The sequence below is a fragment of the Kitasatospora sp. Root107 genome, assembly GCF_001424875.1.
Classification (GTDB): Bacteria; Actinomycetota; Actinomycetes; order Streptomycetales; family Streptomycetaceae; genus Kitasatospora.
Genome location: NZ_LMCT01000012.1, coordinates 28,809 through 83,750, shown reverse-complemented (window position 1 = coordinate 83,750; position 54,942 = coordinate 28,809). Strand labels below are relative to the sequence as shown.

At 72.5% G+C, this 54,942-nt stretch carries 55 protein-coding genes and 1 pseudogene (1 of these 56 cut by a window edge); 24 read left to right on the top strand and 32 right to left on the bottom strand.

Features of this window, described 5'->3' with window-relative positions:
• A protein-coding gene (locus tag ASC99_RS12035) for a thymidine phosphorylase (RefSeq protein WP_057231134.1) crosses the window boundary here: on the top strand, window positions 1–839 show its 3' portion. Its footprint begins 439 nt before the window's first position; only the last 839 of its 1,278 coding nucleotides appear in the window; the start codon falls outside the window, past its left edge; it ends in the stop codon at window positions 837–839.
• A gap of 32 nt (window positions 840–871) precedes the next feature.
• Here ASC99_RS12035 and ASC99_RS12030 read toward each other — a convergent pair whose 3' ends face one another.
• From ASC99_RS12030 to ASC99_RS12015, 4 genes are all read right to left on the bottom strand, one after another.
• The gene (locus tag ASC99_RS12030; protein WP_057231132.1) at window positions 872–1,093 is read right to left on the bottom strand and encodes a hypothetical protein; all 222 of its coding nucleotides are present in this window, start codon (window positions 1,091–1,093) and stop codon (window positions 872–874) included.
• A gap of 71 nt (window positions 1,094–1,164) precedes the next feature.
• Window positions 1,165–1,392, bottom strand: a complete 228-nt coding sequence (locus ASC99_RS38445; RefSeq protein ID WP_162257872.1) for a Uma2 family endonuclease — start codon at window positions 1,390–1,392, stop codon at window positions 1,165–1,167.
• 5 nt (window positions 1,393–1,397) lie between these two features.
• The gene (locus ASC99_RS38440; protein ID WP_057231128.1) at window positions 1,398–1,643 is read right to left on the bottom strand and encodes a hypothetical protein; all 246 of its coding nucleotides are present in this window, start codon (window positions 1,641–1,643) and stop codon (window positions 1,398–1,400) included.
• Entirely contained in the window at window positions 1,640–2,932 is a 1,293-nt protein-coding gene (locus ASC99_RS12015; protein WP_057231125.1) for an MFS transporter, read from the bottom strand. The genes ASC99_RS38440 and ASC99_RS12015 overlap by 4 nt, the downstream gene beginning before the upstream one ends.
• A 64-nt stretch (window positions 2,933–2,996) precedes the next feature.
• On the opposite strand from ASC99_RS12015, the gene ASC99_RS12010 reads away from it, so the two are divergent.
• Window positions 2,997–3,953, top strand: coding sequence for a LysR family transcriptional regulator (locus ASC99_RS12010; RefSeq protein WP_057231123.1), 957 nt, complete (start codon window positions 2,997–2,999; stop codon window positions 3,951–3,953).
• 27 nt (window positions 3,954–3,980) lie between these two features.
• Here the strand turns inward: ASC99_RS12010 and ASC99_RS12005 are convergent, their stop codons facing one another.
• On the bottom strand, window positions 3,981–4,268 hold the full coding sequence (locus ASC99_RS12005) for a hypothetical protein (RefSeq protein WP_057231121.1): 288 nt from the start codon (window positions 4,266–4,268) through the stop codon (window positions 3,981–3,983).
• A 246-nt stretch (window positions 4,269–4,514) separates the two neighbouring features.
• Between ASC99_RS12005 and ASC99_RS12000 the strand changes: the two genes are divergently transcribed.
• From ASC99_RS12000 to ASC99_RS11985, 4 genes are all read left to right on the top strand, one after another.
• The gene (locus tag ASC99_RS12000; protein ID WP_235502474.1) at window positions 4,515–5,477 is read left to right on the top strand and encodes a polysaccharide deacetylase family protein; all 963 of its coding nucleotides are present in this window, start codon (window positions 4,515–4,517) and stop codon (window positions 5,475–5,477) included.
• Between the two features lie 30 nt (window positions 5,478–5,507).
• Entirely contained in the window at window positions 5,508–6,533 is a 1,026-nt protein-coding gene (locus ASC99_RS11995) for a GNAT family N-acetyltransferase (RefSeq protein WP_057231119.1), read from the top strand.
• Between the two features lie 103 nt (window positions 6,534–6,636).
• Window positions 6,637–7,797 carry an adenosine deaminase gene (locus ASC99_RS11990; protein WP_057231117.1) on the top strand — a complete coding sequence of 387 codons (1,161 nt, stop codon included), beginning with the start codon at window positions 6,637–6,639 and terminating at the stop codon, window positions 7,795–7,797.
• Between the two features lie 209 nt (window positions 7,798–8,006).
• Window positions 8,007–8,474 carry a hypothetical protein gene (locus tag ASC99_RS11985; protein WP_057231115.1) on the top strand — a complete coding sequence of 156 codons (468 nt, stop codon included), beginning with the start codon at window positions 8,007–8,009 and terminating at the stop codon, window positions 8,472–8,474.
• An 82-nt stretch (window positions 8,475–8,556) separates the two neighbouring features.
• On the opposite strand, the gene ASC99_RS11980 is transcribed toward ASC99_RS11985, so the two are convergent.
• From ASC99_RS11980 to ASC99_RS11960, 5 genes are all read right to left on the bottom strand, one after another.
• Window positions 8,557–8,739: a PspC domain-containing protein gene (locus ASC99_RS11980; RefSeq protein ID WP_057231113.1), complete on the bottom strand. Its 183-nt coding sequence runs from the start codon at window positions 8,737–8,739 to the stop codon at window positions 8,557–8,559.
• A 186-nt stretch (window positions 8,740–8,925) separates the two neighbouring features.
• Window positions 8,926–9,489, bottom strand: a complete 564-nt coding sequence (locus tag ASC99_RS11975; RefSeq protein ID WP_057231111.1) for a VanZ family protein — start codon at window positions 9,487–9,489, stop codon at window positions 8,926–8,928.
• 85 nt (window positions 9,490–9,574) lie between these two features.
• Entirely contained in the window at window positions 9,575–9,871 is a 297-nt protein-coding gene (locus ASC99_RS11970; protein ID WP_057231109.1) for a hypothetical protein, read from the bottom strand.
• Window positions 9,868–11,364, bottom strand: coding sequence for a HAMP domain-containing sensor histidine kinase (locus ASC99_RS11965; protein ID WP_057231107.1), 1,497 nt, complete (start codon window positions 11,362–11,364; stop codon window positions 9,868–9,870). Before ASC99_RS11965 ends, ASC99_RS11970 begins: the two co-directional genes overlap by 4 nt.
• Window positions 11,365–11,389: 25 nt before the next feature.
• Window positions 11,390–12,067, bottom strand: a complete 678-nt coding sequence (locus ASC99_RS11960; protein WP_057231105.1) for a response regulator transcription factor — start codon at window positions 12,065–12,067, stop codon at window positions 11,390–11,392.
• A gap of 235 nt (window positions 12,068–12,302) precedes the next feature.
• Between ASC99_RS11960 and ASC99_RS11955 the strand changes: the two genes are divergently transcribed.
• Window positions 12,303–13,199: a SigE family RNA polymerase sigma factor gene (locus tag ASC99_RS11955; protein ID WP_057231103.1), complete on the top strand. Its 897-nt coding sequence runs from the start codon at window positions 12,303–12,305 to the stop codon at window positions 13,197–13,199.
• A gap of 170 nt (window positions 13,200–13,369) precedes the next feature.
• Here ASC99_RS11955 and ASC99_RS11950 read toward each other — a convergent pair whose 3' ends face one another.
• From ASC99_RS11950 to ASC99_RS11925, 6 genes are all read right to left on the bottom strand, one after another.
• Window positions 13,370–13,993 carry a hypothetical protein gene (locus ASC99_RS11950; RefSeq protein WP_057231101.1) on the bottom strand — a complete coding sequence of 208 codons (624 nt, stop codon included), beginning with the start codon at window positions 13,991–13,993 and terminating at the stop codon, window positions 13,370–13,372.
• A 64-nt stretch (window positions 13,994–14,057) separates the two neighbouring features.
• Window positions 14,058–14,450, bottom strand: a complete 393-nt coding sequence (locus ASC99_RS11945) for a hypothetical protein (RefSeq protein WP_057231099.1) — start codon at window positions 14,448–14,450, stop codon at window positions 14,058–14,060.
• 218 nt (window positions 14,451–14,668) lie between these two features.
• Window positions 14,669–15,565: an aldehyde dehydrogenase family protein gene (locus tag ASC99_RS11940; RefSeq protein WP_057231097.1), complete on the bottom strand. Its 897-nt coding sequence runs from the start codon at window positions 15,563–15,565 to the stop codon at window positions 14,669–14,671.
• Entirely contained in the window at window positions 15,558–17,033 is a 1,476-nt protein-coding gene (locus ASC99_RS11935; RefSeq protein ID WP_057231095.1) for an aldehyde dehydrogenase family protein, read from the bottom strand. The genes ASC99_RS11940 and ASC99_RS11935 overlap by 8 nt, the downstream gene beginning before the upstream one ends.
• 5 nt (window positions 17,034–17,038) lie before the next feature.
• Window positions 17,039–18,025: a deoxyribose-phosphate aldolase gene (deoC, locus tag ASC99_RS11930; RefSeq protein WP_200948323.1), complete on the bottom strand. Its 987-nt coding sequence runs from the start codon at window positions 18,023–18,025 to the stop codon at window positions 17,039–17,041.
• Window positions 18,026–18,120: 95 nt separating this feature from the next.
• Complete coding sequence (locus tag ASC99_RS11925; protein WP_057231090.1) at window positions 18,121–19,188, bottom strand: YhcG family protein; 1,068 nt, start codon at window positions 19,186–19,188, stop codon at window positions 18,121–18,123.
• Between the two features lie 90 nt (window positions 19,189–19,278).
• Here ASC99_RS11925 and ASC99_RS11920 point away from each other — a divergent pair, with 90 nt between their 5' ends.
• The 4 genes from ASC99_RS11920 to ASC99_RS11905 all read left to right on the top strand — a co-directional run bounded on the left by ASC99_RS11920 (window position 19,279) and on the right by ASC99_RS11905 (window position 22,205).
• Window positions 19,279–19,902, top strand: coding sequence for a TetR family transcriptional regulator (locus ASC99_RS11920; RefSeq protein WP_057232091.1), 624 nt, complete (start codon window positions 19,279–19,281; stop codon window positions 19,900–19,902).
• A 65-nt stretch (window positions 19,903–19,967) separates the two neighbouring features.
• Window positions 19,968–20,699, top strand: coding sequence for an ABC transporter ATP-binding protein (locus ASC99_RS11915; RefSeq protein ID WP_057231088.1), 732 nt, complete (start codon window positions 19,968–19,970; stop codon window positions 20,697–20,699).
• A complete protein-coding gene (locus ASC99_RS11910; RefSeq protein ID WP_057231086.1) occupies window positions 20,696–21,433 on the top strand; it encodes an ABC transporter permease in 738 nt (245 codons plus the stop codon). Before ASC99_RS11915 ends, ASC99_RS11910 begins: the two co-directional genes overlap by 4 nt.
• Window positions 21,434–21,524: 91 nt before the next feature.
• Entirely contained in the window at window positions 21,525–22,205 is a 681-nt protein-coding gene (locus tag ASC99_RS11905) for a PH domain-containing protein (protein ID WP_057231084.1), read from the top strand.
• Window positions 22,206–22,271: 66 nt separating this feature from the next.
• Here ASC99_RS11905 and ASC99_RS11900 read toward each other — a convergent pair whose 3' ends face one another.
• From ASC99_RS11900 to ASC99_RS11880, 5 genes are all read right to left on the bottom strand, one after another.
• Window positions 22,272–22,625: a hypothetical protein gene (locus ASC99_RS11900; protein ID WP_057231082.1), complete on the bottom strand. Its 354-nt coding sequence runs from the start codon at window positions 22,623–22,625 to the stop codon at window positions 22,272–22,274.
• The gene (locus ASC99_RS11895) at window positions 22,622–23,095 is read right to left on the bottom strand and encodes a hypothetical protein (RefSeq protein ID WP_057231080.1); all 474 of its coding nucleotides are present in this window, start codon (window positions 23,093–23,095) and stop codon (window positions 22,622–22,624) included. The genes ASC99_RS11900 and ASC99_RS11895 overlap by 4 nt, the downstream gene beginning before the upstream one ends.
• 108 nt (window positions 23,096–23,203) lie before the next feature.
• A complete protein-coding gene (locus ASC99_RS11890; protein ID WP_057231078.1) occupies window positions 23,204–24,883 on the bottom strand; it encodes a phospho-sugar mutase in 1,680 nt (559 codons plus the stop codon).
• A 102-nt stretch (window positions 24,884–24,985) separates the two neighbouring features.
• Window positions 24,986–25,807: a purine-nucleoside phosphorylase gene (locus ASC99_RS11885; RefSeq protein WP_057231076.1), complete on the bottom strand. Its 822-nt coding sequence runs from the start codon at window positions 25,805–25,807 to the stop codon at window positions 24,986–24,988.
• 140 nt (window positions 25,808–25,947) lie between these two features.
• Window positions 25,948–26,385, bottom strand: coding sequence for a gamma-glutamylcyclotransferase (locus tag ASC99_RS11880; protein ID WP_057231074.1), 438 nt, complete (start codon window positions 26,383–26,385; stop codon window positions 25,948–25,950).
• A 159-nt stretch (window positions 26,386–26,544) separates the two neighbouring features.
• Between ASC99_RS11880 and ASC99_RS11875 the strand changes: the two genes are divergently transcribed.
• Window positions 26,545–27,999: an NAD(P)H-quinone dehydrogenase gene (locus ASC99_RS11875; RefSeq protein WP_057231072.1), complete on the top strand. Its 1,455-nt coding sequence runs from the start codon at window positions 26,545–26,547 to the stop codon at window positions 27,997–27,999.
• A 187-nt stretch (window positions 28,000–28,186) separates the two neighbouring features.
• Window positions 28,187–29,113, top strand: a complete 927-nt coding sequence (locus tag ASC99_RS11870; RefSeq protein ID WP_082598268.1) for a DeoR/GlpR family DNA-binding transcription regulator — start codon at window positions 28,187–28,189, stop codon at window positions 29,111–29,113.
• A gap of 165 nt (window positions 29,114–29,278) precedes the next feature.
• Here ASC99_RS11870 and ASC99_RS11865 read toward each other — a convergent pair whose 3' ends face one another.
• Together ASC99_RS11865 and ASC99_RS11860 are read right to left on the bottom strand one after the other, a co-directional pair.
• Window positions 29,279–31,054: a biotin carboxylase N-terminal domain-containing protein gene (locus tag ASC99_RS11865; protein ID WP_057231068.1), complete on the bottom strand. Its 1,776-nt coding sequence runs from the start codon at window positions 31,052–31,054 to the stop codon at window positions 29,279–29,281.
• A gap of 250 nt (window positions 31,055–31,304) precedes the next feature.
• Window positions 31,305–32,033, bottom strand: coding sequence for a hypothetical protein (locus tag ASC99_RS11860; RefSeq protein WP_057231067.1), 729 nt, complete (start codon window positions 32,031–32,033; stop codon window positions 31,305–31,307).
• 269 nt (window positions 32,034–32,302) lie between these two features.
• Here ASC99_RS11860 and ASC99_RS11855 point away from each other — a divergent pair, with 269 nt between their 5' ends.
• Complete coding sequence (locus tag ASC99_RS11855) at window positions 32,303–33,049, top strand: alpha/beta hydrolase (RefSeq protein ID WP_057231066.1); 747 nt, start codon at window positions 32,303–32,305, stop codon at window positions 33,047–33,049.
• 11 nt (window positions 33,050–33,060) lie between these two features.
• Here ASC99_RS11855 and ASC99_RS11850 read toward each other — a convergent pair whose 3' ends face one another.
• From ASC99_RS11850 to ASC99_RS11845, 4 genes are all read right to left on the bottom strand, one after another.
• Complete coding sequence (locus ASC99_RS11850; protein ID WP_057231065.1) at window positions 33,061–33,657, bottom strand: nucleoside triphosphate pyrophosphatase; 597 nt, start codon at window positions 33,655–33,657, stop codon at window positions 33,061–33,063.
• Window positions 33,658–33,817: 160 nt separating this feature from the next.
• Window positions 33,818–33,943, bottom strand: coding sequence for a morphogenic membrane protein MmpB (mmpB, locus tag ASC99_RS41690; RefSeq protein WP_255359236.1), 126 nt, complete (start codon window positions 33,941–33,943; stop codon window positions 33,818–33,820).
• Between the two features lie 85 nt (window positions 33,944–34,028).
• Window positions 34,029–34,175 carry an acyl-CoA carboxylase epsilon subunit gene (locus tag ASC99_RS37100; RefSeq protein WP_082598267.1) on the bottom strand — a complete coding sequence of 49 codons (147 nt, stop codon included), beginning with the start codon at window positions 34,173–34,175 and terminating at the stop codon, window positions 34,029–34,031.
• A 25-nt stretch (window positions 34,176–34,200) separates the two neighbouring features.
• A complete protein-coding gene (locus tag ASC99_RS11845; protein WP_057231064.1) occupies window positions 34,201–35,793 on the bottom strand; it encodes an acyl-CoA carboxylase subunit beta in 1,593 nt (530 codons plus the stop codon).
• A 275-nt stretch (window positions 35,794–36,068) separates the two neighbouring features.
• Here ASC99_RS11845 and ASC99_RS11840 point away from each other — a divergent pair, with 275 nt between their 5' ends.
• From ASC99_RS11840 to ASC99_RS11810, 7 genes and pseudogenes are all read left to right on the top strand, one after another.
• The gene (locus ASC99_RS11840; protein WP_057231063.1) at window positions 36,069–36,509 is read left to right on the top strand and encodes a nuclear transport factor 2 family protein; all 441 of its coding nucleotides are present in this window, start codon (window positions 36,069–36,071) and stop codon (window positions 36,507–36,509) included.
• Window positions 36,510–36,532: 23 nt separating this feature from the next.
• Entirely contained in the window at window positions 36,533–37,426 is an 894-nt protein-coding gene (locus tag ASC99_RS11835) for a biotin--[acetyl-CoA-carboxylase] ligase (RefSeq protein ID WP_235502473.1), read from the top strand.
• Between the two features lie 155 nt (window positions 37,427–37,581).
• Window positions 37,582–38,688 carry an adenylate/guanylate cyclase domain-containing protein gene (locus ASC99_RS11830; RefSeq protein WP_082598266.1) on the top strand — a complete coding sequence of 369 codons (1,107 nt, stop codon included), beginning with the start codon at window positions 37,582–37,584 and terminating at the stop codon, window positions 38,686–38,688.
• A gap of 150 nt (window positions 38,689–38,838) precedes the next feature.
• Window positions 38,839–40,059, top strand: a pseudogene (locus ASC99_RS40360) (diguanylate cyclase domain-containing protein); the annotation flags it as partial.
• 718 nt (window positions 40,060–40,777) lie between these two features.
• Complete coding sequence (locus ASC99_RS11820; RefSeq protein WP_157531493.1) at window positions 40,778–41,089, top strand: hypothetical protein; 312 nt, start codon at window positions 40,778–40,780, stop codon at window positions 41,087–41,089.
• A gap of 209 nt (window positions 41,090–41,298) precedes the next feature.
• Window positions 41,299–44,355, top strand: coding sequence for an amino acid adenylation domain-containing protein (locus tag ASC99_RS11815; RefSeq protein ID WP_057231059.1), 3,057 nt, complete (start codon window positions 41,299–41,301; stop codon window positions 44,353–44,355).
• The gene (locus ASC99_RS11810; RefSeq protein ID WP_057231057.1) at window positions 44,348–45,586 is read left to right on the top strand and encodes a cytochrome P450; all 1,239 of its coding nucleotides are present in this window, start codon (window positions 44,348–44,350) and stop codon (window positions 45,584–45,586) included. The genes ASC99_RS11815 and ASC99_RS11810 overlap by 8 nt, the downstream gene beginning before the upstream one ends.
• Before the next feature lie 167 nt (window positions 45,587–45,753).
• Here ASC99_RS11810 and ASC99_RS11805 read toward each other — a convergent pair whose 3' ends face one another.
• Window positions 45,754–46,623, bottom strand: coding sequence for a MurR/RpiR family transcriptional regulator (locus ASC99_RS11805; RefSeq protein ID WP_057231055.1), 870 nt, complete (start codon window positions 46,621–46,623; stop codon window positions 45,754–45,756).
• A gap of 192 nt (window positions 46,624–46,815) precedes the next feature.
• On the opposite strand from ASC99_RS11805, the gene ASC99_RS11800 reads away from it, so the two are divergent.
• Window positions 46,816–47,205 (top strand): hypothetical protein, encoded by a 390-nt coding sequence (locus ASC99_RS11800; protein WP_057231053.1) that lies wholly within the window; start codon window positions 46,816–46,818, stop codon window positions 47,203–47,205.
• 27 nt (window positions 47,206–47,232) lie between these two features.
• Here ASC99_RS11800 and hutH read toward each other — a convergent pair whose 3' ends face one another.
• Together hutH and ASC99_RS11790 are read right to left on the bottom strand one after the other, a co-directional pair.
• Window positions 47,233–48,807, bottom strand: a complete 1,575-nt coding sequence (gene hutH / locus ASC99_RS11795) for a histidine ammonia-lyase (protein WP_157531531.1) — start codon at window positions 48,805–48,807, stop codon at window positions 47,233–47,235.
• Between the two features lie 42 nt (window positions 48,808–48,849).
• On the bottom strand, window positions 48,850–49,809 hold the full coding sequence (locus tag ASC99_RS11790; RefSeq protein WP_057231049.1) for a GlxA family transcriptional regulator: 960 nt from the start codon (window positions 49,807–49,809) through the stop codon (window positions 48,850–48,852).
• Window positions 49,810–49,891: 82 nt separating this feature from the next.
• Between ASC99_RS11790 and ASC99_RS11785 the strand changes: the two genes are divergently transcribed.
• Complete coding sequence (locus ASC99_RS11785) at window positions 49,892–50,485, top strand: MBL fold metallo-hydrolase (RefSeq protein WP_057231047.1); 594 nt, start codon at window positions 49,892–49,894, stop codon at window positions 50,483–50,485.
• Here ASC99_RS11785 and ASC99_RS11780 read toward each other — a convergent pair.
• Together ASC99_RS11780 and ASC99_RS11775 are read right to left on the bottom strand one after the other, a co-directional pair.
• Window positions 50,482–51,147 (bottom strand): response regulator transcription factor, encoded by a 666-nt coding sequence (locus ASC99_RS11780; protein WP_057231045.1) that lies wholly within the window; start codon window positions 51,145–51,147, stop codon window positions 50,482–50,484. The two genes, ASC99_RS11785 and ASC99_RS11780, sit on opposite strands and share 4 nt — an antisense overlap.
• The gene (locus ASC99_RS11775) at window positions 51,144–52,289 is read right to left on the bottom strand and encodes a sensor histidine kinase (protein ID WP_057231043.1); all 1,146 of its coding nucleotides are present in this window, start codon (window positions 52,287–52,289) and stop codon (window positions 51,144–51,146) included. The genes ASC99_RS11780 and ASC99_RS11775 overlap by 4 nt, the downstream gene beginning before the upstream one ends.
• A gap of 245 nt (window positions 52,290–52,534) precedes the next feature.
• On the opposite strand from ASC99_RS11775, the gene ASC99_RS11770 reads away from it, so the two are divergent.
• Entirely contained in the window at window positions 52,535–54,745 is a 2,211-nt protein-coding gene (locus ASC99_RS11770) for an MMPL family transporter (protein WP_057231041.1), read from the top strand.
• The last annotated feature ends 197 nt before the right edge of the window (window positions 54,746–54,942 follow it).

Genomic DNA, 54,942 nt, shown 5'->3' with positions numbered 1-54,942 from the left:
GAGCGGTGATCTGCGCCGCCGGTGACGGCCTCGCCCCGGCCGACAAGAAGCTCTACGCCCTGCGCGACGTGACCGGCACGGTCGAGGCGATCCCGCTGATCGCCTCCTCGATCATGTCCAAGAAGATCGCCGAGGGGACGGGTGCGCTGGTCCTCGATGTGAAGGTCGGCTCCGGCGCCTTCATGAAGAACCTGGCCGACGCCCAGGAGCTGGCCCGCACCATGGTCGGCCTGGGCACCGCCGCCGGGGTCAACACCGTCGCGCTGCTCACCGACATGTCCACCCCGCTCGGCCTCACCGCCGGCAACGCGCTGGAGGTCCGCGAGTCGGTCGAGGTGCTGGCCGGCGGCGGCCCCGCCGACGTGGTCGAGCTGACCCTGGCGCTGGCCCGCGAGATGCTCGCGGCGGCCGGCGTGCACGGCAAGGACCCGGCCGACGCGCTGCGGGACGGCTCCGCGATGGACCACTGGCGCCGGATGATCTCCGCCCAGGGCGGCGACGTGGACGCCCCGCTCCCGGTGGCCCGCGAGCAGCACGTGATCACCGCCTCCGCCACCGGCGTGCTGACCGGCCTGGACGCCTACGCGGTCGGCGTCTGCGCCTGGCGCCTGGGCGCCGGCCGAGCCCGCAAGGAGGACCCGGTGCAGGCCGGCGCGGGCGTCGAGATGCACGCCAAGCCGGGCGACCGCGTGACGGCGGGTCAGCCGCTGCTGACCCTGCACACCGACACCCCCGAGCGCTACGACTACGCGATCGAGGCCCTGGCCGGCGGCGTCACCATCGCCCCCGAGGGCACCGCCTTCACGCCGAACCCGATCGTGCTCGACCGGATCGCGTAACTGGTCCCGCCCTGACGCCTGGTGAGCGGGCGTCAGGGCGCCCGGCGGGTGCGCAGCCGTAGGTAGGCGGCCACCGTGCCGGTCAGCCCGGCTGCCGCGATCAGCCCGTACCCGACCTGCCGCCACCCCGGCCCGACCGTGACCAGTTCGGCGAGCCCGGCCAGGGCCAGTGCGGTCACCAGGGCGGTGAGCAGTCCGGCGGCGAAGCCGATGAACGCGTCCAGCTCGGCGGTCTTGTCCTGGTCCCTGCGCATGGCGGGCGATCCCAACTCTCGGGGCTGCGGCACCCGTTGCCTACCCATGGTGGCCCGATCGGATGCGCCGCTCAGGCGTAGGTGAGCAGTCCGCTGGTGTCGATCGACCACGGGCCGACCAGGACGGTGTCGCCGAAGACGAACTTCTCCCGGGAGGCGTATCCGGGCTGGGAGTACACGATGCCGGTGCCCTCTCGGGGGTCGACCAACAGGTAGAGCGGGATGCCCATGGCGGCGTAGTCGCGGACCTTGTTCTGGTAGTCGGTCTCGGGGTTGGACTTGGAGACGATCTCGACCACCAGCACTACCTCGTGGGGAAGAAGCGCGGGAGGTCGGCGCCGGGGTGCGCGATGTGGCCGGGGTGCGTGCCTGGGAGCTGTGCGTTCAACTGGCGCGCCAGCCTGAGTACGGCGAGTTCGTGGCGCAGGACCGGTGGCAGCGTCATGACGATCACGCCGTTCGCGATCTCCGTCCTGCCGATTCCTGGCACCGTCGGAAGCCGGTCGGCGATCTTGCGAAGCCGGGCGTACGCGGCCGGGGCGGGGCTCATGCCCGGAGTGTACGGACGGCCATGGCCTTGCGGGTGGCGTAGAGGGTGACGCCGGCGGCCAGGGTCATCGCGGTGAGGCCGACGGTGGCGGTGCCGGGCCAGCCGGTGGAGTGGTAGGCGTCGGCGCCGAGGGTGCCGCCGAGGCTGTTGCCGAGGTAGTAGGCGATCAGGTAGAGGGCGGAGGCCTGGGCGCGGCCCTCGGTGGCGGTGCGGCCGACCGAGGAGGAGGCGGTGGCGTGGCCGGCGAAGAAGCCCGCGGTGATCAGGGTCAGGCCGAGCAGGACGCCGGCCAGGGTGTCGGAGAGCGAGAGCAGCAGGCCGGCGGTGGTGGTGCCGATCGCGACGTAGAGGGTGCCGCGTCGGCCGAGGCGGCCGACCAGGCGGCCGGCGCCGGCTGAGGAGAGGGTGCCGACCAGGTAGACCACGAAGATCGAGGCGGCCACCGACTCGGGGAGGTCGAACGGGGCGGCGACCAGCCGGTAGCCGACGGTGGTGTAGACCGCGCCGAAGACGGCCATGAAGAGCAGGCCGAGCCCGTAGAGCCGGAGCAGCAGCGGGTTGCGCAGATGGCCGGTGACGGTGCGGGCCAGCGCGCGGGCGTCCAGCGGGGTGCGCCGGAACTGCCGGGCGGCGGGGATCAGCAGCCGGAAGGCGAGCGCGGCGGCCAACGCGAGGGCTGCTGAGACGGCCAGGCCCCAGCGCCAGCCCCAGGCGGCGCCCGCCCAGCCGGATGCGAGCCGGCCGCCCATGCCGCCGATGCTGTTGCCCGCGACGTACAGGCCCATCGCGGAGGCCAGTGCGCTTGGGTGGATCTCCTCGGCCAGGTACGCCATCGCGGTGGCGGGCAGCCCGGCGAGGGCGGCGCCCTGGACGGCGCGGAGGAGCACCAGGGTGGTGAGGTTCGGTGCGAACGGCAGCGCCAGGGCGATCCCGGCGGCGGCCAGCATCGAGGCGGTCATCACCGCCGTCCGCCCGTACCGGTCGGACAGCGCGCTGGCCGGGAGCAGCGCCAGGGCGAGCCCGAGGGTGGCCGCCGAGGCGGTCCAGCTGGCCTGACCGGGTGTCAGGCCGAGGTCGGCGGAGAGCAGCGGCAGCAGGCCCTGGGTGGAGTACAGCAGGACGAAGGTGGCGATTCCGGCGGCGAACAGCGCCAGGTTGGCGCGCCGGAAGGCGCGGTCACCGGGGCGGTGCCTGGTGTCGGCCGAAGTGGGAGTGGCGGCGGCAGGGGACGACTGGGGAAGGGCACCCGGCAGCTCGACTGCGGATGCCCCGGTACTGGCAGGCGGCATGGAAGTGAAGTTAGGGGGCGGGTCACTGATGCGTCCAATGCATGATTCATCGATAATTCATGCCATGCCGTATGAGAGCAGCTCACCGCCGCCGACCCTGGCCGACCTCGGCCCGGAGACCGATCTCGCCCTGCTCGCCCCACAGTTGGCGCAGTTCGCGGCGGTGGCGCGGCTGGAGCACGTGACCCAGGCGGCCCAGCTGCTCGGGATGCCGCAGCCGACGCTGTCCCGCTCGGTGGCCCGGCTGGAGGCGGAGCTCGGGGTGCAGCTGCTGGCCCGGCAGGGGCGGACGGTGCGGCTGACCCGGGCCGGGCGGATGCTGCTCGGTTCGGTCGAGCGGGCGCTGGCCGAGCTGGAGCGCGGGGCGGAGGCGGCCAGGGCGGAGGCCGATCCGGCGGTCGGCCGGGTGGCGTTCGGCTTCCTGCACACGATGGGGTCGGACGCCGTCCCGGCGCTGCTGCGCGGCTTCCGGGTCGGGCATCCACAGGTCAGGTTCCAGCTGGTGCAGGACTACGTGGCGGCGATGCTGGAGCGGCTGCGGGCGGGGGAGCTGGATCTCTGCCTGGTCTCGCCGCTGCCGGACGACCCTGACCTGACGACCCGTCCGCTGGACGAGCAGCGGCTGTACCTGGCCGTCCCGGCCGACCACCGGCTGGCCGGGCGGCGCCGGATCAGGCTGGCGGAGGTGGCCGAGGAGCCGTTCGTCGCGGTCGAGGAGGGGTACGGCCTGCGGGTGATCACCGACGGCTTCTGCGCGGAGGCGGGCTTCTCGCCGCGGATCGCGTTCGAGGGGGAGGAGGCGGAGACCCTGCGCGGGCTGGTCGCGGCCGGGCTCGGGGTGGCCCTGCTGCCCCCGGCCCTGGTGCCCCGGCCCGGTGTGGTGGAGCTGGAGGTCACCTCGCCCCGCACCCGCCGGGCGATCGGCCTGGCCTGGGTGACGGGCCGTCCGCTCACCCCGCCGGTGGCGGCCTTCCGGGACTTCGTACTGTCCCGGCGGGGCCGCCTGCTCGACCACGACTGAGCGCCGGGCCGAGCAGGGCGCCGCAGGTCAGCKGTTGAGCGCCGAGGTCAGCAGGCCCGCGATGATCAGGTAGACGAGGGCCGCGCCGAGCGTGACGCCGACCATGGCGAGCGCCTTCACCGGGGTGGCGAGCGGCTTCCGGGCGATCGAGGTGTTGAGGAAGAGCGCACCCGCCCCCAGCGCGCCACCGATCGCGCCGCCCACGATGAGGAGCCCCATCGGCAGGATCGACAGCGCCTTCTGCCAGGGGGTGAGCCCTTCGAACGGGTTCTTCCGGGGTGCTTTCGGCTCGCCGGTGCGGGACAGCTTGGACACGGGGGTTCCTCGGGGCAGCAGGGGCGGGCCTCCAGGCGGAGAGCCGGGCAGAGCCTAGCCAGTCACCCCCCCCGGCGGAAGGGGTGGGGCTTCCACTGCGCCCCGGTGCGACACACCTCGGCGCGGGGTGTCGCTATCCGGCCAGGAGCGGGTCAACTTCCCGAACATATACCGCTCTTTACCAAACTGAGGGATATTGATGGGGGGACTGCAGGCACGGCTGCAAGGATCGAAACAGGGGGAATCGTGTCGGAGCAGGACACGGCCGCGCGCGTCGTCGGCGGTGCGCCGGGTGCGGCCCGGCGGGGGCGGTTGGACCGGATGCTGAGGCGCTCGCCGCTCCAGCCGTTGTTCCGGGCCCGGGCCGCGCAGCGGCTCTCCGTGCTCGCCTATCACGGGGTGGACGACCTACCGAGCTTCACCGCCCAGCTGGAGCGGCTGACCAGGGGTGCCACCCCGGTCTCGCTCGGCACCGTCGAGCGGGCCGTCACCGAAGGGCGTCCGCTGCCGCCGCGCAGCGTGCTGGTCACCTTCGACGACGGCGACCGTACGCTGCTCACCCGGGGGCTGCCGGTGCTGGCCCGGCTCGGGGTGCCGGCCGCCGCCTTCGTGGTGGCCGGACTCGTCGACGGGGACCAGCCGTTCTGGTGGCGCGAGGCGGCCGAGCTGGCCGCCTCGGGCGGTACCGCCGGTGCGCTGGCCGGTGTTCCGGCGGCTGCGGTGGTGGGCCGCCTCAAGCTTCTTCCGGACGCCGAACGGCGGGCTGCCATCAAGGAGTTGCGGGCCACCGCGGCCCGGCCCGCCGCCCGTCAGCAGCAGCTCTCCGCGCTGGAGCTGCTGGATCTGGTCGCCACCGGGGTGACGATCGGCAACCACACCCTCGGGCACCCCTGTCTCGACCGGTGCGAGCCGGTTGTGGTGCGCACCGAGATCGAGCAGGCGCACCGGCTGCTGACCGGCTGGCTGGGCGTGGCGCCGACCGCGTTCGCCTACCCCAACGGGAACTTCGACGCCGGGGCCGACACGGTGCTGCGCGAGCTGGGCTACCGGCTCGGCTTCCTCTTCGACCACCGGCAGGACGCACTGCTGCCGCCACATCCGTTGCGGATCAGCCGACTTCGGGTGAACTCCGACACCAGCCGGGCCCGGTTCGACACAATCCTCTCGGGGCTGCACCCGGCCGTGCACCGGCTCCGTGGTGGCTGCTGAAGCGGTGCGACGGCGGGGTGGGGAACGGACATGGTCGAGCGGTACACGCCTGAGCAGCTGACGCCGGAACTGGTGGACAGCTGGCGGGAGTTGGTGGCAGAGCTGGCGGAGCGGGGGTCGTGGTTCCTGACCCCCGACTGGGTGCTGTCCTGGTGGGAGACGCTGGGCGGGCGCGGCCCGGCCGAGATCGCGGTCTGGCGGGGCCGGGACGGCGCGGTGGAGGCCGTGGTGCCGCTGTGCCGGACCAGGCTCCGGCTGCACCCGAGGCTCCCGTTCACGGTCGGCTGCCGGACGGCGCTCGGCGCCGGACCGGGCGCCGCCGACCACGGCGGGTTCGCGGTCCGGCCGGGCCGGGCGGACGAGGTCCGGGGCTGGCTGACCGAGCTGGCCCGGCGCGAGACGCTCTGGTTCCCGGACGTGGATCCGCTGCTCGGCGAGCTGCTGCCGGCCACCCGGCGCGAGGTGTCCAGGCAGTCCTGCCCCCGGGCCGACCTGACCGGGGGCTTCGAGTCGCTCGGCTCCCGGCAGTTCCGCGCCGACCTGCGGCGGTACGGGCGCAAGCTGGCTGCCGCCGGGGTGACCTTCCGCTGGGTGCCGCCCGGCGAGGCCGGGCCCGGGCTGCTGGACACCGTGGTGCGGCTGCACCGGCTCCGCCGGGACGCGCTGGGCCGGGGCACCACCTTCGACGAGCAGCGGCTGCCGCTGCACACCCGGCTGCTGGAGCGCGCGCGGCCGTCCGCCGGTCCTGCCTTCCTGCTGGCCGAGCACGAGGGCGAGGTGGTCGGCGGGCTGTACGGCTTCCTCTGGGGCGACACCTTCGCCTACTACCAGATCGGCTGGGACCCGGCCTGGGCGCCGCTTCGGCTCGGCACCGCGATCATCGCCGAGGCCGTCCGGGCTTGCGCGGAGCGGAAGTTGACCACCTTCGACTTCCTGCGCGGCACCGAGCCGTACAAGTACCGGTTCGACGCGGCCGACCGCGCGGACCAGAGCTGGCTGGTCCCGCACGGGCTGTCCGGCGCGCTGCTCGGGCTCAAGTACCGGGTGAAGGGCTGACCGGGCCCGCGGAAGGGCCGACCGGCCCAACGAGGTGCTCTCCAACGATGGAAAGTGAGCAACCGCGTGGTGAATCTACGCGCGTAGGGGCTACACTCCCGCAATGGAGAAGCAGATCCCTGTTACCGCGGGCACCACAGGCCCCCGCATCCCCGACGCCGCCCAGATCGCCCGCGCCCCGAAGGTGCTCCTGCACGACCACCTCGACGGCGGGCTGCGCCCGGAGACCATCGTCGAGCTGGCCGCGGCCTGCGGTTACGAGGGTCTCCCCACCACCGACCCGGCCAAGCTCGGCCTCTGGTTCCGGGAGGCGGCCGACTCCGGCTCGCTGGTCCGGTACCTGGAGACCTTCGCGCACACCTGCGCCGTGATGCAGACCCGCGACGCGCTGGTCAGGGTCGCCGCCGACTGCGCCGAGGACCTGGCCGCCGACGGCGTGGTCTACGCCGAGGTCCGGTACGCGCCGGAGCAGCACCTGGAGCAGGGCCTGACCCTCGATCAGGTGGTCGAGGCGGTGAACGAGGGCTTCCGGCTCGGCGAGGCCAACGCCCGCGCCAAGGGCCACCGGATCCGGGTCGGCACCCTGCTCACCGCGATGCGGCACGCCGCCCGCTCGCAGGAGATCGCCGAACTGGCCAACCGCTTCCGGGACCACGGCGTGGTCGGCTTCGACATCGCCGGCGCCGAGGCGGGCCACCCGCCCACCCGGCACCAGGGCGCCTTCGACTACCTCAAGGGCGAGAACAACCACTTCACCATCCACGCCGGTGAGGCCTTCGGCCTGCCGTCGATCTGGGAGGCCCTGCAGTGCTGCGGCGCCGACCGGCTCGGCCACGGCGTCCGGATCATCGACGACATCACGGTCAACGAGGACGGCAGCGTCGAGCTCGGTCGGCTGGCCGCGTACGTGCGGGACAAGCGGGTCCCGCTGGAGATGTGCCCGACCTCCAACCTGCAGACGGCGGCGGCGACTTCGTACGCCGAGCACCCGATCGGCCTGCTCAGCCGGCTCAAGTTCCGGGTCACCGTGAACACCGACAACCGGCTGATGAGCGGCACCAGCATGAGCCAGGAGTTCGGCCACCTGGTGGACGCCTTCGGCTACACCCTGGGCGACATGGAGTGGTTCACGGTGAACGCGATGAAGTCCGCGTTCCTGCCGTTCGACGAGCGGCTCGCGATGATCAACGATGTGATCAAGCCCGGCTATGCCGAGCTGAAGGCGGAGTGGCTGTTCAGTGCGGGTGCGGGCGTCGGCGCCTGACGGCAGCCGATGTGGTGACGGATGAGCGCGTGGCCTTCGCCGTGGTCATGCGCTCATCTGACTATTCAGCCAAGTGAGTTACTCGCCTTTGATCTGTGCGCGACGTTGTCACTACGGTGTGCCAGTCAGAGCTGACACGGCGTAGCGGTGGGCCTTCTCGGATGCCCGCCCGCGACGTCGGCCACCGACGAGGACACGAGGACCAACTCATGAAGCAGGCCACTCTGAAGGCTGCCGGGACCGCTGCGCTCGGCGTTGCGCTCGCGGCTGCGGCTGCCGGTTCCGCCTCCGCCGCCACGCCCGGTGGGCTCGGTCTCCCGACCGGAGCGCTCGCCCAGTCCGGTGCGCTGACCGGGGCGGCCACCAGCACCGTCAGCCAGCTGCCCGCCACCGCTCCGGTGACCGAGGCGGTCGGCAACCTCAACCCGGACGTGGCAGGCCCGGTGGCGCAGGCCCCGGAGTCCGCCCAGCCGATGACCGCGCCGGTCACCGAGCAGACCGCCCCGATGACCGACGGCGCGACCGCCCCGGTCGCCGAGGCGGCCACCCCGCGCGGCCTGCCGCTCCCGGTGCCCGGCGCCGAGGGCCTGACCCAGGCGCCCGGCGTCAGCACCGTGACCGGTGCGCTCGGCGGCGGTCTCCCGGGCGGTGGAGGCCTGCCGGGCCTGGGTGGCTGACCCCCTCCGCACAACGGCCGAAGGGCCGCCTCCCCGCACGCGGCGGGGGAGGCGGCCCTTCGGGCCGGTCGGCCCGGCCGGGTCACGGCTCCTGAGGGAGGATCAGCCAGAGCGCCAGGTAGATCAGGAACTGCGGGCCGGGCAGCAGGCAGGAAGCCAGGAAGATGATCCGGACCGTCCAGGGGGCGAGTCCGAAGCGCTTGGCGATCCCGGCGCAGACGCCGGCGATGACGCGGTGGTGTCGGGGGCGGGCAAGTGCGCTCATGGTCAGCTCCGGTTACGGTCGCCCGGGCCGGTCTCTCCGGTGGGCATGTATCCATCCTCGGCGCCGCGCCCCGCGAAAACCTCCGCCCTGATACCGATCCAGGCCCCTGAATCTCTCACCGCTCCGAGGTACCCGCAGCTCAGGGTCGTCCTCGGGGTAACCCTGACGCTCCCTGCCACGGAGGGCTCAGCGCTGGGGGGAACTGCCGCGCGGGGCGAGGGTGTTGAGCGGGGCGTGCAGCCGGTAGGCGGCCCGGCTGCGGCCCGGGCGGGGGTCGGAGCGCTCGATCAGGCGGGACCGGGTGAACGGGACGACCGCGAGGTGGCAGGCGGCCACGCCGAGCACGCCGAGCACGATGTCGTCCACGTTCAGCACGTGTCCGGGCGCCCAGCCCTTGAGGATCTCCAAGCCGGTGGCGATCAGCGCCGAGCAGCCCGCCGTCCGCAGCAGCGAGGGCAGCCAGCCGACCCGCAGCCGGCCGCCGGCCAGCGGTAGCAGGACGCCCAGCGGCGCCAGCGGCAGCAGTCCGCCGGCCAGTCGGAGCAGGCCGTCCAGGCTGCCGACCGAGAAGGCCAGCCGCACCGAGGCGAACGGCGTCAGGTTGGCCGGTGAGGTCCAGCCGACCGCGAGCGGCCGCAGGATCAGCCACCCGATCAGGCCCAGGTAGCCGGTCAGCCACAGGATGCCCAGCAGCCGCAGCCGGGGCGACACCTCCGGCGCGGGTTGCGAGGGGTTCGCCTGGTCCGTCACACCGGCAGGGACGCGAGCCCGTGCGCGGACGGTTCCCGGCGGCCGTCAGGTGCGGCCGGACGGGTGCGCCGGGCAGCTGCGCCGCTCAGGGGCAGGCGGTCGCGCTCGGCGAGGCGGTGCCCGGCGAGGCGCTGAACAGCACCGCGGGCGACTTCGACACCGCGCCCGGCGTCGGCCGCGCGGGCGCCAGGGTGGGCTGCGCGCTCGGCAGGGACGGCGTCGGCTCGGCCGCCTCCGGCACCCGTACCGGGGTCGGGCAGGCGGTCCGGCTGGCGGGCGCGCCCGCGTCCACCGGTACCGCCGTCGGCCGGATGCCGCACCCGGCGGCGGTGGTCAGCGCGGCGCCCAGCAGGGCGGCGGTCAGCAGGCGACGTACCGTCACTTCGGGCCCTCCTGAAAGATCGGCGCGGGCTGGGTGAGCGGCAGGGTGAGGGTGAAGACCGCGCCGGTCGAGCCGTTCGCCGCGGTGATCGAGCCGCCGTGGATCTGGGCGTTGGCCATCGCGATCGACAGGCCGAGCCCGCTGCCCTCGGACCTGGCCCGGCCCTTGTCGGCCTTGTAGAACCGGTCGAAGACGTGCGGCAGCACGTCCTCCGGGATGCCGGGCCCGCTGTCCGAGACCTCGACCACCACGGTCTCGTCGATCTGACGGACCTTCACCCGGACCGGCGAGCCGCCGTGCTTGAGGGCGTTGCCGATCAGGTTGGCGAAGACCACGTCCAGGCGCCGGGGGTCGACCACCGCGAGCACCCCGCGCGGGGCGTCCAGCTCGACCGCGTCGTACCAGGCCCGGCCGTCGATGCAGGACATGATCAGATCGGCGATGTCCACCTCGTCGGCGACCAGCTTCGCGGTGCCCGCGTCGAACCTGGTCACCTCCATCAGGTTCTCCACCAGGTCGGACAGCCGCCGGGTCTCGCTCACCACCAGCCGGACGGCCGGCGCGATCATCGGGTCAAGCGACTCCGCCTCGTCCTCCAGGATGTCGGTCACGGCGGTCATCGCGGTCAGCGGCGTCCGCAACTCGTGCGACATGTCGGCGACGAACCGGCGGCTCTGCGCCTCCCGGGCGCTCAGCTCGGCCACCTGGCCGGAGAGCGACTCCGCGGTCCGGTTGAACGTCCGTGCCAGCTCGGCCAGTTCGTCCGCACCCTCGACCTCGAGCCGGGTGTCCAGGTGCCCTTCACCGAGCTGCCTGGCCGCCTCGCCGAGCCGCTTCACCGGCCGCAGCACGGTGGCGGCGGCGGCCTGCGCGATCAGCGCCGAGCCGATCAGCGCGAGCAGGGTGGCGATCGCCAGCGACCAGCCGAGGGTGTTCAGGTCGGCCCGCTCGTTCTCCAGCGACTTGAACATGTACGCCGTCGGCCCGGTCGGCACCACCCGGGTACCGCCGACCAGATAGGGGCCGGGCAGGTTCACCCGCTGCCAGTAGAGGTGATACGCGTACGGATTGCCCGGGCCGACCTCGCGCGGGTCGTTCACCGTGCTGCGCAGCGAGGTCGGGACCTGGGTCGCGGTGAACCTGGCCGGGTCCGAGGAGGCCACGCAGTCGGGCAGCTCGGGGGCCACCACGACCACCTCGTAGCTCAGCCCGGAGCTGGCCACCTGGGAGGCCAGGTAGGCCAGTTGGTTGCAGCTCGGGTCCAGCGGCAGTGCAGAGACGTTCCGGCTCAGCGAGTTCCGGAAGTCGTTCAGCGCGGTGTCCTGGGCGCGCTTGAGCACCGCGTCCCGGTTCAGCCAGTAGGCGATCCCGGAGGCCGAGACCGCGGTGGTCAGCGCGACCACCGCGAAGACCGCGATCAGCCGGACCCGGAGCGAGCGCAGGTGCCGCCCCCGCCCCGGGCGCGGACGGGGCGGGATCTTGAGGTCAGTCAACGGAGCAGCTCACCATCGTCAGGGATCAGGCCGGCGGGTCGAGCCGGTAGCCGACCCCGCGCACGGTGCGGATCAGGGTCGGGGCGGAGGGTACGTCCTCGACCTTGGCCCGCAGCCGCTGCACACAGGCGTCCACCAGCCGGGAGTCGCCGAGGTAGTCGTGCTCCCAGACCAGCCTGAGCAGCTGCTGACGGGACAGCGCCTGGCCCGGACGGCGGCTCAGCTCCAGCAGCAACCGCAGCTCGGTGGGCGTGAGTTGGAGGTCCTCGCCGTCCTTGGTGACGGTCATCGCGGAGCGGTCGATCACCACGCTGCCGTACGCCGAGGAGTCGGAGTTCTCCCGCTCGCCGCGCCGCAGCACCGCCCGGATCCGGGCGTCCAGCACCCGGGGCTGGACCGGCTTGACCACGTAGTCGTCCGCGCCCGACTCCAGGCCGACCACCACGTCGATGTCGTCCGAGCGGGCGGTGAGCAGGATGATCGGCAGCTGGTCGGTGCGCCGGATCCGGCGGCACACCTCGAAACCGTCGATACCGGGCAGCATCACGTCGAGCACGATCAGGTCGGGACGCTGCTCCTTGAAGAGCTTCAGGCCGTCCTCGCCCGAGGCAGCGGCGGCCACGCGGTGGCCCTGGCGGGTGAGAGCGAGTTCGAGGCCGGTCCGGATGGCGTCGTCGTCCTCGATCAGAAGGAGGAATGGCACGGGCTCATTCTGGACCAAGTGGCGCCAGTGTTCACCCACCAGGTCCAGCCCCGCAGTTCCTCTGCAACCGGAACCCGGGGTTCTGCGTCCACGCTTGAAGGGTCGAAGGTCCCGGTGGCTGTGACAGCCCTGTGACAGTCGGCGGACACCGCCATCACAACGGACCGGCAGGATTTTCCTTGTCGCCGCAGTACCGGGCGGCAGAACCGCTGGTACCGACCCATGGGGGTGCACGATGAACGCCACGCTCAAGACCCGCAGCAACGCGGCCGTCCACAACGCGCGTTCGTCTCGCACGCACTTCGAGGTACGGACCGACGAGACCTCCGGTGCCGTGATCGTACGGGGGTGCGCACACAGCACCGGATCCCGCCGCCTCGGTGGCGGGAGCAGGGGGGAGCTGTTCGGGATCGGTCGCATGGGGAGTGCGGCCGACTCCGCCTCGACCATGACGCTGCGGGGAATCCTTCCCGTCCGCGTCGAGGGTCGGGAGAGCACGGGGGGGCTGTCCGGTACCGGCTCGGGGGAGCCGGCCGGACGGGAGGCCGCGGGCGCGACGCTGCTGAGGCTCGCGCCGGCCGCCGAGGAGCAGACCACCGCTCCGAACGACAACGTCGCCGAGTTCACCGCGTACGTCCGGGAGCGCCGGGCCTCGCTGTACGCCACCGCGTACCACCTGACCGGCGACCGCTACGAGGCCGAGGACCTGCTGCAGAGCGCGCTGTTCTCGACCTACCGGGCCTGGGACCGGATCACCGACAAGGCCGCGGTCGGGGGCTACCTCCGCCGCACCATGACCAACCTGCACATCTCCGCCTGGCGCCGCCGCAAGGTCGCCGAGTACCCGACCGAGGAGCTGCCGGAGACGGTCGGCGACACCGACGCGATGGGCGGCACCGAGCTGCGCGCCGTGCTCTGGCAGGCGCTGGCCAAGCTGCCGGAGAACCAGCGGACCATGCTGGTGCTCCGCTACTACGAGGGCCGCACCGACCCGGAGATCGCCGACATCCTGAACATCAGCGTCGGCACGGTGAAGAGCAGCATCTGGCGGGCGCTGCGCCGGCTGCGCGAGGACGACCAGCTGAACCGCACCGGGGACACCGTCTTCGCCTTCGGCGAGCTGGTCGCGTAAGTCACGTACGTCACGTAAACAGGACTCCCGTCGGGGGACGGGGCAGGTCACGGAAGCACGGCAGGTCGACTCGGGGGAGCGGACCGCCGTGGGGATGTGACCGAAGCGGAAGGGCCCGGTGCCGGGGAGCGGCTCCGGGCCCTTCCGTATGTCCAGGTGTCGACGGGCCGTCAGGCGGGCTGCGGGTGCCGTACGGCCACCGCGCCGATCCGCTGCTCGGCCTCAGGACCGGCGCAGGCGTACGCGCCGAGCTCGACCTGCCGGGCCACGATGCCGCGTTCGGCCCGCATCAGCCGCCAGCCGCGCCGGAGCAGGTACGGCACGGACTTGCGGGCCTCCCGGACGTCCCGGCGGAACCGTCGCCAGGCGGTGGTCAGCGGACGGTTGCGCAGGCAGATCGCCGCGCCGAGCAGCCCCTCGGCCGCGCACTGACCGACCAGTTCGGCGGCGAATATCCCCTCGGCGATGAAGGCCGGGGCGCCTGCCAGGTCGAGTACGTGGGTGCCGGCCCGGCCGTTGGCCGGGATCGAGTACACCGGCACCTCGGCCCGGCCGCTCCCGGTCAGCTGCCGGATCGCGGCCAGTGCCTGCTCGCGGTGCCAGGAGAGCGGCGAGTCCCAGTCGGTCCCGTCGCCGTCCGGCAGCACGGGCAGCGTGGGGTCGTCGCCGTCCTTGTAGAAGTCGTCCAGCTGGAGCACCGGCAGCCCGGTCCGCTCCGCCAGCGAGGACTTCCCCGATCCGGACGGCCCGGACAGCAGGACGACCAGGGCGGGTGCCGTCGGGGCGGGGTTCATGGGGGAGTCACTCACGAGTCACCAGTCTGACGCATCGGAGGGCGATGCCGAAACAGACGGGACGTCAGTTTCTGCCGCTGACCCCCGTCGCCAGCGCGGGCAGGTAGCGGCTGTGCACCTGGATGTGCACCGCGTCACCCTCGGCCGGCGTGTAGAGCTTGGCCGCCCAGTCCTGGTCGTGCCACGCCTCCGGCTCCGGGTCCAGCAGCTCGCCGCCGACCGGGAACAGCAGGTACGGGTACGCCCGGGACCCGAACGCCGCCTCGGCCTGCCCGGGGGTGAACAGCAGGCTCCCGTTGGTGTACTCGGCCGGCCAGCCGGGCCGGTCGGAACGGACCGCGCAGGGCAGCCTGGTCTGCTTCCCGGCCCGCAGCCGGCGCAGCGCCCGGCGCGCCCGCAGGGCACGCAGCGGGCCGTCCCCCAGTAGCACGGCCAGCTCGCCGAGTATCTCCCACACGGTGCCCTCCCAAGATCATGTGGCGTACTCCGGACCCTACCGACGCAGGTCGGCCCGGGTGCACCGCCGATCGGCGGGTCTTCGGGGCGAACCGGGAAAGGTCGACGGGCCCGCACCAGGGGGGGAGAGGTGCGGGCCCGTCTGTGGCACGTCCGGGCCCCGGGGGGGGTAGGGCACTGGGGACGGCCAGTCTGTGTGGAGTTTTCCCTGCGGGAGGGTCAGATACCCATCGGGTGCCAGACCGTCTTGGTCTCCAGGAACGAGAGTAGCCGCTCCGTTCCCGGCGCATTGGTCCAGTCCAGCGAGGCCTGGTCGGCCGCCGGGCGGATGACTCGCTTCAGAGTATCCGCGGCGAGCACCTCCAGCTCGACCGCCGCGCCGGGGCCTTCGGCCGCGATCGCGCCGGCCAGGTCCAGGCCGTTGACGTCCTGGTGCGAGGCCAGCGTCGGGGCGATGTCGGCGGTCTTCCCCGAGATGAGGTTGACCACGCCACCGGGCAGGTCCGAGGTGGCCAGCACCTCGCCCAGCGAGAGCGCGGGCAGCGGGGCGTCGGCGGCGGCCGCGACCACCACGGTGTTGCCCGCCGCGATCGCCGGGGCGATCACCGAGACCAGACCGAGGAAGGAGAAGCCGGTGCCGGACTGCGGCGCGACCACGCCGATCACACCGGACGGCTCCGGGGTGGACAGGTTGAAGAACGGCCCCGCCACCGGGTTGGAACTGCCCGCGATCTGCGCGACCTTGTCGGTCCAGCCCGCGTACCAGACCCAGCGGTCGATCGCGGCGTCCACCAGCGCGGCGGCCTTCTTGCTGCCGATGCCCTCGGCGAGCGCCACCTCGGCGGCGAACTGCTCGCGGCGGCCCTGCAGCATCTCGGCGATCCGGTACAGCACCTGGCCGCGGTTGTACGCGGTGGTGCCGGCCCAGCCCTTGACGGCCGCCCGGGCCGCGAGCACCGCGTCCCGGGTGTCCTTACGGGTGCCGAGCGGGGCGTTGGCCAGCCACTGGCCCTTCGAGTCGGACACCTCGTACACCCGCCCGCTCTCGGAGCGCGGGAACTTCCCGCCGACGTACAGCTTGTAGGTCTTGAAGACGCTCAGGGTGGTCTCAGACATCGAGGTACGCCTCCAGGCCGTGGCGGCCGCCCTCGCGGCCGTAGCCCGACTCCTTGTAACCGCCGAACGGCGAGGTCGGGTCGAACTTGTTGAAGGTGTTGGCCCAGACCACACCGGCCTTGAGCTGGTTCGCCATCCAGAGGATGCGCGAGCCCTTCTCGGTCCAGATGCCCGCCGACAGCCCGTACGGGGTGTTGTTGGCCTTCTCGACCGCCTCGGTCGGCGTGCGGAAGGTCAGCACCGAGAGCACCGGGCCGAAGATCTCCTCGCGGGCGATCCGGTGCGCCTGGCTCACGCCGGTGAACAGGGTCGGCCGGAACCAGTAACCGGCGCCCGGGAGTTCGCACTCCGGGGCCCAGCGCTCGGCGCCCTCGGCCTCGCCCGCCGCGGACAGCTCGGTGATCCGCGCGAGCTGCGCGGCCGAGTTGATCGCGCCGATGTCGGTGTTCTTGTCCAGCGGGTCGCCGACCCGCAGGGTGCCCATCCGGCGCTTCAGCGCGTCCAGCAGCTCGTCCTGGATCGACTCCTGGACCAGCAGACGGGAGCCCGCGCAGCAGACGTGACCCTGGTTGAAGAAGATGCCGTTCACGATGCCCTCGACCGCCTGGTCGATCGGCGCGTCGTCGAAGACGATGTTCGCGGCCTTGCCGCCGAGCTCCAGCGACAGCTTCTTGCGGCTGCCCGCGAGCTGCTTGGCGATCGCCCGGCCGACCGGGGTGGAGCCGGTGAAGGCGACCTTGTTGACGTCCGGGTGCGAGGTCAGCGCGGCGCCGGTCCGGCCGTCACCGGTGACGATGTTGACGACACCCTTGGGCAGACCGGCCTGACGGCAGATCTCGGCGAACCGCAGCGCGGTCAGCGGGGTGGTCTCGGCCGGCTTGAGTACGACCGTGTTGCCGGTGGCGAGCGCGGGCGCGATCTTCCAGGCCAGCATCAGCAGCGGGAAGTTCCACGGGATGACCTGGCCGGCCACGCCGAGCGGGCGCGGGTTGGCGCCGTAGCCCGCGAAGTCGAGCTTGTCGGCCCAGCCCGCGTAGTAGAAGAAGTGCGCGGCGACCAGCGGGAGGTCGACGTCGCGGGTCTCCCGGATCGGCTTGCCGTTGTCGATCGACTCCAGCACCGCCAGCTCGCGCGAGCGCTCCTGGATGATCCGGGCGATCCGGAACAGGTACTTGGCCCGCTCGCTGCCCGGCAGCGCCGACCAGTCGGTGAACGCCTTGCGGGCGGCGGCGACCGCGCGCTCCACGTCCTCGTCGGTGCCCTGCGCGAACTCCGCCAGCACCTGCTCGGTGGCCGGGTTGACGGTCTTCAGCGCCTCGCTGCCGGAGGAGTCGACGAACTCGCCGCCGATGAAGTGGCCGTACGAGGTGGCGATCTCACCGGCGGCGGCCGGGGACTCCGGCGCGGGGGCGTAGCTGAACAGGCCCGCCTTGGGGGTGGGGGCCTCGGTCTGCTTGTTCTTGGCCATGGGGATCAGTCCACCGTCACGTAGTCGGGACCGGAGTACCGGCCGGTGGTGAGCTTCTGACGCTGCATCAGCAGGTCGTTGAGCAGGCTGGAGGCACCGAAGCGGAACCAGTGCGGGGACAGCCAGTCGTCGCCGAGCGTCTCGTTGACCATCACCAGGTACTTCATGGCGTCCTTGGTGGTCTTGATGCCACCGGCCGGCTTCACGCCGATCTGGACGCCGGTCTGCTGCTTGAAGTCGCGGACGGCTTCCAGCATCAGCAGGGTGACCGGGGGAGTCGCGTTGACGGCGACCTTGCCGGTGGAGGTCTTGATGAAGTCGGCGCCGGCCAGCATCCCCAGCCAGGAGGCGCGGCGCACGTTGTCGTACGTCTGCAGCTCGCCGGTCTCGAAGATCACCTTGAGGTGGGCGGAGGTGCCGTCGGCGCGCTTGCACGCCTGCTTGACCGCGACGATCTCGTTGAAGACGTCCAGGTACCGGCCGGAGAGGAACGCCCCCCGGTCGATCACCATGTCGATCTCGTCGGCCCCGGCGGCCACCGCGTCGGCGGTGTCGGCCAGCTTCACCGGCAGCGCGACGCGCCCGGCCGGGAAGGCGGTGGCCACCGAGGCCACCTGGATGTCGGTGCCCGCGAGGGCGGCCTTGGCGGTGGCGACCATGTCCGGGTAGACGCAGATCGCGGCGACCCGGGGGGCGGTCGGGTCGGTCGGGTCGGGGTTCCGGCCCTTGGTGCACAGGCCGCGCACCTTGCCGTGGGTGTCCGCGCCTTCCAGTGTGGTCAGGTCGATCATCGAGATCGCCAGGTCGATGGCGTACGCCTTCGCCGTGGTCTTGATCGATCGAGTACCGAGGGTGGCTGCGCGGGCTTCCAGGCCGACGGCGTCGACGCCGGGCAGGCCGTGCAGGAAACGGCGGAGCGAGGCCTCGGACGCCGCAACGTCCTCAAGGCCGCCGCCCGCAGCGCCGGGGGCTTTGGCTGCAACAGTGGACATAGTCACCAGACCAGCATATCTACGCGCGTAGCGATGCGCTAGGCCCACCCGGTTTCGATGCTGGACCGATATCTGCCCCCGGCGGGCCCGGCCGGCTATGCCTCGTGCTTCTCAAGGACCTCGCGCGTCACCCGGGTCAGGTCCTCCGGGCTCGGCAGCAGCGGGCGCAGCTCGGCCGGCAGGGTCTGATAGGTCGTCACGGCGAGGGGCTGGTTCGTGCCGCGCAGCGAGTACTGGACCACCTCCTCGTCGCGGTGGGCGGCGATCAGGATGCCGAGGGTCGGGTCGTCGCGCTCCGGGTCGCGGACCTTGTCGTCCACGACGGCCGTGTAGAACCCGAGCTTGCCGAGGTGCTCGGGCTGGGCCCGGTCGATCTTCAGCTCGATGACCACGTAGCGGTGCAGCCGCAGGTGGTAGAAGAGCAGGTCCAGTCGGAACTCCTGCGCCCCGACCCGGAGCGGATACTGCCGCCCGACGAAGGCGAAGCCGACGCCGAGCTCCTGGAGGAACCGCACGACGTGGTCGACCAGCGCGGTTTCGAGGGCCTGCTCGGAGTGGTCGTCGCCGAGCCGGGTGAAGTCGAGCCGGTACGGGTCCTTGACCAGCTCCTTGAGGAGGTCGGCGCCGTCGGGCACGGTTGTGGCGAAGTTGTTGAGGGCGACGCCTTGGCGCAGGTGCAGCTTGGTCTCGATGTGGTGGATCAGGACGCTGCGGGACCAGCCGTTGGTGACGGTCTGTTGGATGTAGAAATCCCTGGTCAGCCGGTCGTCGAACGAGTCCAGGAGGACTGTCACATGGCCCCAGGGCAGTTGGGCAACAGCCTGTTGCCCAACCTCCGTGGGCCAGGCCCGGGCCAGGTGCTGCATGTACCGGAGGGAGCGGGTTGAGTACCCGCGCTGCCCAGGGAAGCTGGTGCGCAGGTCCGCCGAGAGCCGGGCCACCACCTTGGTGCCGTACCCCTCCTGGTCCTGCCGCTCCAGGATGATCCGCCCGATGCGCCAGTAGTGGGCGATCAGCTCGGTGTTTACCACCCGGTGCACGCGGACCTGTGCGGAGGCGATCTCCGCCTTGATGTCGTGCAGCAGGTCGTCGTAGCCCGGCGGGGTGGTGTCGGCCGTCGTCTGGGCGGGGACCTTGCTGTGGACCTCTAGCTCGTTGCTCATGGCGCGGATGTTGCAGCTCCGCTCATTCGCGTGCGGAGAAGAAACGTTCAGGCTCACTCGAAAGAGTTGTCGCCTGGCGACAATGGCCTGGTGACCTCAGCAGAGCAGCCCGCAGCCCCAGGCCAGACCCCCCGCAAGCGGACCGGCCGCCGCCCCGGCTCGACCGACACCCGCCGTACGGTGCTCGAGGCGGCTCGGGCGGAGTTCGCCGCGCGCGGGTACGAGAAGGCGAGCATGCGGGCGATCGGCCGGGCGGCCGGGGTGGATGCGGCGCTGTTGCACCACTACTTCGGCAGCAAGGACCGGCTCTTCCTGGCCGCGCTGGAGTTCCCGGTCGATCCGAGGGTGGTGGTCGAGCAGGTGCTGGCGGGTGACCGGGCGACGGTCGGCGAGCGGGTGGCGGGGTTCGTGCTGACGCTCTGGGAGCAGCCGGGGGTGCTGGACCGGCTGCTCGCCCTGATCCGGGCGGCGGCCACCACCGAGCAGGTCGCGCAGCTGATGCGCGGCTTCGTGCTGGAGGAGCTGGTCCGCCGGGCGGCCGCCGAACTCGACATCGACCAGCCGGAGTTGAGGACGGAGCTGATGCTCTCCCAGATCATGGGACTGGCGATGGCCCGGTACGTGATCGCGGTCGAGCCGTTGGCGTCGGCGACCCGGGAGGAGCTGCTCCCGCTGCTCGCGCCGACCTTTCAGGGGTACCTGGGCGGCGCCTGACCCGCTGCCCGAATCCCTCGGTCGCGCTGCTTGACGGAACTGGGCCGCAGCGAGAAACTCATCGCATGATGAATTCTGCGGCGGGCCCGGCGCCCGCCATCCGGATCGGCGGCCTCACGGTCGTCCGGGGTGGCCACCCCGTCCTGCACGGCCTCGACCTGGACGTCCCGGCCGGGTCGGTCACCGGCCTGCTCGGGCCGAGCGGCTGCGGCAAGACCACCCTGCTGCGCTCGATCGTCGGCGTGCAGCGGACCTCGGGCGGCCGGGTCGAGGTGCTCGGCGAGCCGGCCGGCAGTGCCGGTCTGCGGAGCCGGATCGGCTACCTGACCCAGGCCCCGTCCGTCTACGGCGACCTCACCGTGGTCGAGAATCTGCGCTACTTCGCCGCCGTGCTCGGCGCCCCGGCCACCGACCCGGACCGGGTGATCGAGGCGGTCGGCCTCACCACCCACCGGGACCACCGCACAGCCCAGCTCTCCGGCGGCCAGCGGGCCCGGGTCTCGCTCGCCGCCGCGCTGCTCGGCAGGCCCGAACTGCTGGTCCTGGACGAGCCCACGGTCGGCCTCGACCCGGTGCTCCGCCGCGACCTCTGGCAGCTCTTCCGGGACCTCGCCGACGCGGGCAGCACCCTGCTGGTCTCCAGTCACGTGATGGACGAGGCGGTGCGCTGCGACCGCCTGCTGCTGATGCGCGACGGTCGCCTGCTGGCCGCCGACACCCCGGCCGGGCTGCTGGCCCGTACCGGCGCCACCGATGTGGACGCCGCCTTCCTCAGCCTGGTCGGGAGCACCTCATGAACCTTCGCCGCACCCTGGCCACCGCCCGCCGCGTGCTGGCCCAACTCCGGCACGACCCACGGACCTTGGCGATGCTGCTGGTGGTGCCGTGTCTGCTGCTCACGCTGCTCCGGTACATGTTCGACGGGCAGCCCCAGGTCTTCGACCAGGTCGGCGGCGCACTGCTGGGGATCTTCCCGCTGCTGGTGATGTTCCTGGTCACCTCGGTCGCGATGCTGCGCGAGCGGACCAGCGGCACCCTGGAGCGTCTGCTCACCATGCCGCTCGGCAAGCTCGACCTGCTGCTCGGCTACGCGATCGCGTTCGGTGTGGTCGCCCTGGTCCAGGCCGCGCTGGCGTCCGCCCTCACCCTCGGTCTGCTCGGCCTCGACATCCAGGGCCCGACCTGGCTGGTCTTCGCGGTCGCGGTCGGCGACGGGCTGCTCGGCATGGCGCTCGGCCTGCTGGTCTCCGCGTTCGCCGAGACCGAGTTCCAGGCCGTCCAGTTCCTCCCCGCGGTGATCCTGCCCCAGCTGCTGCTCTGCGGTCTCTTCGTCCCCCGGGATGCGATGGCCCCGGTCCTCCGCTGGGTCTCCGACGTCCTCCCGCTCTCGTACGCGGTCGACGCGATGGACCACCTCACCAGCAGCCCGGACGTCACCGGCGCCGTGATCCGCGACCTGGCGGTGATCGGTGGCTGCGTCCTGCTCGCCCTCACCCTCGGTGCGGCCACGCTGCGCCGTCGTACGGCCTGACGGGTCGTCGGTTTCCCGGCGCCGGGCTTGGACCCTCCGGGCGGCCACTCCTCCCGGCGCCGGGTGGGAGGCATGGTGCAGAATCGGCCCCATGACCGATTCCGACGGCAGGCCCGACCCGGGCAGCGCCGCCTCCGAGCCCAAGTACGCCGAACGCGTCTACCGCTCCGTTCCCGGCGTGATCTCCGGCGTGCTGCTGCTGGGGGTGGCCGCCTGGCTGATCACCGACGCCATGCTGACCGGCACCGGCCGGACGCCCTGGGTCGCACTGGCCTGCGCCCCGGTCTTCATGCTGCCGGTGCTCGCCTACACGATCCGGCCCACGGTGCTCGCGGACGAGCGGCGGCTGCTGGTCCGCAACCCGTTCCGGACCGTGCACGTGCCCTGGGCCTCGGTCGAGGGCCTGCGGGCCGGGTACTCGGTGGAGCTCTTCGCCGGCGGCAAGAAGTACCAGGTCTGGGCCGTCCCGGTGTCGCTCCGGGCCCGCAAGAAGGCCACCCGTGCGGCCTCCCGCGCCGCTGCCGCCGACGACCCCCGGGCCTCCCGCAGCTCCAGCCTGGTCAACCCGATGCGCTCCGTCCGGGCCGGCCAGCCAGACCCCACCAAGGCCTGGTCCGACCAGGTGGTCAACACGCTGCTGGAGATCGCCGAACGCAACGCGGGCAACCCCGACGCGGCCGGCCCGGTCGTGGTCCGCTGGTGCTGGTGGATCATCGCCCCCACCGCGATCGGCCTGGTCACCCTGGTCACCCTGATCATCGCCACCAACTGACGGCACGCGTGGCTGTGCCCGGCTCCCGCCCTTGGGGAGCCGGGCACAGCGCTGTCATGGGTCGGCTCAGTCCGTGGCCTTCGGGTGGCCGGTGCCTGCATACACGATCCAGGCCGTGCGGTTGACGTCGTCGAGGAGGTACCAGATGCGGCCTCCACCGGTGACCTCGTACTGCCAGCGCTCAAGGGTCTGGCCCTTGAAGGTGGTGGTGCCGAGCTTGCCTTTGAGGCGGTGCTGGCGTTCGGGGCTGTCCGATGCTCGCGGGGCGGAGCGGATTCGCTCGAAGGCGCGGCGCAGGTTGCCCGAAGCGTGGCGGGACAGGTGCTCCCAGCCGTCGGCGGCCTCGGAGCTGGCGAACCGCAGGTCGTACTCGTCGTCGACCGGAGGCGGGGCCGCCCGGTCGCCCCGCTTCGGGCTCACTCGGCGGCCTGTGGCATCGGGACGGGGCCGAGGTCTCCTTCGGGTTCACGGGTGAGGAGAGCGAGCAGGGCTGGATCCGCGTAGATCTCGGCGCTGTGACGCCACTGGGCCAGCAGTATCGCAATCGGCGCCAGGTTCTCCAGGGCCGCTGCACCCTGGGCGGTGTCCACCAGCTCGGCGAGCAAGGTGTCCATGTCCTCCGACGGAAGGAACGTGGTCCACGGCAGGGCCTCGGGAAGGGCTTGGCGCAGTGCGGTGGTGTTCTCGGTGCGTACCAGCCCAGCGAGCAGACGGGCAGTGAAGTCGACCACGGTGGTGTCCTGCTCCAGCTGGTCGACACGCATGAGGGCGAGGTCGCCGGCGTCGCGCCGCCGCAGACGCAGCGCTCGCACGGCGTCCAGGCGTCGGGTGGTTGCGGCCGGATGGTGGAGCAGCTCGCTGAACGGCACGTCCTCGTAGGCGACAGTCATGACATCCACACTAGCTCGGATGTTGCTGGATCCGATAGCTGGACGCTCGTGTCGGCAGTCAACGGTGCCCGGGTCTGGTGGAGGAGCCCGGACACCGTCGGCGTCCCGTCAGATGCCGGCCGCGGCCGCCAGGTCGCGCTTGATCGCGGCGAGCAGGTCGGTCGCGCGCTCGCGGGTGTCGGCCAGGTCGGCGGCGGTGGCGACCGGGAGGACGACCTCGAGGTAGCACTTGAGCTTGGGCTCGGTGCCGGAGGGGCGGACCACGATGCGGGCGGCGGTGACGGACTCGCCGGCCAGGTAGTAGCGGAGGCCGTCGGTGGGCGGGAGCTCCGGGGTGCCGGTTGCCAGGTCGTCGGCGCGGGTGACGCGCAGGTCGGCCAGGGCGGTCGGGGGCTGGGAGCGCAGGCGCTGCATGGCGTCGGAGATGACGGAGAGGTCCTCGACCCGGACCGAGAGCTGGTCGGTGGCGTGCAGGCCGTGCTCCAGCGCCAAGTCGTCGAGCAGGTCGGTCAGGGTGCGGCCGGACTGCTTGAGGGTGGCGGCGAGTTCGGCGACCAGCAGGGCGGCGGTGATGCCGTCCTTGTCGCGGACGCCCTCGGGGTCGACGCTGTAGCCGAGCGCCTCCTCGTAGCCGTAGCGCAGACCCTCCGCGCGGGAGAGCCACTTGAAGCCGGTCAGCGTCTCGGCGTAGCCGAGCCCGGCGGCGGCCGCGATCCGGCCGAGCAGGGTGGAGGAGACGATGGTGGTGGCGAAGACACCGGTCGCGTGCTTGGCGACCAGGGCGGAGCCGAGCAGCGCGCCCACCTCGTCGCCGCGCAGCATCCGCCAGCCGCCGTTGTCCGCGACGGCGACGGCGCAGCGGTCCGCGTCCGGGTCGTTGGCGATCACGATGTCGGGGCCGACCGAGGTGGCGGTGCGGAACGCGAGGTCCATCGCGCCCGGCTCCTCCGGGTTGGGGAAGGCCACGGTGGGGAAGTCCGGGTCGGGCTCGGCCTGTTCGGCCACCACGGTCGGGGCGGGGAAGCCGGCCTGCTTGAAGGCGGCGACCAGGGTGTCCCGGCCGACGCCGTGCATCGGGGTGTAGACCACGTCGAGGTCGCGGGCCCCGGCCGGGTCGACCACGGTGACGGCGCGGTCCAGGTACGCCTCGACGACGTCGTCGCCGAGCACCTCCCAGCCGCCGTCGGCGAGCGGCACCTGGTCCAGCGAGACGATCGCGTCGATCTCGGCGGCGATGCCCGCGTCGGCGGGCGGGACGATCTGCGAGCCGTCGCCCAGATAGACCTTGTAGCCGTTGTCCTGCGGCGGGTTGTGGCTGGCGGTCACGGTCACGCCGGCGGCCGCACCGAGGTGGCGGACGGCGAAGGCCAGTACGGGGGTGGGCAGCGCGCGGGGCAGCAGGGCGGCGCGCAGCCCGGCGCCGACCACCACGGCGGCGGTGTCCCGGGCGAAGTCGTACGACTTGTGCCGGGCGTCGTAGCCGATCACCACCAGGTCGCCGAGCTGTTCGGCCTTCACGTACGCGACCAGACCGGCGGCGGCCCGGATCACCACGGCGCGGTTCATCCGCATCGGGCCCGCGCCCAGCTCGCCGCGCAGCCCGGCGGTGCCGAACTGGAGCCGGTCGCTGAAGCGTTCGGCCAGCCGGGACCAGGCGATCCGCTCGCCGCCCTCGGGCTCGCCCTCGGCGGCGGCCAGCAGCGCGGTGAGCTCCTCGCGGGTCTGCGGGTCCGGGTCCTCGGCGAGCCAGGTCCGGGCGCGCGCGAGCAGATCGGTGGTCTGGGACATTGCTGCCAGCTCCCTCTGAGGGTGAGTGGGAAAAGAGACGGAGCCGCCACCCCGGACAGCGGGTGGACGGCTCCGGACTACTGATTCTGCGTCAGATGACGGTCAGATCCGCTCAAGGACCTTCGCCAGCAGCGCGCCCATCCGCTCGGCGCTGGCCTTGCCGGCCTCCAGCACCTCTTCGTGGTTGAGCGGCTCGCCGGTGATGCCGGCCGCCAGGTTGGTGACCAGCGAGATGCCCAGCACCTCGGCGCCGGCCTCGCGGGCGGCGATTGCCTCCAGCGTGGTGGACATGCCGACCAGCTCGCCGCCGATCGCCCGGACCATGCCGATCTCGGCCGGGGTCTCGTAGTGCGGGCCGCGGAACTGCACGTAGACGGCCTCGTCGAGCGAGGAGTCCACCTCGCGGCAGAGCTCGCGCAGCCGCTTGGAGTACAGGTCGGTGAGGTCGACGAAGTTGGCGCCGACGATCGGGGAGTCCGCGGTGAGGTTGATGTGGTCGCTGATCAGCACCGGCTGGCCGGGCACCCAGCCCTCACGCAGACCGCCGCAGCCGTTGGTCAGCACCACGGTCTCGCAGCCCGCCGCGACGGCGGTGCGGACGCCGTGCACCACGGTGGCCACGCCGTGGCCCTCGTAGTAGTGGTTGCGGCCGAGGAAGATCAGCGCGCGCTTGTCGCCGATCTTGACCGAGCGGATCTTGCCGGAGTGGCCCGCGACGGCGGGGGCCGGGAAGCCGGGCAGGTCGGTGACCGGGAACTCAGCCACGGTCTCGCCGAGGGCGTCGGCAGCCGGCACCCAGCCGGAGCCCATCACCAGGGCGACGTCGTGGCGCTCGGCACCGGTCAGCTCACGCAGACGCGCGGCGGCCGTCCGAGCGGCGGCGTAGGGGTCGGCGGAGACGTTGGACTGAGGAGATGCGTTCACGTCACCGAGAATAGACGGCAATCGCCTACGCGCGTAGACATACCCGGCGAACCATGCCGGATCGTTACCCGGATGACCTAGAGACCCAAACGAACACCCGCTACGGGCCGCCCTGTTCGGAGGGTTCTACAAGCCGATGATCAGCAGGGCCGTCGCCGCAGGTCCAGCACGTAGTCGTCCGGTGCGCCCGCGCTCTCCGCCGCGTCCGCGATCATGCCCAGGTAGCGGGCGGCGGGCAGCCCGCCCTCCCAGTCGTTCAGCACGTACGTCCAGACCGGGATGTCCCCGTCCAGGGTGTGCGCCCGGAGCCGGATCTTCCGGTAGATACCGAGCTGCAGGCCCTCCCAGCGGTCGAGCCCGTCCTCGTCCATCGGCGCGACGTCGTAGAGGGAGACGAAGACCTGCTCCTTCTCGTCCTCCACCACGGTGGCCAGCGAGCCCTCCCAGCCCAGCTGCTCGCCACCGAAGGTCAGCCGCCAGCCGTCCAGCCACCCGGTGCCGCGCAGCGGCGAGTGGGGGGCGCGACGGCTCATCTGCCGGGCGTCGAGGTTCGTGGCGTACGCGGCGTAGAGGGGCATGGCGTCACCATACGGGAGAGCGGAGCCCGCAAGGGAGCGGGTACGGAGCTTCTGACGGTCCGTCCGAACACGCATTCCGGACAGTTCACGACCGGGTCCGATCGGAGCTGAGCACAATGCAACGCCCCCGGCGTGGCGCCGGTCTCGGCGTACGGGACAATGGTGCATGTGACTCGGATCGTGATCATCGGTGGCGGACCCGGCGGATATGAGGCGGCCCTCGTGGCCGCCCAGCTCGGCGCGGAGGTGACCGTTGTCGACCGCGACGGTCTGGGCGGATCGGCGGTGCTGACGGACTGCGTGCCGTCCAAGACCCTGATCGCGACGGCGGAGGTGATGACCACCTTCGACAGCTCGTACGAGGAGCTGGGCATCATCGTCGCGGACGACACCCCGCCGATCGAGGGGTCGGCCCGGGTGGTGGGGGTCGACCTCGGCAAGGTCAACCGACGGGTGAAGCGGCTCGCCATCGCGCAGTCGCACGACATCACCCAGTCGGTCACCCGGGCGGGGGTCACCGTGCTGCGCGGCAAGGGCCGGCTCGGGGCCGGCGGCCAGGCGGCGGACGGCTCCCGCGAGGTGATCGTGGACGGTGCCGACGGCTCGACCGAGACGCTCCGGGCCGACGCCGTGCTGATCGCCACCGGCGTGCACCCGCGCGAACTCCCCGACGCCCAGCCGGACGGCGAGCGGATCCTGAACTGGACCCAGGTCTACGAGCTGGAGGAGCTGCCGCGCGAGCTGATCGTGGTCGGCTCCGGCGTCACCGGTGCCGAGTTCGCCGGTGCCTACCAGGCGCTCGGCTCCAAGGTCACCCTGGTCTCCTCCCGCGACCGGGTGCTGCCCGGCGAGGACCCGGACGCCGCCGAGGTGCTCGAGGAGGTCTTCCGTCGCCGCGGGATGAACGTGATGGGCCGTTCGCGGGCCGAGAGCGCCAAGCGGATCGGCGACCGGGTCGAGGTCACCCTGGCCGACGGCACCGTGATCGAGGGCACCCACTGTCTGATGGCGGTCGGCTCGGTGCCGAACACCGCCGGTCTCGGCCTGGAGGAGGCCGGGGTCAAGCTCAACGACTGGGGCCAGATCCAGGTCGACCGGGTCTCCCGGACCAGCGCCCCCGGCGTGTACGCGGCCGGCGACTGCACCGGCGTCTTCATGCTCGCCTCGGTCGCCGCGATGCAGGGCCGGATCGCGATGTACCACGTGCTCGGCGACGCGGTGCAGCCGCTCAACCTGAAGACGGTGGCCTCCAACGTCTTCACCGACCCGGAGATCGCCACGGTCGGCTACACCGCCACCGACGTCTCCTGCGGGAAGATGGACGCGATCGCGATCAAGCTCCCGCTGCGCGGCAATCCGCGGGCCAAGATGCAGGGCATCCGGGACGGCTTCGTGAAGCTGTTCTGCCGCCCGGGCACCGGCATCGTGGTCGGTGGTGTGGTCGTCGCGCCGCGCGCCAGCGAACTCATCCATTCGATCTCGCTCGCTGTGGACAACAACTTGACGGTCGAACAGGTGGCCGGTGCCTTCACGGTCTACCCGTCGCTCTCCGGCTCCACCGCCGAGGCCGCCCGTCAGCTGCACATCCGCAAGCGGGAGGACTCGGACTCCTGAGCTGCGGAACGGAGTTGGGGCGGTCGCCGACGGCGGCCGCCTCTGCCGTCTCACCCGCCCGGCCGAGCGTGATCACCGGCAGCTGACGGCGCGTATTGTACGGTCGCACGCTGCTCCGAGGTGAGCATTTCCCGATACCAGCTGCAAACGCCTGAAAGCAGACGGTCATTCAGTTACCGTCGGTTCTGTGTTTGCTGCAGAACGTCGCCAGTTGATCCTCGAAATGGTGCGCGCCAACGGAGCGGTATCGCTCCGTGAGTTGGCCCGCGTCGTCCAGACCTCCGAAGTCACCGTACGCCGAGACGTCCGGGCGCTGGAGGCCGAAGGGCTGCTCGACCGCCGGCACGGCGGCGCGGTGCTCCCCGGCGGCTTCAGCCGGGAGCCCGGTTATCCGCAGAAGACCCATCTCGCGGCCGCCGAGAAGAGCGCGATCGCCGATCTCGCCGCCTCGATGGTCGAGGAGGGGGACGCCGTGGTGGTCGGCGCGGGCACCACCACCCAGGAGTTGGCCCGTCGGCTGGCCCGGGTGCCCGGGCTGACCGTGGTCACCAACTCGCTGCTCGTCGCCCAGGCGTTGGCCCATGCGAACCGGGTGGAGGTGGTGATGACGGGGGGCACCCTGCGCGGATCCAACTACGCCCTGGTCGGCAGCGGGGCGGAGCAGTCGCTGAACGGCCTGCGGGTCACCAAGGCCTTCATCTCCGGCAGTGGCCTGACCGCCGAGCGCGGTCTCTCCACCACCAACATGCTCTCCGCGAGCGTGGACCGGGCACTGGTGCAGTCGGCCACCGAGGTCATCGTCCTCGCCGACCACACCAAGCTCGGCGCGGACACCATGTTCCAGACCGTCCCGACCGAGGCGATCACCCGCCTGGTGACGGACGAGCAGGCCGCCGGGACGGACCTGACCGCCCGCGAGCTGGACGCGCTCGCCGACTGCGGCGTGCAGATCTCGATCGCCCCGCTCGGCCCGCCGGCCGACACCCCCGTGCACCAGCAGCCCGCCGCGGTCAACGCCGCCCCTCGGCGCCCGGCACCGCTCCCCGGGCAGCGCCGCCCGGAGCACCAACTCCCGGGCCGTCTCACTGAGTTGACGGCTCCTCGTGCACGCTGAGGCACACGGTGCAGCACAACAGGGGCTCGGGGAACTGCGACGCCGACCTCTGCAAAGGTCACCCGTGCGTGCGTGGTCAGGCACTTTCGCCTGTTGACCCGCACGCCACGTAGCGTCGCCGTTCCCCGAGCCCCTGGATGGTGCAACTCAAGGTCCGTTAAAAAGTCAGTCCTTGATCTCGCAGAGCACCGCGCCGCTGCTCACGCTGCCACCGACCTCGGCCTTGAGGCCGGTGACGGTGCCCGCCTTGTGGGCGTTGAGCGGCTGCTCCATCTTCATCGCCTCCAGGACCACGATCAGCTCGCCCTCGGCGACCACCTGGCCCTCCTCGACGGCGACCTTGACGATGGTGCCCTGCATCGGCGAGGCCAGCGTGTCACCGCTGGCCGCCGCGCCGGCCTTCTTGGCGCCGACCCGGCGCTTGGCCTTGCCGGTCGCCGAGGCGCCGGCCGCCGGTGCGGAGGAGACGCCGAGCGAGGAGGGCAGCGAGACCTCGATCCGCTTGCCACCGACCTCGACCACCACGGTCTCCCGCTGGTCGGCCTCGTCCGCGTCCGCGCCACCACCGGTGAAGGCCGGGATGGTGTTGGCGAACTCGGTCTCGATCCACCGGGTGAAGACCGTGAACGGGCCTTCGCTGTCGTGGACCTCCGGCGCGAACGCCGGGTCGGTGACGACCGCCTGGTGGAACGGGATGGCGGTGGCCATGCCCTCCACCTTGAACTCGGCGAGCGCCCGGGCGGCGCGCTGCAGCGCCTGCTTGCGGGTGGCGCCGGTGACGATCAGCTTGGCCAGCAGCGAGTCCCAGGCGGGGCCGATGACCGAGCCGGTCTCGACGCCCGCGTCCAGCCGGACACCGGGGCCCGACGGCGGCGCGAACAGGGTCACGGTGCCGGGCGCCGGGAGGAAGTTGCGGCCCGGGTCCTCGCCGTTGATGCGGAACTCGATCGAGTGGCCGCGGATCTCCGGGTCGTCGTACCCGAGGGCCTCGCCGTCGGCGATCCGGAACATCTCGCGGACCAGGTCGATCCCGGTGACCTCCTCCGAGACCGGGTGCTCCACCTGGAGACGGGTGTTGACCTCCAGGAAGGAGATCAGCCCGTCCTGGGAGACCAGGAACTCGCAGGTACCGGCGCCGACGTAGCCCGCCTCGCGGAGGATCGCCTTGGAGGCCCGGTACAGCTCCACGTTCTGCTCGTCCGTCAGGAACGGCGCGGGCGCCTCCTCGACGAGCTTCTGGTGCCGGCGCTGGAGCGAGCAGTCACGGGTGGAGACGACCACCACGTTGCCGTGCTGGTCGGCCAGGCACTGGGTCTCCACGTGCCGCGGCTTGTCCAGGTACTGCTCGACGAAGCACTCGCCGCGACCGAAGGCGGCGACCGCCTCACGGACCGCCGACTCGTACAGCTCGGGGATCTCCTCCAGCGTGCGGGCGACCTTGAGGCCGCGGCCGCCGCCGCCGAACGCCGCCTTGATGGCGACCGGCAGACCGTGCTCGCGGGCGAACACCACGACCTCGTCGGCACCCTGGACCGGCTCCGGCGTACCGGCCACCAGCGGGGCACCCGCGCGCTGGGCGACGTGACGGGCGGTCACCTTGTCGCCGAGGTCGCGGATCGCCTGCGGCGGCGGGCCGATCCAGGTCAGGCCCGCGTCGATCACGGCCTGGGCGAAGTCCGCGTTCTCGGACAGGAAGCCGTAGCCGGGGTGGATCGCGTCCGCCCCGGAGTCCGCCGCCGCCTGGAGCACCTTGGCGATGTCCAGGTAGCTGGTGGCGGGGGTGTCGCCGCCGAGCGCGTACGCCTCGTCGGCCGCACGGACGTGGAGAGCGTCCCGGTCCGGCTCGGCGTAGACGGCGACGCTGGCGATACCGGCATCCGAGCAGGCCCGGGCGACTCGGACGGCGATTTCGCCACGGTTGGCGATGAGCACCTTGCGCACGTTTGGCTCCCTTCTTGAACCACGTTGAGTTTATGGATTGCGAGGGTGTACCGGCGAGTAGCCCCAGGTGGTGAGCTTGCCCACACGGAGCGTGACGCGAATTCGTGATCACCCGGATACGGAGCGGCATGCGCCGCTGGTGGCGACGTTACGCGGTCGGCCTATAGCGAGCCCGAAGCCGGTCCGGGGCGTTCCGGGCGTGCCGTGGCCTTCGCCACATCACCTGCACCGTCCGCCTCATTCGCCCACCTCATCCGGCCGCCGCGAACGCTTTGGCCGTGATGTCGGAGGCGAGTTCGACCACATCGGGTCCGTACGCCTCCGGGTTGACCACGCGGAGCATCAGGGCGAAGGCGCCGTCCCGGCCGTGCCGGTGGGCCAGTTGCCGGTGACGGGAGGTCAGGTAGCGGACCGCCGCGTGGTTGGAGGTCGCGGTCTGGCCGGCTATCAGGAAGACCGGGCGGCTGCCGGCGCCGGCGTGCACCCGGGCCAGCAGGACGTACGCCTGCGCCACGCCGTCGGCGGAGTCGTAGCGGAAGGTCTCGTCACCCGCCGCGATGGTGCTGGCGTAGTGCTGTCCGGGCTCCGCGGCGAAGTTCACCCCGGGCAGCCAGTTGCGCAGGTGGGCGGCGGTCCGCTCGTTGCTCTCCGGGCCGCCGAGGCAGAACTCGGCCTTCCCGCCCAGCCCTTGGCGGACCTGGTCGTGCGCGACGACGTCGGCCTGCGCGCCGCACTCCTTGACCAGCGCGGCCAACTCCATCAGCGCGTACACGTCGTTGCGCGAGACGCTCTTCGAACTCGTCGCCGCGGTATGCCGGTTCACCACCAGCAGGCACTCGGTGCCGCCGGGCATGCCGAAGAACTCCCGGACCCGGCCGAGCCTCCGGCGTCGGCGCAGGGTGGGGGCGAGCCAGCCGAGGCCGGCGCTGATGGCACTGGCCAGCAGGCCGAGCACCAGGTTGAGCAGGCTGTCGATCATCGCGCTGTCCCTTCCTGGTTCCTTCCCGATCCGGCGACCGCGCCAGCCTAGCGGCCGGGCCCACCCGGCGAGGGTGGCTCAGGGCAACAGATGTACGGGCCAGGATCTGTCCGGATCAGCACGCCCGAAGCGGAGGCGGAGGATCCGGTTCGACCGGTGTCCAACCGTGATGGTCTGGACCATTGACGAGGATTCCCACTGATCCCTAGCGTTTCGGCCGACGGTCGCCGCCCGGTGCCCGTCGTCAACTCGACGGGGGAGTCGAAGAGATGAAGATTCGTACGGTCATGCCCGCGCTCGGCGCGCTGGCCGCCGTCCTGCTGCTCGCGGGCTGCGGTAGCGACGGCGAGGGCCCGGCCAAGGCCGCGCCCAGTGCCGGTGCTCCCGGGTACGGCTGCCTGGAGCAGGCCAGGGCCGACAAGGGCTTGTTCGCGCTCGACAGCGTGGCGAAGCGGGACGCCTACTACCAGGACTCGGATCCGGGCAAGGCCAAGGTCGCGGTGGTGTTCTCGCACGAGAACGGGGCCACGCTCTGCGACTGGATCCCGTTCGTCGAGGACTTCACCAGGGCCGGCTACGCGACGCTGGCCTACACCTCGGCCGGTGACCTGCCGCAGGACATCGAGGCGGCGGCCAAGTACCTCAAGGGGAAGGGCGTCGAGAAGGTGGTCCTGGTGGGCGCCTCGAAGGGCGGTACCGGCTCGCTGGCCGCGGCCGCGACCCCCGGTGGGTCGCTCCCGGTGGCAGCCGTGGTCACGCTCAGCTCGCCCACCAGCTTCGGCAGTTGGAACGGGGTGGAGGCGATCGCCAGGATCAGTGCACCGCTGTTCATCGCCGCCCAGGAGAACGACCAGCCGTTCGCCGAGAACGCCGCCGAACTGGCGAAGGCCGCCACCGCCCCGGTCAAGGAGCTGAAGATCTACCAGGGCGCCAGCCACGGCGCCCGGCTGCTGCCGCAGGGCACCGCCAAGGCCGACCTGCTCGCCTTCCTGGCGAAGAACGCGCCGAGCGGTTAGACCGGTCGGTCTTAGCTCCAGAGGTCGGTGATCCGGACGTCGAGGTCGGCGAGCAGCCGTCGCAGCAGCGGCAGCGAGAGGCCGATCACGTTGCCCGGGTCACCGTCGATGCCGTCGATGAACGGTGCCGAGCGGCCGTCCAGGGTGAACGCCCCTGCCACGTGCAGGGGTTCGCCCGAGGCGATGTAGGCGGCGAGCTCGGCGTCGTCCGGGGTGCCGAACCGGACGGTGGTGGAGGCGGTCGCCGAGGACTCCTTGCCGGTGGCGGTGTCGATCACGCAGTGGCCGGTCTGCAGCACGCCCTCGCGGCCGCGCATCGCCTGCCAGCGGGCCAGCGCGTCGGCCGGGTCGGTGGGCTTGCCGAGCGCCCGGCCGTCCAGCTCGAGCACCGAGTCGCAGCCGATCACCAGCTGACCGCCGGTCAACTCGCCTGCCACTGCACGGGCCTTGGCCTCGGCCAGCACCAGGGCGAGCTCGGCGGGGGTCGACGCGGTGATCGCGTCCTCGTCCACCCCGCTCACGATCACCTGCGGGTCGAGGCCCGCCTGGCGCAGCAGCCCGAGGCGGGCGGGGGAGGCGGAGGCGAGGACGAGGGTGCGGTTGCTCATGCGCTCACCTTAGCCAGGGGGCTCGGGGTGAAAAGCGAAAGTGCCTGACCATGTACGCAGGGATCACCTTGTGCGAGGTTGGCGTCGCCCACGCGGCGGAGCCGCACATCAGCAGAGCCCCGAGCCCCTGGGTAGTCCCTGGCTGAGCAGCTGGGCGGGATCAGAGCATCAGGAGGACCGCCAGCAGCAGCGCGAGCGCAGCCAGTACCGGACCGGCCCGTCGCAGCATCCGCTGTACGCGACGGGCCTCGGCCGACGGTTCGTCCCGGGGGTCTGACCAGAGCACCTTCTCAGGGTGCGCTGCCGACCGCCCGGAACGCTTGAGTACGGATACTCAACTCAGCCTGCCCATCCGGACGTGCGCCAGACGTTCACGGGTGGTGCTCGGTGAGCAGCTTCTCGGCGCCCGGCAGCGGGTCGGCGGCCTGTGCGGCGGCGGCCCGGGCTGAGACCACCGCCAGGACGGTGGCCAGCTCCTCAGGGGTCGGCTGCCCGTGCAGCACCTGAATCGGAGTCATAGCTCAATCATCTCCCCGTGAACGCCTAGAGCGGAATGTTGCCGTGCTTCTTCGGCGGCAGGACCTCGCGCTTGCCGCGCAGCGCCCGCAGCCCCCGGACGATGTGCCGCCGGGTCTCGCTCGGCGCGATCACCGCGTCCACGTAGCCGCGCTCGGCGGCCAGGTACGGGTTGAGCAGGGTGTCCTCGTACTCGGCGACCAGCTCGGCGCGGCGGGCGTCGACGTCCGCGCCGGCCTTGGCGGCCTCGGTCAGTTCGCGGCGGTAGACGATGTTCGCGGCGCCCTGGGCGCCCATTACGGCGATCTGCGCGGTCGGCCAGGCCAGGTTGAGGTCGGCGCCGAGGTGCTTGGAGCCCATCACGTCGTACGCGCCGCCGAAGGCCTTCCGGGTGATCACGGTGATCATCGGGACGGTCGCCTCGGCGTACGCGTAGATCAGCTTGGCGCCGCGCCGGATGATGCCGTTCCACTCCTGCTCGGTGCCGGGCAGGAAGCCGGGGACGTCCACGAAGGTGATCACCGGGATGTTGAAGGCGTCGCAGGTCCGGATGAACCGGGCGGCCTTCTCGCTGGCGTTGATGTCCAGGCAGCCGGCCAGGTCCATCGGCTGGTTGCCGACGATGCCGACCGGGTGGCCCTCGACCCGGCCGAAGCCGGTGAGGATGTTGCCGGCGTACAGCGACTGGGTCTCCAGGAACTCGCCGTCGTCGAGGATGTGCTCGATCACCTTGTGCATGTCGTACGGCTGGTTCGCCGAGTCGGGCACCAGGGTGTCGAGTTCGAGGTCCTCGTCGCTGATCTCGAGGTCGGCCTCCTCGGGGAAGGCCGGCGGCTCGGAGAGGTTGTTGGAGGGCAGGTACGAGAGCAGGCTCTTGACGTACTCGATCGCCTCCTTCTCGTCCGCCGCGAGGTAGTGCGCGTTGCCGGACTTGGCGTTGTGGGTGCGGGCGCCGCCCAGCTCCTCCATGCCGACGTCCTCGCCGGTGACGGTCTTGATCACGTCCGGGCCCGTGATGAACATGTGCGAGGTCTGGTCGGCCATCACCACGAAGTCGGTGATCGCGGGGGAGTAGACCGCGCCGCCCGCGCACGGGCCCATGATCAGCGAGATCTGCGGGATGACGCCCGAGGCGTGCACGTTGCGGCGGAAGATCTCGCCGTACAGGCCGAGCGAGACCACGCCCTCCTGGATCCGGGCGCCGCCGGAGTCGTTGATGCCGATCACCGGGCAGCCGGTCTTCAGCGCGAAGTCCATCACCTTGACGATCTTCTCGCCGAACACCTCGCCGAGCGAGCCGCCGAAGACGGTGAAGTCCTGGGCGAAGACCGCGATCTGACGGCCGTCCACGGTGCCGTAGCCGGTCACCACGCCGTCGCCGTACGGCCGGTTCTTCTCCTGGCCGAAGTTGATCGAGCGGTGCCTGGCGAACTCGTCGAACTCCACGAAGGAGTCCTCGTCCAGCAGCTCCTGGACGCGCTCACGGGCCGTCAGCTTGCCCTTGGCGTGCTGCTTCTCGACGGCTGCGGCCGAGCCGGAGTGCACGGCCTCGTCGATCCTGCGGCGCAGGTCGGCGAGCTTGCCGGCGGTGGTGTGCGGGTCGTGCGACGCCTCGGTCATCCGGTCGGCTCTCCCTGAATCCATCGGCCGCTCCCGGGTGCATGACTGCGTGAGGGCAGGTGCGGCGCTGCGAACTACCGCTGGGTAGCGTAGCCAGCCCGGGGCTGTTCCGGTTATGGCCAGCGACACAGTGCAGCCTGGCGTGTTTCTGCGGCAGCATGGTGCGGCTCACGGCTCGATGACGGGGCCGGTTCGGCGTTCTAACCTCTACTCTCCAATTAAAGGGTTAGGGTGAGTGCTGTCCGGTCATCAGGTGCGACCAGTGAGGATTCGTCATGTCCGCTGCCCGTCCCCCGCTTCCGCCGTTCACCGCCGAGAGTGCCGCCGCCAAGGTCCGGGCGGCCGAGGAAGCCTGGAACTCCCGTGACCCGCAGCGGGTGGCGCTGGCGTACACACCCGACTCGGTCTGGCGCAACCGCGACGAGTTCCTCACCGGGCGCGAGGCGATCGTCGAGTTCCTCACCCGGAAGTGGGCGAAGGAGGAGGAGTACGCGCTGCGCAAGGAGCTGTGGGCGTACACCGGCAACCGGATCTCGGTGCGGTTCACCTACGAGTGGCGCGACCGGGCCGGCCAGTGGTGGCGCAGCCACGGCAACGAGCAGTGGGAGTTCGCCGAGGACGGGCTGATGCGCCGTCGGGAGGCGAGCATCAACGACCTGACGATCGCCGAGGCCGACCGGACCATCTTCGGTGCTCGCGCCGGAAGTGACGGCTGACGCGCCGTCGGTACGCTGGCCCGGTGACCGAGACTCCTCGCCCCCGACGCAGTGGTCTGCGTGGCTTCGGCCACGACGGGCCCTCCCCCTGGACCGATCTGGAGCGGCCGCCGCTCGACCAGGCCGCGCTGCGGCGGGACCTGCTGACCCCCGGCAGCCTGTGGACGGCGCTGGACGTGGTGGCCGGCACCGGCTCGACCAACACCGACCTGGCGGCCCGGGCGAAGCAGGGCGCAGCCGAGGGCGCGGTGCTGGTGGCCGAGGAGCAGACGGCCGGCCGGGGCCGGCTGGAGCGGCAGTGGTCGGCGCCCGCGCGCTCCGGCCTCTTCCTCTCGCTGCTGCTGCGGCCGAAGGACGTCCCGATGGAGCGGTACGGCTGGCTGCCGATCCTGGTCGGGGTGGCGGCCGCGGCCACCCTGAGCCGGGTCGCCGGGCTGGACACCGGCCTGAAGTGGCCGAACGACCTCCAGGTCACGGTCGGCGGCGCCGAGCGCAAGCTCGGCGGCATCCTGACCGAGCTGAGCGACGGCGCGGTGGTGGTCGGACTCGGCGTCAACATCTCGCTGCGCGAGGACGAGCTGCCGGTGCCCACGGCCACCTCGCTGGCCCTGGCCGGGGCCGAGGTGACCGACCGGGAGACCCTGCTGCGCTCGCTGCTGCGCGAGTTCGCCGAGCTGTACGGCGAGTGGGTGGCGGCTGCGGGTGACCCGAAGGCCAGTGGGCTGCTGCCCGCGTACACCGCCAGGTGCACCACCCTGGGCCGTCCGGTGAAGGTCCAACTGCCGGGCGACCGCGAGCTGTTGGGCGAGGCGGTGGCGATCGACGGGGACGGCAGACTGGTGGTCAGGACGGCCGACGGCACCCGCCACCCGGTGGCCGCCGGGGATGTCGTGCACGTACGGCCGCAGCAGGCCTGAAACCGTCCGGCTCGTGGACACGGCGTTGTCCACGAGCCGGTCGGCTCTCCGGCGGATGCCCCGGATCGCGGGATTCCGTGCGACGATTCCACCTGGCAGCGGTGTGAGGCGCACCACTACCCGCGTGGTGGTCGGCGCCCCTGGACAGGCAGGACATGAGGCAAGTGCGGCAACCGCACGGGGACGTACCGGTGGAGCACGAAGGCGGCGGCGAGGAGCAGGACCACGACGGCCGGACGGTCGCGCTGGACCTGGAGCGCCTGATCCTCGACGCACCGCGCAGATATACGCCGTACCAGGCCGCCCGTGCCGCCGACGTCCCGATGGAGCTGGCCACCAGGTTCTGGCGGGCGATGGGCTTCCCCGATATCGGCCAGTCCCGGGCCCTCACCGACGGCGACGTGATCGCGCTGCGCCGACTGGCCGGTCTGGTCGAGTCGGGACTGCTCAGCGAGTCGATGGCGATCCAGGTGGCCCGCTCCACCGGCCAGACCACCGCCCGGCTGGCCGGCTGGCAGATGGACACCTTCCTGGACAACCTGACCCAGGCCGTCGAACCCGGGCTGACCAGGGCCGAGGTGGCGTACCCGCTGGTCGAGTTGCTGCTGCCGGAGCTGGAGCAGTTCCTGGTGTACGTCTGGCGGCGTCAACTCGCCGCCGTCACCGGTCGGGTGGTGCAGGCCGCCGAGGACACCGAGATCACCAGCGGTCGGCTCGCGGTCGGTTTCGCGGATCTGGTCGGTTTCACCCGGCTGTCCCGCCGCCTGGAGGAGGAGGAGCTCGGCGAGCTGGTGGAGAGCTTCGAGAACACCTGCTCCGACCTGATCGCCGGTCACGGCGGCCGGGTGGTGAAGACCCTCGGTGACGAGATCCTGTACGTCTCGGAGGACCCGGCCACCGCCGCCGAGATCGCGCTCAGCCTGGTCGAGACGCTGGCCGACGTGGAGAACATCCCGGCCCTGCGGGTCGGCATGGCCTTCGGCACCGTGACCTCCCGGATGGGCGACGTCTTCGGCACCACGGTCAACCTGGCCAGCCGGCTCACCTCGATCGCGCCCAAGGACGCCGTGCTGCTGGACGGCGAGTTCGCGGCCGCGCTGGAGGGGAGCGGCGCCGCCGAGCCCTCCGGTGAGCCGGACAGCACCGAACGGGCCGGGCCGCACCGCTTCCACCTGCAGCCGATGTGGCGCCGCCCGGTCCGTGGCCTGGGGCTGGTGGAGCCGTGGCTGCTCACCCGGATCGGGCGCACCCACCTGCCGTAGTACCGGCGGCCGGGCACCGGATTCACCCGGCTCCACCTCGAAAGCTCCCCGACAAAACAGACAAAGTCTTAACAAAGCGTCATAACCTTGGTGCAGAGCGGGAAGATCAACCTGCACCAGGGACGAGGCGAGCCGGTGAGCGAGGCGACCATGGCGGAGTGCGTACAGGCACCGTCGACGGACCGACGGTTGCGCGCGGTGGTCGAGCTGGCCCAGGACATGGCGGGGGCGCTGACCCCGTTGGAGGCGGTCCGGGCCGCCGCCGTCCGGGCCACCACCGCGCTCGGTGCGACGATGGCCGCCGTCTCGGTCTGGGACCGCGAGTCCGGCCGGCTGCGGGTGCTGGTCAACCACGGGGACCTGGCGGCGGGGGAGGAGGAGCTCCCCGAGGACGAGTCGTACCCGGTGGCCGACTTCCCGGAGATCGTCACCTACCTGGAGGAGCGCTGGAGCACCGGCCGCCTCCCGCGCGCCTGGGTGCAGACCGCTGAGAACACCGAACCGCACACCCCGCACGCGCACCCCGGCGCGGGCGCGTTCTGCCAGCAGCGCGCCGCCGGACTGCGCCGGCGCGGCCGGGCGTGCTGCCTGGTCGCGCCGATCGTGCTGCACGGCCAGGCCTGGGGCGAGCTCTACCTGGCCCGGACGCTCGGGCTTGACGTCTTCAGCGACTCCGACGCCGAGTACGCCACCCTGCTGGCCGCCCAGATCTCGGCCGGCCTTGCCGCCACCGAACGCCTCGCCGACCTGCGCCGGCTCGCCTTCACCGACCCGCTCACCGGCCTGGCCAACCGCCGCGCGGTGGACGCCCGGCTGGAGAGCGCGCTGCAGGCGCACAACCGGGACGGCACCGTGGTGTCGCTGGTGGTCTGCGACGTCAACGGCCTCAAGCGGGTCAACGACCGGCTCGGCCACGAGGTCGGTGACCGGCTGCTGGAACGGTTCGCCCACCAGCTCTCGCTGGCCGCCGCCCGGCTGCCGGGATCGCTGGCCGCCCGGCTCGGCGGTGACGAGTTCTGCCTGCTCGCGGAGGGCCAGAAGGCCGACGAGGTGGTCGCGGTGGCCGAGGAGCTGTGCGCCCGGGCCCTTCAGCTGGCCGACGGCGAGGGCGTGGCCTGCGGGGTCGCCTCCACCGGCGACTCGATCGGTCCGGTGACCACCCCCGACCGGCTGTTCCGGCTCGCCGACGCCGCGCAGTACCGGGCCAAGGGCGCCAGGGCGGCCCACCCCGTGGTGGCAGGACGCAGCCACGGCCCCGGCTTCTCGCCCGACCCCACCGTGCTGCTCGCGGACGCCGCCGACCCGCACCACCGCGCCGACGGCCGCCCGCGCCCCGGCCGGATCGGGGCCGCCGACCGCCGCCGGTTCCGCGGCGCCGCGCACAGCGCAGATCCGGGCCAGCTGCTCAACGTGGTGCTCGGCGAGCTCGACCGCAGCGGGGCCGGCCGGGCCAGCCACCCCGCCGACACCATCAGCCGGCTGGCCGTGGTCGCCGAGACCGCCGCCCGGCTGCTGGACGCGGTCGGCTGGTGGATCTCGTACGTGGCACCGGGCTCGCAGTTCATGCGCACCTCCCGGCACGCCGTGTACCGGATGACCAGCGGTCCGACCAGCGCCGGGGCGGAGACCCAGCGGGCCCAGATCGAGGCGCCCGACGCGGTCTTCGACCTCGGCCACTACCCGCTCACCCGCCGGACGGTGCGCGGCGGCGCGTTCGCGCTGCGCGCGGGGGCGGCCGGGAACGACCCGGCCGAGGAGGCGATGATGATGGTCAGCGGCTACAAGGCGATGGTCGCGGCGGGCGGCGGCAACGCGGCGGGCGGCTGGCTGCTCGAGCTCTTCGCGGACGAGGCCACCCTGCCGTTCGGTCAGATCGCCCCCGCCCTCCGCTCGTTGGTCGCGGTGGCACTGGCCGGGCCCGCCTCGCCACCGCCGTGAGCCGCGCCGTCACGGTCGTCACAGCTCTGGCACAAGGCTGTCGCGTCGGCCCGGCCTCTGCCACAGTGGGCGGCAACGCCGGCCGGAGGGGCCTGGGCGGGAACGAGGTACGGGGAACATGCGGACACGACTGGCTGCCACACTGCTCACGATGACGCTCGCCTTCGGCGGGTTGACCGCCACCACCGCCACGGCCAGCGCCGCGAGCGTGCAGCCGAGGAACAGTGTCACGCTGACGGCCGTTCAGGGTGCGCTGCCGAGCGACGCCGTGCTGGTGGTCGCCGCCCCCGCCGTCGCCAAGACGGTCGCGACCACCGAGCTGGCCAAGTCGAAGAGCAAGAAGAAGAAGAAGGGTCTGTCCGTCGTCGCCATCCTGATCATCCTGGTGCTGCTCGGCCTGCTGGCCGCCGCGGTGATCCTGGTGGTGCTGGCGATGAAGCGGCGCGGCAACGACCGGCACTGACCACCGCGCCGAGGCGGCCCTCCGACGGGCCTGAGATCGGCCGGTACGGGTTTCCACCTGGCAGAGTACGGCTCCGCCCGGGGGTGAGGTCACCCCCTCTCACCAGTGGTTCTTCCTTCGCTTCGCAGGTCCCCGACGGCTCGTCAGGCCAGTTCGGCCCGCCCTACGATCCCGGCGTCCGGGACACGGTGGTGGAGGGGAGCGACTCGATGACGACGGTGGCAGCGGAGACGGATCCGTACGGCCGGTCACTGGCCGAGCTGTTCGCGGCGCAGGTGCGCAGGCACCCGCAGCGGTACGCGGTCGACGGGCCGCAGCAGCGGTACACGTACGCCGAACTCGGTGCGCTGGCCGAGCGGTTCGCCCGTGGGCTGGGTGGTGCCGGGGTGGGCCGGGGTGCGGTGGTCGGGGTGCTGGGGCAGCGTGGGCCTGAAGCCTGTGCGGCACTGCTCGGCGTGGCCTACGCCGGGGTGAGCTACCTGCCGCTGGACGCCGCGCTGCCGCCCGAGCGCCTGCACGGCATGCTGGCCGACGCCGGTGCGGTGGCCGTGGTCCGGCTGCCGGGGGCGGGCCGGCTCGCCGGGGCGGACGTGCCGGTGCTGCGGTACCAGGAGGTGCTGGCGGCAGGGGAGTCGGCGGGTGAGGAGCCGTTCGAGCTGCCGGGCCCGGAGGCGGCGGCGTACGTGATGTTCACCTCCGGCACCACCGGCCGGCCGAAGGCGGTGGCGGTGCCGCAGCGCGGGGTGGCCCGGCTCTCGGTGGCCAACGGCTTCTTCGAACCCGGCCCCGAGGACCGGGTGCTGCACGCCGCGACGCTCTCCTTCGACGCCTCGGTGCTGGAGTTCTGGCCGACCCTGCTGAACGGCGCCTGCCTGGTGCCGGTCCCCTCCGAAGTGCTGCTGTCCGCACCGGAGTTGCACCGGGTGGTGCGGGAGCGGGGGATCACCGCGCTGTTCCTCACCACCAGCATCTTCCACCGGATCGCCGGAGAACGGCCGGAGACCTTCGCGGGCCTGCGCTACGTGCTGACCGGCGGCGAGGCGCTGCGGGCGGACGCCGCCCGGCGGGTGCTCGAACTCGGCCGCCCGCAGCACCTGGTGAACGCCTACGGGCCCACCGAGGCGGCCTGTGTGGCCACCGCCCACCTGATCACCGAGGTCCCGGCGGAGGCGACCGGGGTGCCGATCGGCCGCCCGATCGCCGACACCGTCTGCCATGTGCTGCGCGAGGACGGCAGCCCGGCCGGCGTCGACGAGGAGGGCGAGCTGTATCTCGGTGGCGGCGGGATCGCCACCGGCTACCTGAACGACCCCGAGGAGAGCGCCCGCCGGTTCCGCACCCTCGGCCTCGGGCCCGACGGTGCGCCCCAACTGCTGTACCGAAGTGGTGACTTCGTGCTCCGTCGACCGGACGGCAGGCTGGAGTTCCGGGGCCGCAGGGACGACCAGGTCAAGGTGCGCGGCTTCCGGATCGAACCGGAGGAGGTCCGCCGCGCGCTGACCGCCCACCCGGACGTCACCGACGCGGTGCTGGTGGCCCGCGAGGACGGCACCACCCGACGGCTGGCCGCCTACGTCGCCGTCCGGGCCGGATCTGCGCCCACCGCAGCGGAGTTGCGGGCCCACCTGGGTGAGCGGCTGCCCGCCTTCATGGTCCCGGCCACCGTCACGGTGCTGGACCGGCTGCCGCTGGCCGCGAACGGCAAGGTGGACCGGGCCGCGCTGCCCGAGCCGGCCCGGGCCGCCGAGCAGTCGCAGCCGGAGCCCGGTACCGAGTCGGTGGCCGACACCGTGGCCCGGGTGTGGGCCGCGGTGCTGCCCGCCGGCCGGGCCGAACCGGAGGAGGACTTCTTCGCGGCCGGCGGCAGCTCACTGCTGGCCGTCCAGCTGGTGGCCCGGGTGCAGCAGGAGCTGGGTATCAGCGACCTGCACAACTACCGACTGGTCACCGAGTTGCTCGGCGAACCGGTGCTGGGGGCCTTCGGCGCGGCCGTGGCGGAGCTGGTCCGCACCGCCGCCGCCGAGCAGCCGGCCGCCCCGGTCGACCGCTGGCGGCCCGACCTGAGCTGGGACCAGCCCCGGATCACCACCACGTTCCCCCGGCCGGGCTGGCGCACCCCGCACCACGTGTTCCTCACCGGCGCCACCGGCTTCTTCGGCGCCTACCTGCTGCGCGAACTGCTCGACCGTACCGACGCGGACGTGCACGCCCTGGTCCGGGCCCGCGACACCGACCACGCCCACCGCCGGCTCGCCGAGGCGCAGCTCAGGTACGGCATCGACCGGCCGCTGCCCGCCCACCGGGTGCGCCCGGTGCTCGGCGATCTGGCCAAGCCCGGACTGGGCCTGAGCGAGCTCGAGTGGGACTACCAGGCCGGCAACACCGACGTGATCCACCACTGCGGAGCCGAGGTCAACTTCCTCTACCCGTACGAGAAACTGCGGGCCGCCAATGTGCACGGCACCCAGGAGATCATCCGGCTCGCGGCCGCCCGGGCCGTCCCGCTGCACCACATCTCCACCGTCGCGGTGGTGCACGGCATGGGGGCGGCCGGGGTCCGGGAGGTCACCGAAGCCACCCCGCTCGACCACGTCGAACTGCTGTCGATGGGCTACACCGAGAGCAAGTGGGTAGCCGAGGAGCTGGTCCGGGGCGCCGGCAGGGCCGGGCTGCCGGTCGCCATCCACCGCCCGTACGAGCTGTCCGGGGACACCACCGGGTACACCTGGAACAGCGCCGCCGCGCTCTGCGAGTTCTTCCGGGTGATCGCCGAACTGCGGCTGGCCCCCGACCTCGACCTGCCGCTCAACCTGGTGCCGATCGACTTCGCGGCCGGCGCGGTGGTCCGCCTGTCGACCCACCGGCCCGCCGAGGGGCAGACCTACCACCTGACCAACCCGCGCGAGGCGATGCTCGGCGACCTGGTGGAGCGGCTGCGCGCGTACGGCCACCCGATCCGCACCGTCGGCTACCACGCCTGGGTGGACGCCCTGCTCGCCCACCTCGCGGACCGTCCGGACCACCCGTTCGCGCCGTTCGTCCCGCTGTTCACCACCGAGGCCGCGGGCGGCGGCGCGACCGTCGAGGAGCTCGCCACCTCGCGCTTCTCGCCCCGGCTCGACCGGGCCGGGATCGAACGGGACCTGGCGGGCAGCGGCCTGGTCTGCCCGCCCGTCGACGCCGAGCTGCTGGACCGCTACCTCGACTACTTCCACGCCTCCGGCTTCATCGCGGCCCCGCTCGCCGAGGAGGCCGTCGGTGTCTGAACTCCTCTGGGCGGTGCCGACCACGGACCTGTCCGATCCCAGGGCCTTCCTGCCCGAGCCGCCGTACCAGCTCTGGGCCGAGCAGCGGCGCAGCGGCCGACTGCACCGGCAGGAGCGGGAGGGCGCCCCGGCGTTCCACTCGGTGACCCGCTACCGCGACATCGACGCCGTGCTGCGGGACTCGACCGGCTACAGCTCCGAGTGGGGCATGACCCTGGACACCGCGCTCGGCGAACCGGATCCGGCAGCCGGGCGGATGATCGAGCTGACCGACCCGCCACGCCATCAGCGGCTGCGCAAGCTGGTCAGCAGCGGGCTGACCCGCTCCGCCACCCGCACCATGGACGGCCTGCTCCGGGGCCGGGTCGAGCACTGGGTCGAGCAGGCCGTCCGGGCCGGCGAGACGGACTTCGTCGGCTCGGTCGCCGCCCGGGTACCGTCCGCCGGGGCCGGGTTGCTGCTTGGCCTCCCCGAGCGCGAGTGGGCCACCCTGGCCGACCGGGCGAGCCGCGCCGTCTGCGGCTCGCTCGGCGAACACGACCCCGGTGCCGGTGACCTGACGGCCCGTCGGCGTTCCACCGCGACCGCCAACGGGCAGCTGCTGGTGCACCTGGCCGGGCTGCTCGACCATGCCGAACTGGCCGAGGACGGGCTGATCCGCCGTCTGCTGGAGGCCGAGCTGGACGGCGACCGGCTGACCCGCGAGGAGGTTCTGCTGAACTGCCTCAACCTGGCGATCGGCGGCAACGAGACCACCAAGAACGCCACCGCCGCAGGCCTGGCCGCGTTCGCCGCGCACCCCGAGCAGTGGCAGTGGCTGCGCCGCCACCCCGAGCACGTCGACCGGGCGATCGAGGAGGTGCTGCGCTGGACCACACCCCCGCTGCACCTGGCCCGGACGGTGCTGCGCCCCACCCGCCTGGGCGGCACGGCGCTGGAGCCCGGCGACCTGCTCTGCCTCTGGCTGCCGTCGGCCAACCGGGACGAGGAGGTGTTCCCCGATCAGGACGTCTTCCGGGTCGACCGGGCGGTGAACCCGCACCTGTCGTTCACCAGTGGTCGGCACTTCTGCATGGGCGCCGCACTGGCCCGCAGTCAGCTCCGGCTGGTGCTGGAGGCGCTGCTGGCCCGGGTCGACACCATCACCCTGCTCGGGCCGCCGACCCGCAGGGCGTCCAACTTCGTGGCCGCCTACGACACCCTCCCGGTCGCTCTGTCGGCGGCCGGATAGGGAGCTTTAGGCCGACCGGCAATTGGTGGGCGGTGTCGCGTCGCCGGGGCACGCACCTCGCCGGCTTCTCGTCGGTCGCCGATGCTCCGCATGGACTCCCTCCTCGGCACCGCCGAGCCACGCACCCCAACGCCGCTCCTTCACCCGCCCCCCATGGCCGGTCGGCCTTAGTCGAGGAACAGCCCGCGTGCGGCGGCGGACTGCTCGATCGACTCCAGCCGGGCCTCGGCACCGGGGATGAAGTCGCACATGGTCTGCAGCAGCACCCGCCCGAGCATCATCGGTGCGCAGGCGGTGTCGAAGACCAGCCCGGTGCCGACGGCGGCCGGCAGCAGCAGGTCGGAGAGCTTGGCGACCGGGGCGAAGGCGCTGTCGGCCACCGTCAGCACGGTCAACCCGCAGTCCCGCGCGACCGTCAGAGCCTCCATCAGCTCCTTGGGGTAGCGCGGCAGCGCGAAGCAGAGCAGGGCCGAGGCCCCGGCCGCGACCGCCTGCTCCAGCCGGTCGGCGAGCATCGAGCCGCCCTCGTCCAGCAGCCGGACGTCGGGGTGCACCTTGGCGGCGAAGTACGCGAAGCCCCTGGCCTGCGCGGAGGCGGCCCGCAGGCCGAGCACGGGCAGCGGCCGGGAGGCGGCCAGCAGCCGGGCGGCCCGGACGATCGGCTCGGGGTCGGCGAGCAGCTCGGCGAGGTGGCGCAGGTGGGCGATCTCGGCGAGTACGGCCTGCTGGTGCTCGTTGCGGACCACGTCGGCGTGCGACTCGGGTGCGACCGGTTCGCCCGCGCCGAGTTCGCGGAGCTGCTTGCGCAGGGCCGGGTAGCCGTCGAAGCCGAGCGCGACCGCGAACCGGGTGACCGAGGGCTGGCTGACGCCGGCCAGTTCGGCGACCTCGACGCTGGAGAGGAACGGCGCCTCGGCGGCGTGCTTCACCAGCGAGTGGGCGATCCGGCGCTGGGTCGGGGTGAGCCGGTGCCCATCGAACAGCTGGAGCAGCCGGGCGGAGGGCCCGACCGTACCCGTGTCGTCCGTGGCGGTCATCAGCGATTCCTCCGGGCAGCTCGGGCGGTGCTCCGGACGACTGTGCAGCAGTCCGGGGACACCGGCAATGAGGTATCGAACGGTGGGACGGGGCGGGCGCTCTCGGGGTGACCCTGATTTACCCCTGAGGTGTCCCGGAAACCGCAGACCTGAAGTGGACCGGGCCGGGCGCGGGACGACAGGATGACCGGTATGAACAGTCGCCAGGACGACCTGAAGCGTGATCTCGACGCGGCCTTGCAGACCCGCAAGGAGCTCGGGCAGGAGTACGAGACGGAGATCGTCGACTCATTCCTGACCCGACTGGACGCCCGGATCGACGCCCAGGTCGACCAGCGGGTGGAGGACCGGCTGGCCCAGCACGGAGTGGGTGACGGGCCGCGCGGCGGCCGGAGTTGGACGGCCTCCGGACGGCTGCCACTGATCTCGCTGGGCCTGGCCATTCCGCTCACCGCCATCTCGGCCGGCGAGCACCTGCCCGGGATGCTGGTCTGCTGGGCGGGCATCGTCGGGGTCAACTTCGCCGCCGCCCTCGCCGGGCGCGGAGAGCGCCGCTCCCGCAGCCGGAGCGACTGGCACTGACGTCCAGTCACCCCGGCCTGGTGGGCACTACGCCAGCGGTCCGGTGACCTTCTCGACCGCGGTGACCAGCTCGCCGGTGGCGACCAGTGCGGCGGCGGCCTCCAGGTCGGGCGAGAGGTACCGGTCGCGGCCGGCGCCGCCGACCCCGGCGGCCCGGGCGGTGGCCAGGGCAGCGGCGGTGGCGGGGGCCAGCGGGCCGCTGCCGTTGTCGAGTCGGATCTCCAGCGCGCGGGCCGAGGCGGTCAGTTCGACGGCCAGGATGCGGCCGAGGTTCTCCACCGACTGACGCAGCTTGCGGGCGGCGGACCAGCCCATCGAGACGTGGTCCTCCTGCATCGCGGAGGACGGGATCGAGTCCACCGAGGCCGGGACGGCGAGCCGCTTGTTCTCACTCACCAGGGCGGCCTGGGTGTACTGAGCGATCATCAGGCCGGAGTCCACGCCCGGGTCGTCGGCCAGGAAGGCCGGCAGACCGTGCGAGCGGGCCTTGTCCAGCAGCCGGTCGGTGCGGCGCTCGGAGATCGAGCCCAGGTCGGCGGCGGCGATGGCCAGGAAGTCCAGCACGTACGCGACCGGGGCGCCGTGGAAGTTGCCGTTCGACTCGACCCGGCCGTCGGGCAGCACCACCGGGTTGTCGACCGAGGCGGCCAGCTCGCGGGAGGCGACCAGCTGGGCGTGCGCCAGGGTGTCCCGGCCGGCGCCCGCGACCTGCGGGGCGCAACGGATCGAGTACGCGTCCTGGACCCGGGGCGCGTCGTCCTGGTGATGGCCCGTCAGGGCGGAGCCCTTGAGCACGGCGAGCATGTTGGCGGCGGACAGCGCCTGGCCCGGGTGCGGGCGGATCGGGCCGTGCAGCTCGGGGGCGAGCACCTTGTCGGTGCCGAGCAGTGCCTCCAGCGACATCGCGGCGGTGATGTCGGCGGTGGTGAACAGGCGGGCCAGGTCGGCCAGCGCCATCACCAGCATGCCGAGCATGCCGTCGGTGCCGTTGATGAGGGCCAGGCCCTCCTTCTCCAGCAGCTCGACCGGCTTGATGCCGGCCTCGGCGAGCAGCTCGCCGGCGTCCCGCTCGACGCCGTCCGGGCCGAACGCGGTGCCCTCGCCCATCAGGGCGAGCGCGCAGTGCGACAGCGGCGCCAGGTCGCCGGAGCAGCCGAGCGAGCCGAACTCCCGGACCACCGGGGTGATCCCGGCGTTCAGCAGGGCGGCCATGGTCTGCGCGACCAGCGGGCGGACCCCGGTGCGGCCGGAGGCCAGCGTCTTCATCCGCAGGAAGATCAGCGCGCGGACCACCTCGCGCTCCACCACCGGGCCCATGCCGGCGGCGTGCGAGCGGACCAGCGAGCGCTGGAGCTGGGCCCGCAGCTCGGGGCTGATGTGCCGGACGGCGAGCGCCCCGAAGCCGGTCGAGATGCCGTACACCGGGCGCGGCTCGGCGGCCAGCGCGTCGATCCGGGCGCGGGCGGTGGCCATCTCGGCGAGCGCGTCGGGGCCGATCTCGACCCGGGCGTTGCCGCGCGCGACGGCGATCACGTCCTCCGCACTGACGTCGGCCTTGCCGACCAGGACCAGCGGAGCGTCGGGGTCCACAGCACTGTGCATATCCATATACACAATCACACCAGGTGAATGAAGATATGACAACTACGGTGCGGACACCTGGGCGAACGAGCGCCGGTACGAGCGGGGCGGCACGCCTCGGCGGCGGACGAACTGTTCGCGCAGCACCGCCGCGCTCCCGTACCCGACCCGGCGGGCGATCTCCTCGACCGGCAGGCTGGTGGTCTCCAGCAGTTCCTCGGCCCGGCTGAGCCGCAGGTTCAGCAGCCAGGAGTGCGGGGTGGTGCCGGTGGCCGCGGTGAAGCGGCGGGCGAAGGAGCGCCGGCTCATCAGGGCGCGGCGGGCCAGCTCGGCGACCGGGAGCGGCTGGTCGAGGTGCTCGCGGGCCCAGCCGAGCACCTCGCCGAGCCGTTCGTCCTGACAGTCCTCGGGGACGGGCGCCGCCACGTACTGGGCCTGCCCGCCGTCCCGGTGCGAGGGCAATACCAGGTCCCGGGCGATCGCGTTGGCCGTCGCGGCGCCGTACTCCCGTCGGATCAGGTGCAGGCAGAGGTCGAACCCGGCCGCCGCGCCCGCGCCCGTGACCAGCGGACCTTCGTCGACGTACAGGGCGGTGGAGTCGACCTCGACGGCCGGGTACTGACGGCCCAGCAGGTCGGCGAACCGCCAGTGGGTGGTGGCCCGGCGGCCGTCCAGCAGCCCGGCGGCCGCGAGGGCGAAGGCGCCGACGCAGTGGCTGGCGACCAGTGCGCCGCGCCGGTGGGCGGCTGACAGGGCGTCAAGGACGGCGGGTGCCGGTGGGGTGCGGAAGTCCGCCCAGGGCAGCGTGAGGACCAGATCGGCGGTGGCCAGCCGCTCCAGGCCGTGTCCGACCACGAGCGGCAGGCCGGTGTCGGTCCTGACCTGCCCGGGACGGTCGGTGCAGAGCGCGAAGTCGAAGACGGGCAGGCCGCCCCCGCGCGGGTCGAACACCTCGGCGACGATGCCCGCGGCCAGCATGCCGACGCCGGACGGGGCGTAGGCGGCGACGGTCAGAAAGGACATGCGGGGAGTGTGGCACGAATCCCGCGATCGGCGGCAGAAAGGCCACTCGTACGGATCCGGCCTGCCCGGAAGACTCACAGCCATGACAGACGCACCGCTCGGCCGCAGCGCCGAGTACACGATCCTGACCACCGGTTACACCCTCTCGACCGGCCCCGGGGTGGCCGCCACCGTCTCCTACCTGCGGGACGGTGACCGGCACGTGATCGTCGACCCGGGCATGGTGGCGAGCCGGGACCGCATCCTCGGCCCGCTGGCCGAGTTGGGGCTCGGCCCCGACGACATCACCGACGTGGTGCTCAGCCACCACCACCCGGACAACACCATGAACGTCGGCCTGTTCGGCCCGGCCCGGGTGCACGACCACAAGGCGATCTACCAGGCCGACCAGTGGACCGACCGGGACGCCGAGGGCTTCGAGCTCACCCCGTCGCTGCGCCTGATCCGCACCCCCGGCCACAGCCCCGAGGACATCACCCTGCTGGCCGGTACGCCCGAGGGCGTGGTGGCCTTCGTCGGCGACCTCTGGTGGCGGCCGAACGGCCCGGTGGAGGACCCGGTCGCCCCGGACCACGACCGGCACCGCACCTCACGGCTGCGCGTCCTGGCCGCCGCCGACCTGCTGGTGCCCGGCCACGGACCCGCGTTCAAGGCCGACGAGAACGCACCGCTCTAGGGCCGTTGGGCAGTGACGAGACCGGATTCGTAGGCCGCGATGACCGCCTGGGCGCGGTCCCGGACGGCGAGTTTGTCGAAGATGCTGGTGATGTGGTTCTTGACCGTGGAGAGGCTGAGCTCCAGGGCGCGGGCGATCCCGGCGTTGTCGAGGCCGGTGGCCATCAGGCGCCACACCTCGACCTCGCGGGGCGTGAGTTCACCCAGGTCGACCGGGGCCGGACGCGCTTCGCGCGGTGCCCGTACGTAGGTGGAGATCAGCCGGGTGAGCAGGCGCGGCGCGACCACGGCCTCGCCGGTGTGGACGGTGCGGATCGCCGCGCCCAGGTCCTCCGGGGAGCTGTCCTTGGGCAGGAAGCCGTAGGCACCGGCGCGCAGCGCGCCGACCACGTACTCGTCCAGGTCGAAGGTGCTGAGGGCCAGCACCCGGCAGCCGGGCAGGGTGGCGGTGAGCTCCGCGGTCGCGGCCACCCCGTCGAGGACGGGCATCCGGATGTCCATCACCACGACGTCGGGGCGCAGCCGGGCGGCGAGGGTGACGGCCTGAGCGCCGTTCTCGGCCTCGCCCACCACCTCGATGGACGGGTCGGGGGAGAGGATCAGCGACAGGCCGCGCCGGACCAGCGGCTGGTCGTCCGCGATCAGCACCCTGATCGGCGTCACCGGTGCACCTCCTCCGTGGTCAGCGGGAGCTCGGCCAGCACGGCGAAGCCTCCCTCGGGCTGGGGGCCGACGGTGAGCGTTCCGCCGTGCAGGGCGACGCGCTCGCGCATCCCGATCAGGCCGTAGCCGCCCGGCCCGGCCGCCTCGCTCGGTGGCGATCCGCCCCCGCCGTCGTCCCGCACCTCGACGGTGATCCGATCCTGACGGTACGTCAGCCACACGGAGGCGCGGGCGGCGCCCGCGTACTTGCGGGTGTTGGTCAGGGCCTCCTGGGCGATCCGGAACACCGTCAGACCGACGGTCGGCGGCAGCGGGCGTACCGCCCCGTGAACCGTGAGCTCGGTCGGCAGCCCGGCCAGCCGGGACTCGGCCACCAGGCGGTCGAGGTCGTCGGCACCGGGCTGGGGCAGCGAGGGCGCGGCCTCCGGTTCGTCGTCGGCCCGCAGTACGTCGAGGAGTTGGCGCATCTCGCGGAGCGCGAGCCGCCCGGAGGACTCCAGGGTGACCAGGGCGTCCCGGACCACCTCGGGGTCGGCGAGGTTGGCCCGGGCGCCGCCGGCCATCAGCTGCATGGTGGTGATGTGGTGGGCCACGATGTCGTGCAACTCCCGTGCGATGCGGCGGCGTTCGTCTGCCACCGCACGGTCGGCGAGCAGCCTGCGGTTGGCCTCCACCTCGCGCTGCCAGCGGGTCACCGCGAGCGCGGCGCCGACCACGATCAGGACGGAGAGCGGCGGGCCGACGGCCTCCCGCCAGGGCGGAATCCGGTCACTGCTCTGGCTCAGCACCGTCAGCGCCGCCGTCGCGACAGCGGCGACCGCCGTCACCCGGCCGGGGCAGGCCCTGGCGACCGAGTACAGGGCGACGACCAGGACGGCACCGAAGTGGCTGGGCAGCGGGAGGGCCAGCGCGGCGGTCGCGTCGAGGGCCAGTACGGCGGCGAGCACCGCCACCGGGTGGCTGCGCCGGGCGAGCAGCGGCACGGCCGCCAGCGCGACGAGCAGGAACCCGGGCACGCTCACCTGGTGCCGGCCGCCGGGGTCGGTGAAGAACACGTAGCTGAGCAGGTTCAGCGCGCAGGCCCCGGCCGTCACCAGCGCGTCGTTGCGGGACCACGGTGGCTCGTCGCTGCTGCTGGGCATGTCCGTTCCCCCTCTGTCCGGCTTCCCGGACAGCCTTGCACAGCGGCCGCAGCGGGCAGTACCGGCGGCGGACCGGGGCCGTGACCAGGACCCTGGTCCTGGTCACGGGCCGGGGGAGGACCCAGGGCCCTGGTGCTGATCATCCGCTGCCACGACGCCCGCCGGCCCCTCGGACTGATGGTCTGGAGACCGGCCGGGAACCCCCGGTCGAGGTCCGCACTCGAGCCCGTCCGCCGGAGGACACCGTGATCCGCGCCCTGACCGGATACTCCACCAGAAACCCATGGAAGGTCATCGGCCTCTGGGCGGTGCTGGGTTTCGCCCTGATCGCCCTGGCGCCGACCATGACGGCCCGGGTCACCCAGCACCAGACCGGGAACTTCCTGCCCCCGAGCTACGACTCGGCCGCCGCGCTGCGGATCGCCCAGGAGCAGTTCGGGGTCGACCCCGACGCCACCACGGTGACGGTCCTGGTCGCCAGGTCCGACGGCAGCGCCCTCAGCGCCGCCGACCAGCAGCGGGTCGAGGCGGAGGCGGCGAAGCTGTCCCAGCGCCGGGTGACCATGCCGAGGGAGGACGACGTCCCGCAGTTCCTGGTCCCGGACGCCTCCCAGACGCCCCGGATCGCCCCGGCGATGACGGCGCCCGACCGGAGCTTCGAGCTGCTCGCCGTCCAGTTGACCGGGAATCCTGCGGACCAGGGGGTCCAGGGCGTCTACCGGACTTTCCGGGACGCCACCCGGACGCAGTTCGCCGACTTGGGGATGCGCACCGGCTTCACCGGTGGTCTGGCCGACCAGGTCGACAGCACCGATGCCAACGAGACCGCCACCAAGGTCGGCGGCGCCCTCGTCACGGGGCTCATCGTCCTGCTCAACGTGCTGGTGTTCCGCAGTGTGCTGGCGGCCGTGCTGCCGCTGCTCGCGGTCGCCATGATCGGCGGTGTGGCGGCGGGTGCCGTCGCGGGTGCCGCGATGATCACCGGGAGCAAGCTCGACCCGGGCACCCCGGGCCTGATCAACGTGGTCCTGCTCGGCATCGGCATCGACTACCTGCTCTTCCTGCTGTTCCGCTTCCGCGAGCAGCTGCGCAACCGGCCCGAGCAGCCCGCCCGCGAGGCGGCCGCCCAGGTCTCCGGCCGGGTGGGCACCGCGATCACCTCGGCGGCGCTGACCATCGTGGCCGCGTTCGCCACGCTGGGCCTGGCGACCTTCGGGCAGTTCCGCTCGCTGGGCCCGGCCATCGCCACCGCGGTCCTGGTGATGCTGCTCGGCAGCCTCACCCTGATGCCCGCGCTGCTCGCGGCCGCCGGGCGCAAGATGTTCTGGCCCTCCCGCACCCTGCGCCGGGAGCCGCCCGAGGGCCGCGCCGCCCGCTTCGGCGCACTGGTCACCCGACGGCCGCTGGCCATGCTGGCCCTGTCCGTCGCCCTGCTCGCCGCGCTGGCCGCCGGGCTGACCGGCATCCGGATGGACTACGGCCGGGGCGGATCCGGGGAGCGGACGCCCGCGGTGGCCACCGCGGCGGAGATCTCGCGCGCGCTGCCGGCCGGAGTGTCGGACCCGACCAGCGTCTTCGTCACCGCCACCGACGGGGGCACCCTCAGCACCGCCGGGCTGGACGGCCTCTCCCGGGCACTCACCCAGGTCGGCGGCGTGGGCCAGGTCGCACCGACCGTCCTGAACAAGGACCACCGGGCCGCCCGGATCGACCTCTACCCGACCGCCGACCCGCAGAGCCAGCAGGCCCGCGACCTGGCCTCCGGGCCGATCCGGGCCGCGGCCGCCCAACACACGCCCGCCGGGACGACGGCACACGTGGGCGGGACGGCGGCGATCCTCGCCGACGTCGCGACCGCCGTCGACCACGACCTCACGATCGTGTTCCCGGTCGCGGCCGCGCTGATCGCGCTGATCCTGCTGCTGCTCCTGCGCAGCCTGTTCGCACCGGTGGTCCTGATGCTCTCCGTCGGGCTCGGCTTCGCCGCCACCCTGGGCGCCGCCACCCTGCTGTTCCAGCACGCCCTCGGCAGGCCGGGCGTCAGCTTCACCCTTCCCCTGGTGCTGTTCCTGTTCGTGGTGGCCCTGGGCACCGACTACAACATCCTGATCGCCGACCGGATCCGGGAGGAGATGCAGCGCCCGGGCCCGGCCCGGGCCGCCGTGGCCCGCGCGGTACGGCACACGGCACCGGCTATCGCGACGGCCGGTCTGGTGCTGGCCGGCTCCTTCGCCACGCTCGCCACCACCCCGGGGAGCGAACAGGTCGCGTTCGCGATGGCGCTCGGCATCATGCTCTCCGCGCTGGTCCTCTCGCTGGTGCTGGTCCCCGCTCTCGCGGCACTCCTCGGCCGGGCTCTCTGGTGGCCGGTCCGCCCGCGGCCCACCGCGGGTGGCCACCCGCAGCACCGTGAGACCGCGCCTGCCCCGGAGGTCGACCGGGTCACGGCGTACTGAAACCCGAGCGTGGTTCGACTCTCGCGAACCGGCCCGCGATGCGGCTCATCAAGCCCTCGAATGCTTCCTGCCGGCGGGCAGGGTCGACGCTGCGACCTGCGGCCACCGCCTGATCCTCTGTCTTCCGGACCTTCCTCGGCTCACCGATCAGCCGGTGGATTCGGGCTCAGGAATTGTGAATTCGCAGAAAGTAGGAG

Coding starts and splice junctions, on each gene's coding strand:
- ASC99_RS12010 (WP_057231123.1), top strand. CDS start 2,997: ATGCCGTATGAGAGCAGCTCACCGCCGCCGACCCTGGCCGACCTCGGC.
- ASC99_RS11800 (WP_057231053.1), top strand. CDS start 46,816: ATGAACAGTCGCCAGGACGACCTGAAGCGTGATCTCGACGCGGCCTTG.
- ASC99_RS11980 (WP_057231113.1), bottom strand. CDS start 8,739: ATGAGCGCACTTGCCCGCCCCCGACACCACCGCGTCATCGCCGGCGTC.
- ASC99_RS11935 (WP_057231095.1), bottom strand. CDS start 17,033: ATGGCCAAGAACAAGCAGACCGAGGCCCCCACCCCCAAGGCGGGCCTG.
- ASC99_RS11855 (WP_057231066.1), top strand. CDS start 32,303: ATGAAGATTCGTACGGTCATGCCCGCGCTCGGCGCGCTGGCCGCCGTC.
- ASC99_RS11955 (WP_057231103.1), top strand. CDS start 12,303: ATGAACGCCACGCTCAAGACCCGCAGCAACGCGGCCGTCCACAACGCG.
- ASC99_RS11790 (WP_057231049.1), bottom strand. CDS start 49,809: ATGTCCTTTCTGACCGTCGCCGCCTACGCCCCGTCCGGCGTCGGCATG.
- ASC99_RS11840 (WP_057231063.1), top strand. CDS start 36,069: ATGTCCGCTGCCCGTCCCCCGCTTCCGCCGTTCACCGCCGAGAGTGCC.
- deoC (WP_200948323.1), bottom strand. CDS start 18,025: ATGTCCACTGTTGCAGCCAAAGCCCCCGGCGCTGCGGGCGGCGGCCTT.
- ASC99_RS11775 (WP_057231043.1), bottom strand. CDS start 52,289: ATGCCCAGCAGCAGCGACGAGCCACCGTGGTCCCGCAACGACGCGCTG.
- ASC99_RS11880 (WP_057231074.1), bottom strand. CDS start 26,385: ATGCCCCTCTACGCCGCGTACGCCACGAACCTCGACGCCCGGCAGATG.
- ASC99_RS12015 (WP_057231125.1), bottom strand. CDS start 2,932: ATGCCGCCTGCCAGTACCGGGGCATCCGCAGTCGAGCTGCCGGGTGCC.
- ASC99_RS11860 (WP_057231067.1), bottom strand. CDS start 32,033: ATGATCGACAGCCTGCTCAACCTGGTGCTCGGCCTGCTGGCCAGTGCC.
- ASC99_RS11845 (WP_057231064.1), bottom strand. CDS start 35,793: ATGACCGAGGCGTCGCACGACCCGCACACCACCGCCGGCAAGCTCGCC.
- ASC99_RS37100 (WP_082598267.1), bottom strand. CDS start 34,175: ATGACTCCGATTCAGGTGCTGCACGGGCAGCCGACCCCTGAGGAGCTG.
- ASC99_RS11785 (WP_057231047.1), top strand. CDS start 49,892: ATGACAGACGCACCGCTCGGCCGCAGCGCCGAGTACACGATCCTGACC.
- ASC99_RS11915 (WP_057231088.1), top strand. CDS start 19,968: ATGATGAATTCTGCGGCGGGCCCGGCGCCCGCCATCCGGATCGGCGGC.
- ASC99_RS11895 (WP_057231080.1), bottom strand. CDS start 23,095: ATGACTGTCGCCTACGAGGACGTGCCGTTCAGCGAGCTGCTCCACCAT.
- ASC99_RS11910 (WP_057231086.1), top strand. CDS start 20,696: ATGAACCTTCGCCGCACCCTGGCCACCGCCCGCCGCGTGCTGGCCCAA.
- hutH (WP_157531531.1), bottom strand. CDS start 48,807: ATGCACAGTGCTGTGGACCCCGACGCTCCGCTGGTCCTGGTCGGCAAG.
- ASC99_RS11875 (WP_057231072.1), top strand. CDS start 26,545: ATGGTGCATGTGACTCGGATCGTGATCATCGGTGGCGGACCCGGCGGA.
- ASC99_RS11925 (WP_057231090.1), bottom strand. CDS start 19,188: ATGAGCAACGAGCTAGAGGTCCACAGCAAGGTCCCCGCCCAGACGACG.
- ASC99_RS11995 (WP_057231119.1), top strand. CDS start 5,508: ATGGTCGAGCGGTACACGCCTGAGCAGCTGACGCCGGAACTGGTGGAC.
- ASC99_RS11905 (WP_057231084.1), top strand. CDS start 21,525: ATGACCGATTCCGACGGCAGGCCCGACCCGGGCAGCGCCGCCTCCGAG.
- ASC99_RS11805 (WP_057231055.1), bottom strand. CDS start 46,623: ATGACCGCCACGGACGACACGGGTACGGTCGGGCCCTCCGCCCGGCTG.
- ASC99_RS11990 (WP_057231117.1), top strand. CDS start 6,637: ATGGAGAAGCAGATCCCTGTTACCGCGGGCACCACAGGCCCCCGCATC.
- ASC99_RS11940 (WP_057231097.1), bottom strand. CDS start 15,565: ATGTCTGAGACCACCCTGAGCGTCTTCAAGACCTACAAGCTGTACGTC.
- ASC99_RS11950 (WP_057231101.1), bottom strand. CDS start 13,993: ATGAACCCCGCCCCGACGGCACCCGCCCTGGTCGTCCTGCTGTCCGGG.
- ASC99_RS11815 (WP_057231059.1), top strand. CDS start 41,299: ATGACGACGGTGGCAGCGGAGACGGATCCGTACGGCCGGTCACTGGCC.
- ASC99_RS11985 (WP_057231115.1), top strand. CDS start 8,007: ATGAAGCAGGCCACTCTGAAGGCTGCCGGGACCGCTGCGCTCGGCGTT.
- ASC99_RS38440 (WP_057231128.1), bottom strand. CDS start 1,643: ATGAGCCCCGCCCCGGCCGCGTACGCCCGGCTTCGCAAGATCGCCGAC.
- ASC99_RS11850 (WP_057231065.1), bottom strand. CDS start 33,657: ATGAGCAACCGCACCCTCGTCCTCGCCTCCGCCTCCCCCGCCCGCCTC.
- ASC99_RS11890 (WP_057231078.1), bottom strand. CDS start 24,883: ATGTCCCAGACCACCGATCTGCTCGCGCGCGCCCGGACCTGGCTCGCC.
- ASC99_RS12030 (WP_057231132.1), bottom strand. CDS start 1,093: ATGCGCAGGGACCAGGACAAGACCGCCGAGCTGGACGCGTTCATCGGC.
- ASC99_RS11830 (WP_082598266.1), top strand. CDS start 37,582: ATGAGGCAAGTGCGGCAACCGCACGGGGACGTACCGGTGGAGCACGAA.
- ASC99_RS11820 (WP_157531493.1), top strand. CDS start 40,778: ATGACGCTCGCCTTCGGCGGGTTGACCGCCACCACCGCCACGGCCAGC.